This is a genomic window from Enterobacter sp. 22452 (genome assembly GCF_052045065.1).
Classification (GTDB): domain Bacteria; phylum Pseudomonadota; class Gammaproteobacteria; order Enterobacterales; family Enterobacteriaceae; genus Enterobacter; species Enterobacter mori.
On sequence record NZ_JBQEOB010000005.1, the window covers coordinates 343360 to 401030 of the forward strand.

A 57671-nucleotide genomic window follows, 5' to 3' on the forward strand; every position below is an offset into this window, starting at 1 on the left:
ACGGTGATATCGCTTCCGGTGGCTTTTATCGTGACGTTATTGCCCGCGCTCAGGGTGCTGCCTGTCGTCGTCTCGCTCTCCATATGCGATGAGGATTTGGACGACTGTGAGCCAATCGACGCGCTGACGCCGATGGTGTTGTTATTGCGTTTGTCAGAGTCGCCCTTCGCCTGGTCCAGCGCCACGGCCTGTCCGGCCTGCACGCCGGAAAGCGCCGCCTGCGTGCCCTGAAGTGCGGCAAGGCGCGAGTCGCTGCTCTGCTTCGCGCTCTGTGCCGTGGTAACAGCATTATTCACCGCGCTCCCCGCCGCCCCCGACAGCGCCACCGTCAGACCGCTGCTCTTCTGCTCGAACGTCTCATCGCGGGTACGCTTGTCATGCCCCGGCTCAATCACCACGCTGTCGCCGGTCAGGCTGATATCCTTCTGCGCGATGATATCCGCCCCGCCAATATGCGCCTGTTTGCCCGCCGTAATGCTGACGCTGCCGCCCGTCGAGCCGACCGTGCTGAAGCTTTCACTCTGCGTCGTGCCCTGTTCCCGCAGGTCGTGGGTGGTTTTGCTGCTGCCGATGGTGAAGCCGATACCGCCCGTACCCATCAGACCGGACTTTTTGGTCTCCTTAAAGCGCCAGGAGGTGTCGGTGTTGGTGGCCGCCACGATATCCACATTGTTGCCCGCCGACAGCGCAACGTCTCCGTCACCCGCCACCGCCGAGCCTGACACCCGCAGGTTGTTCCCCGCCGACACCGTCACGTTGTCGCCGCTCAGCAGCGAGCCTTTCTCCCTCGTCGCGCTGTCTTCCTCAATGGTGTGGGTGGTCTTCTTGCTGAGGAACCCTTTTTTGGTTTTGGTCTCTTCCTTAAAGTGGTAGTCACTCTCCGTCGCCGTGGTCAGGCTCACGTCGCGACCTGCCGCCACGCCGATATCACCCTGCGCGGTCACCTCTGCCGCCTGTGCGGTCACGTCCCGCCCGGCAAGAATGACCGTGTTGCCGCCGCTGGCGATTGCCGTTCCCTGCTGACGTACGGACTCATCGATAACGGTTTTCTTACCGCCCTGGCTGCTGCTGCGCGTGGTGGTGGATTCTGCCAGCAGGTTCACGTCGCGTCCGGCCTGAATGCCCACATCCCCTTCTGCCGCCATCGCCGCCGCACGGGCATTCACGTCGTTACCCGCCTGCAGGGTGAGGTCGCCGCCTGCGGTCAGGGTGCTGCCCTGATGCGTGGCCGACGCCGTCTCCGTTGTCGTGCGGTTACGGCCGGAACGTCCCTCACTCGTCGCCATCTCGTTGGCGGTGATGTTGATATCGTTCCCTGCCGCCATGCCCAGGCTACCGCCTGCCGACACGTTTGCGCCCGTCACGTTGATATCCTGTCCGGCGCGCATCGCCAGCCCTTCTGTCGCGGTGATGGACGCCGTCGTGCCCACATCCGTACCGCCAAAATGCACGTTCCCCGCATCAACATTCCACTTCTGGGTACGCGTGACATTGTTGATGCTGCCGGAAACGCTCTCAAGCCCGACGGTTTTACCGCTGATGGCGGAGCCGATGTTGTTGATATCCCCCAGCGCGCTCAGGTTCAGCCCGCCGCCCGCGCTGATGAGCCCGGCGTTGAGGTTGCTGATGCTGTTGCTGCTGTCGATGGACAGGGCATTCTGCGCCGTAATGATGCTGCCGCTGTTGGTGACGTTGCCGCCCGCCAGCTGCACGTTATTACCGCTAATCACGCTGCCGCTGTGAACGGTGACATCCTTCGGTGACAGATAAACTTTCGGGACCATCACCGTCTGGCCGTTAATGGTCGCCGCTTCCCACCACAGCAGGCTGTGGTCAAGCGCGGCAACCTGCGCTACCGTCAGCGCCACGCCGAATTTCAGGCCCAGCGCCTGCTGCTGTGTGGCTGCGCTGTCCATCAGATAGCGCATCTGGTCGAGATCGGAACCGATGCCGTTGATATACCGGCTGCCGGTCTGGTTCAGAATGGCGTTGCTGACGTAACGGGTATCGAATGCCGCGTCGCCGAGGAAACGGTAATCGCGATCCGGGTTCAGGCCCAGACGGTCGAGGAAGTACGCCGAGCCGAGGAACTGGTTCCGATCGGTGTAGGCACTGTTGGTCTCACGCGGTGCATCGCCAGGCTTGATGCCGAGCATGCCATAGAGTCCATCAAACAGGCTGTTATCCACCTTCCCGAGGCCATCAAGCTTGGGGTTCACCGTTATCAGATACGGGCTATCGGGGTCGGTAGATGGTACGAAGTAACCGTTATCACCGGACGGCAGCGGATAGTTACCGCTGCTGCCGTTCCGATCGGAAAGGGATGAACCGCCGGAGATGTCTTTCAGGGCGTCGGTGAGATTATCCAGAAGATCGGGGGCACTCATGTTTGTGCTGCTACCTGGAGTCAATGACTCACTGTTCAACCCCTCACCGATAGCTTCAGGCGTAAGTGTATTCAGCGTTGGGGCATGAATAGTGTTATTGAATCCCCCCGCGTTTGCAGTGACGTTGGTATTGCTGATGTCACTCTTAAAGTTCGCACTGACGTTACCGCCAGCACTGATAACCGAGCGGTATACTCCGCCATCGGCCACAAATTCTGTCGTTCGTTCACCGAGGAGATAAGGCACCCAGCCATACCAGCCATAGTCCTCATCAAACCAGCCCCAACTTCCGTCTGCATAGTGCGTCAGAGGTTGCCACTTGCTGTCGTTGCAGTCCTGATAAAACCACTCACAACGATATTCAGCCTGAACGTAGGTAACGCGACGTCCACCTTCGGCAGAGAGGTTATTCAGTGTCCCTCCCGTAAGAACGGCGTTACGTCCCGCAAGAATATGGCTAGCACGGTTATCCAGCGTCCCTGCATTGATTATGATGTCGCGTCCGGCAGCCATTCGGGCGGAACTGCCGGTGGCCGATACGGACACAACGGACTCACTCAGCAGGAATTGCCGGATATCTTCCCCTGTAAGGCGGTAATCAATCCTGTCACTGCACTGTCCACTGCCGTTTGCACCACTTCCGGCGCAACGCTCATACCTGTCAAAAACAACCTTACTGCCATCGTTTTTCCAGTCTTCAAGCAAGAGGACAAAATCCGAAGGTCTGCCGTTGAGGTCATAACTGATGTAGTGTTCATCTGCGGCAGGAATGGCATCTGGGTATTCCCGTTCTGACTGGCTGACAGTCAGCCCATCGGCTTCATTGAGCAAATGGCGGGTATTCACGGTGATATCGCCGCGTGTGGTCTCAATCGTACCGGAGCGGTTAATCACTTCTTCATTTCCCTCACCGACTGCATTCCTCTGCATCCACAGATTGTTATCAGCAAGAATGTCGCCGTAAATATTGTGAATGCGTGCAGCAAACAGGGAGAGATTATTGCCCGCATAAATCAGCGCTGAATTAAGCAGCGTACCTGCTGCCGTCATCGTCAGGCTGCCCGCGGTACCGGTGAAGCCGTTAATGGTGATATTTTCCCGCGAGGTAAGCTGCACGTCTCCGCCCGCCTGAAGCGAGCCGGACGCATTCAGCAGCAGGCTCTGCGCGCTGAACGTGCTGCTGCCGTTACCGGTGGTGAGCGCACCGCTGTTCGTAAATGCTCCCCCCGCGCTGAGGGCGATGGCATTGCCCTGGATCACGCCGCTGTTGGTGATGGCGTTTTGCGAGGAGACCGACAGCGTTTTACCTGCGGCCAGCGTACCGGTGTTCACGAGCGCATTGACCAGCTTCAGCGTCGCGTCGCCCAGGGAAACCACCTGACCATGACCGCTGAAGTTGGCGACATCGAGCAGCAGATTGCCCCCACTGTAGAGTTTACCGCTGACGGTATCGGTGAGAGCGTCACCCGCTACCGTCAGCGAGGCAGTACCCAGCACCGTGCCGCTGTTGGTGGTGTTCCGGTATTTCACCCCCAAATCCGCACCCTGCAGCGTGCCGCGGTTATCGAGGGAGCTGCCACGCAGCTCAGCGCTGCCCGTCGCCAGGACATTTCCGCCATTCACGGCGTTCACCACATCCAGCAGCAGCGTGACGGCCTGAACCAGGCCGCCGCTACCGTTTGTCAGCTCTGGCGTGGCCAGCGTGAGCTTCCCACCGGAGAGAATTTTGCCGTCATTCTGTAAACGGGTGGTGGCTTTCACCGTGGATTCACCGCCGCCCTGCACCGTCCCCTGATTACTCAGCGTGGCGGACGACGCCTTCAGCGCGTTCTGGCTCAACAGAACGCCACCAGCGGTATTGTTCAGCGCCCCGGAAACATCCAGCGTCAGCGCTTCACCCTGAAGCCGTCCGCTGTTGATCAGTTGCCCGGCTGTGATTGCGGTCGTTTTACCCTGAATCTGTCCGGCGTTCGTCGCGTTACCGGCATTCATCGACAGGACGCCAGCCGTGAGTAATTTCCCGCCGCGCTGGTTGTTCAGCGTCTGGTTCAGCGAGGCGGAAAGCGCATCAACCCCGGTGATTTCACCGCTGTTTGTCAGCGTATTCGCCTTCAGCGTCAGATCCTTGGCTATCCACTGCCCGCTGTTTGCAAGCGTCAGTGCTGAGAGCGCCAGTTCTCCGTTTGAGGTGATTTTGCTGCCCGTCGTACTGATAAGATTGCTGACGATCTGCGCATCCAGTACATCTGCCGCCTGGATCGCACCGCCGTTCGTAAGCGCCTGCGCATGAATAAGTACCCGTTTACCCTGCCATTGCCCGGCGTTACTGAGGTCACCGGCCGTCACCGCCAACTCGCCCGCCGTCAGCAGCGATCCCGATGCTTCATTCACCAGCGAGAGGAGCGGTGCAGCCATCTCCAGACGAGCAGCCAGCGTCAGCGCAGCGATCCCGGTGAGCGTGCCGCTGTTAGTGATACTGTCCTGATGCGCGGTAACACGGTTTCCCTGAACCGTTCCGCTGTTGCGCAGCGTATTCCCCGCGAGCGAGAGCGTGCCTGCCGATAACAGATTGCCGTTGTTAACGGTATTGCCCGCATTCAGCGTGATGTCGCCCTGGCTCATCAGTTCACCGGTATTGCTGAATGTCCCGGTGGTGGAGGCATTAAAGGAGCCGGTTGCCAGCGAACTTCCGCTGTTATTCCAGTCGCGCCCGCGGAGACTGACATTCTGCCCCTGCAGCTGGCCTGCGGTAGTCAGCGTGGTGCCTGAAAAGGTGAGGTTCCCGCCCGTAAGCGTGCGCGAGCCTGCTACTAAATCCAGCATTCCGGCGGTCACGGATAACGCGGTATCACCCTGCAAGAGACCGCGACTGTCGAGGCGATCGGCATTCAGCGTCAGCGTGTTCCCCACGATACTGCCTGCACTGGACACCGATTGTGCCGTGATGCGGTTTTCCCCCTTCGCCAGCAGCAGGCCTCCCGCGCTGTTATTCAGCGTGTCGTAATCAACCAGGAGTGACGCGCCACTCAGCTCACCGCTGTTGGACAGGCGCGAACCGGAGAGGGAGAGCCCGGCATCGCTGGTGATAATGCCGCTGTTTTTCACCTCATCAACTGAAAGGGTGAGTGCCGCCGGGCTGTACAGCACGCCGCTGCTGCGGTTATCCAGCAGACGGGTAACCAGTGACAGCGTCTGCCCCGCGTGGATCAAACCACTGTTAATGACTGCAGGGCTGCTGATGGCGAGCGAAGACGCCGTCAGCGTCCCCCTGTTATTGAGATTCGTGGTTTCAATCTTCAGGGCTGACGCTGAAGATTTTCCCCCGTGACTGAGAGCGTCAGTGGCTGTCAGGATAAGCCCATCTTTCGCAGCCTGCGTCCCATCAAGCTGCGCATTCCGTACGTCCACGCTGACGCTGTTACCCTGCGTCTGTGCCGTTGCCGTGGTCGTCAGGCTGTGACCCCGAACGCTCACGGAGCCGCCCGCGCTGGTTTCGCCTGCAAGAGTGGTAGCCGTATTGTTCAGCGCCAGATCGCCATCACTGTGGATTACAGACTTTTCGGTGGTGATGAACGCGTCTGCTGAGCCAGCAAGCCCTCTGGCACCGGAAAGCGTGCCGCTGTTTGTCACCTGCGCAGCCTTCAGCGTCAGCGTGTCATCGCTGACGAGCGCGCCGCTGTTATCCAGCTTACCGCTCGCGATAACGGTCGTTTTGCCTTTCGCACCGGTGTCACCGGACAGCGTGGCGTTGCGAGCGTTGATACCCAGTGTGGAGGCGCTTTTCAGGGTGCCCGAACTGGTGATGTCGGTCCCTGAAACGTTCAGGCTGTTGCCCTGAACGGTGCCGGTATTGCTGAATGTCCCGGTCTTCAACGAGGCATCCATCCCCGCGGAAAGCGCACCGCTGTTGTTCAGGTTCCCCGTGTTTATGGCAAGAGATTTTCCGGCCGTGGTACTGCCTTTCAGCAGGGTGTTCCCGGACGTGGAGAGCGCGATATTCCCGCTGGCACTGGTTCTGCTGCTGCTCTCCTGAGTCAGCGTCTGACCGCTGAGCGTGATAGCTGAGGCGCTTACGCTTCCGCGCTGCGTCAGCTCACCGCCTTTCACCGACAGTTGCTGACCCGCGACGACAGAGCCGTTAAGCGCGGCACGCTGCGACGCCTCCAGCGAAATATGGCGTGATGCGGTCAGCTGCGTCCCGGTTTCCAGCGTTTTCGCGTTAACCGTGGCATCCTGCCCGGCGATGTTTTTCCCCTTAAGCGCCGCGTTTTCTGCCACGTTCACGGCAAGGTTACGACCGGCACCCGCCTGGGCATCCGCACTCTGGGTGAGGGCGTTTGCCGTCAACGTGGTGTCGGTTCCCGCAGTGAACGCGCCGCCGCTTTGCGTGAGGGTACCGTTGGTCGCTAACTGAAGATTTTTCTCGGCGGCGATATGGGCCTGGTCGAGCGTCAGGGCGCTCTGCCCGGAGACAGTAAGGTTATCCCCTGCTTTATGGTCGCCGGTTAACGTCACCTCTTTCGCAGAAACGCGGGTGCTACCGCTGGCAAGCGTGTTTTTCAGCACCACTTTCCCCGCGCTGCTGAGCGTAATATCGCCCTGACGCGCGTTAAGATCCCCTAGGTTTACCCCCAGGCCTGTTTCGCTGGACACCAGACGAATACGGTTGGCGTACATCCCGCCCAGCGCACCCGTGTCTACCGCCACCTTCGGCGCGTCACCTTCCCCTTTCAACGCGCTGACGCTGCCGTCTGCTGCGACGCGGTTCGCCCCGGCGACCACACGTACCTCTTTCGCATGCAGTTGGGCATTGATCTCGGTCGCGCGGGAAATAATCGATACGGCATCACTCTGGCTGCCATCCAGCCCGGCGCCCTCAATGGTGACCGCACCTTTAGTCACATCAAGCGATTGCAGCTTCCCGCTGGCGTCGAGCACCGGTTTCCCCGTGGTGAGCGTCGCATTCGGCGTATTAATAAATCCGCAGCCGTTACAGGTGATACCGTAGGGGTTCGCCACAATAACGTTTGCCGCCTTGCCCGCCACTTCGGTGTAGCCCTGTAAATGTGAGCGGTTCGCACCGGTGACTTCGTTGATGATCCCTTTGGCTTCCTGCCCGGCTTTCAGGTTGGGGTTGTTTTGGATAATCCCGCCAAGCTGGGTCTGGTTCAGCTGTCCCGTGGCGTTATTCAGGATCAGCCCTTCTTTGCCGACGTTGTAATCGTGGTATTTATTATGGGAAATACCGGACTGATTCGGCGTGGCAATGTTCACGACCGGAACACCGTTGGCCGCCTTATCCATCTGCGTATTTCCGGACGGGGAGATCGTGGCGGCCACCGCAGGCAGCAGCGGCTGGGTTGCCAGCAATACGCTCAGTAACGCGCTAAGCGCACGCTGTGAAAAACGAACCTGATCCTTTTCCATCATCCCTGTCCCTTAAAAAGCCACTGAAAAACGGTAATAAATCACGAGGTGATCCGGTGCCAGCCAGTCCGGATAGTCCACCGGTGTGCCGACGGTAAACTGGCTGGAGTAACCGCGATTCGTCGCGGTAAGCCCCAACGCGGTTCCCCACAGCGTGCCGGAGGCGTAACGATCCTGGCCGTCCTTCTTCAGCCAGCCGCCGTCAATTGCGGCAAGTACGCCAACATCGCCGACCCACGGCAGCGTAAAGAGCGACCAGTTCAGCTCGTTTCGCCAGTAGCCGCCGTTATCCCCGGAGATGTACTGCTCCTTAAAGCCCCGAACGGACGTTTCGCCGCCCAGCGTCAGACGCTCACTGCCGTACAACCTGTCCGGCGACCACTGGAAATAGACGCTGGTGAGCCACCAGAGTTTGTCCGCCACGGGACGCTGAAAGCTGCCGTTCAGGCTCCATTTGCGGAATTCGGCTTTTGCCACATCACCCTGTTTGTCGTTATCGTCTTCTGCACCCAACCACGGCACGCCCTGCGTAAAGGTTGGGTTCAGGGTCGCCACGCCCGAAGCGATTTTTTGCGTGTGGTTAATGCCCAATGAAACACTGGAAAGTTTGCGGCTGCTGGTGGCCAGCAAAACATCATCGAGATAGTTCCGGTTGATGCGATGAGTGATGCCCGCCGACACGCCGGTTTTGATATCGCCATTGCGGAACAGTACCCACGAGCCCGTCAGACGGTGCGTTTCGGTATCCCCCGTCGACCGCCAGAGGTAGCCGTTATTATCGATAGTACTGAGGTAGTTGCTCCAGCTGTAGCTGTAGTCCAGCAGTCCGTAGCCGTAAGGGATGCTGACGCCTGCTGCAAAATTTTGAGCATCCTTGCTGTTGGAAAAATCACTGCTGCGCCCGCCGCTGATAAACCACTTATCCGCCAGACCCAGCAGGTTATTGCCGTACAACGCGCCAGTAAGCTGCCCGGTCCCGGTGCTCTTTTGCCCGCTGTTATCAAAACTGACGGAGCCGCTAAGGGGGAACTCTGGCGTGGCGGTCAGATTAACCACCGAGTAGCCCTGCCTGTCGCCGGGCAAAATTTCAATCTCAACGGGCCGCTGACGTACCCGGTTGAGTTGTTCCATGCCCTGTTCGATATCGCGCAGGTTAAGGATCTTCCCCTCAAGCCCGGGGAAGGTCATTTTCAATGTGCGGTCCGGCACACCTTCGAGGCGAATGTGCTGAAGCTTTCCTTCCAGCACGGCAAGATGGAGTACGCCGCCGGAGAGATCCTGCTCGGTTAAAAACGCGCGGCTGGTGATATAACCCCGGCTGATGTACCAGTCAGACACGGCGTTAGTCAGGGTATTTAAGCCAGCAATATCAAGGCACTGATTCAGCCACGGCGCAACCAGCCGTTCTTTAGCTAACGGAGACAGAAGGTTGGCACCCGTCAGTTCGATGCGCGAGATAACAAAACAGGGGCCTTGTGGAGTCGCGGTACTGTCGGGCTGAACGGGACGCGGTACCACCACGCTGCGCTCCAGCGATTCACGCTGACGCTGGCTCTCATCCAGCAGCTGCTGCTGTTGCTGCTGGATGGTATTACGGTCGGCCGGTGACAACGGGGCGGCGAGTGCGATCCCTGGCGCCAGTAACAGGATGGCCGCCAACAGCGCGCATGCTGATGTTTTCCCTAACACTCTTTACTCTCCGCTTAAAGTCCGTTTTCAAACTTGACTGTTAAAAAACGAGCAACTTATTTCAAAAAGTAAATAGTGTAAATATCAGCAAAGAGAATAAGGATATTTCTGGCACATTTTCAGATTTTTGCAGGGGTATATCTGAAGCAAGATTAAAGAAATCCCCTGTCGCGCCGATCATCATCCGTGTGTATTATTTCCTGTAGCTTTTACAACAACTAACCTTAACTCAAATACTTAAGCGCCAAAGCGAAAGGCATCATGAGCACACCGATCAAACGGCTAGAAATCATAAAAAATGCCATCGAACTGGAAGATGACGACATCATCCAGAGCCAGCTGACGCGGCTGAAAAATGAAGCGTTTGACGAGGAGCTACAGGCAATCGTCGTGGCGCTTGAGAATAAGAACTACACCGCAGCCATCAGGGCCATCACCGCGTGGCTGCAGGGCCAGCGCGCCGTGACCCCGTGGCGTGACCCGCAGGTGGCCGCCAGCAAGCTGGAGCTGAAGGCGCTGGAAGAGCGTCTGCGCGATCTGATTGACCGCCGCAACGCCCGCGTGCAGCAGCTCGATGAGTTCAACGATCTCTATTTCTCCCGTCTCGGGCCGCTGATGCAGCAGATCCTCGCCCTGCGTAAAACGCTGGCGGAGCTAAACCTGCGTCGTCAGCAGGCGGAGGCGCGTCGTCGCGAAGAAGATTATCGCCGTTGTCAGCGCTATATGGCGCAGGCGGTAGAGGTGCTGGCAACGCTCACCCAGCGCTGGCGCGATCTCCCGGCCGATTCCGTACAGGCTGCCGAGGCGCGTAAACAGCTGCAGCAGCAAAGCAACCTGATTGCCAATCTTCTGGCCGAAGCGCTGGAACTTGAGAGCGGCTTAACGCGTGAAGAAGAGCCCGCGCGCCAGGCGCGCGATGAGGCTAACGAAGAGTACGAGAAGTATCGCGAGCAGCATCACGATGCCGAAGTGCGTCTGCGCAAAGGGAAAGATCTCTCGGAAGAGGATCGGAACGAGCTGAAACGCCTGTGGCGTCAGGCGAGCAAGCTGTGCCACCCGGATCTGGTGGCAGACGATCTGAAAGAAGAAGCTAACACCATGATGGTGCAGCTTAACCAGGCCAAACAGCGCGGGGATGTAAAAGCGATCCGTTCACTGGTGGCACGCCTGCAGCAGGGCTTTGAGCCAATGATGGCGAGCGACAGGCTGAACGATCTGGAGCGTATCCGCAAAAAAATGGCGCAGGTTCGCGAGCAAATCGACACCTTAGTGAACGAGCTGGCGGAGCTGGAGAAAGAAGAATCCTGGCTGCTGGTGTCGTCGCTGAACAATATGGAAGCCTACTTTGCCCAGCAGGAGAAGGCGCTGCATGAGGTCCGCGCCTCGCTCGAACATCAGGTGAGCGAAGCGCAGCTGGAGTCCGCAGCCTGACTATTTAGCGTGCCAGTATGCGCTGGCACGCACCAGTTGCTGGTCAATCGCGTCGATTTCAAACTGGCGGCTCAGGTTTTTCACCACCTTCCCTTCCCCGGTCAGCCAGATAAAGTAGTCCTCTTCGGGCACGGCCAGCGTCGCCAGATGATCGGCCACCGCCTGCGGGTTGTGGCCCACAATCCAGGTGAGGTTGAATTCACTCAGGTGCGCCAGATAGTCCTTATAAGATCCGTCACCCACGGTCACGACAGCATGAACGTCCGGGCGTACCGGCAGTTTGGCGATGCCTTCTAAACGGCGGCGCAGCGCGGGCATCCCGGATTCATCACACACGTACAGCTGCCAGGCGTAATCTTCCGGCACCACCAGCGATCCGCGCGGCCCACCGATAGTGAGTTTGTCGCCAGGTTTGGCCGCTACCGCCCAGTTGCTGGCAACGCCGCCATCATGAACGAAGAAATCCAGCACCAGCTCATTCTTCTCCTCATCGAACAGGGGCGTATAGTCACGCGCCTGCGGGCGCACGCCGTCGCCCCAGTCGATGCCTTCATCGGTGACAACGGGCGGAACAAAGGTCGTGCCCGGTGCCGGGAAAAAGACCTTGGTGTGGTCGTCGAAGCCGCGGGAGCTAAAGCCCTCCAGCGCCTCGCCGCCGAGCACAACGCGCTGGAAGCCAGCGCTGACGCGCTCGACGCGGAGCACGTTCAGCTCGCGAAAGCGCAGGTCATTGCGGACACGTTGAGGGTAACGGGTTGATGTCATTTTTATGCCCTTCTCAGGTGAATACGATATATCGAAATTGATTTTTAATGATAATGATTGCTATTAACCAGGAATGCAAGATCTTTTAGATTGCATCTGAATATATCTAAGATATAGTTTAGATATATCAAATTAAGAGAGTCACTATGCGACACGAACATGAAGGCGGCGGACGCCGACCGCGCTTTTTCGGCCACGGCGATCTGCGGCTGGTGATCCTGGATATCCTGACCCGCAATGCCAGTCACGGTTATGAGCTGATCAAAGAGATCGAGAACCTGACGCAGGGGAACTACACGCCGAGCCCGGGCGTGATCTACCCAACCCTGGATTATCTGCAGGATCAGACGTTTATCACCATTACGGAAGAAGAGAACGGCCGCAAGAAAATTGCGATAACCGCTGAAGGACAAAACTGGCTGGATGAAAACCGGGAACAGCTGGAACAGATCCAGGTGCGCATCAAAGCGCGCAGCGTCGGCTTCCAGCTGCGTAAAAACCCGCAGATGAAGCGGGCGCTGGAAAACTTCAAAGCGGTGCTGGACCTGAAGGTGAATCAGGGAGAACTCAGCGACGCGCAGCTCAAGCAGATCGTCGGGGTGATCGACCGCGCGGCGCTGGAGATCTCCCAGCTGGATTAAGCCAGCGCGCGCTCGCTCACGCGGAACACTTTTACCAGCTCTTTCAGGTGCATCGCCTGCTCATTCAGCGATGCCGCCGCCGCAACGGACTCCTCCACCAGCGCGGAGTTCTGCTGGGTGGTGGCGTCAATCAGGCCAATCGCGCTGTTGATTTGCGAGATGCCTTCCGTCTGCTCATGGCTGGCCTGACGGATCTCACGCAGGATCACGTCCATCTCCTCCACGTTGCCGACCATCCCGTTGATCAGTCCGCTGGCTTTTTCCACCAGGTTCATCCCGTCCTGAGTCTGGCTGGTGGAACTTTCAATCAGCTGGCGGATTTCACTCGCCGAAGAGGCGCTCTTCTGCGCCAGCTGGCGCACTTCGCCCGCGACCACCGCAAAGCCACGGCCGTGCTCTCCCGCACGTGCCGCCTCGACCGCCGCGTTAAGCGCCAGAATATTGGTCTGGAAGGCAATGGCGTCGATCAGGTCGATAATGTCGGACATCCGATTGGATGTTTCGTTAATCAGGCGCATTTTGCTGGTCACCTGTTTCATCATCTCACCGTTGTTTTTCACCACCGTCGCGGCATCGGCAGAGAGGGTGGTCGCTTCCCCGGTGTGCGACGCGGTGTTTTTCACCGTCGCGGTGATCTGCTCCATCGAGGCTGCCGTCTGCTCGACGGAACTGGCCTGCTCTTCGGTGCGCGCGGCCAGATCCTGGTTGCCTGCGACAATCTGTGCGGCGGCGCTGGAGATGTTTTCCGAGCCGGTTTGCACCTGCTGCACAATCTCCAGCAGACGGGTTTTCATCTCCATCAGCGCATGCAACAACAGGCCGGTTTCGTCTTTACCGTGAGACGCAATGCTGCCGGTCAGATCGCCATCGGCAATGGCTTCGGCAAAGCTCACCGCTTCGCCCAGCGGACGGGTAATGGAGCGCACGATAAACCAGCCAATCAGGCTGCCCACCGCCACGCTGAAGAGCGTGATCAGGAGCAGCAGCATGCGGTTGGTTCGGAAATCACCGTCCACCTGCGCGCCCGCGCTCTGCATCTCGTTGTTTTGGATGGCGATCAGCGCCTGCACTTTCGCTTTGTAAGCCTGCTGCACGGTGAGGGTGTTGGTCATCATCTCCTGGATAGCGCCCGCACGGTTGTTGTTCTGCACCGCCTGCAAAATGCGGTAGCGCGAGTCCAGATACTGCTGGCGCACGCTGCGGATATCCGCCAGTACCTGCTGAGATTTCTGATCCTGCAACGCGTTGCTCAGCTCGCCCAGGATCACCGTAATGTGCTCGCTGATCTCTTTCAGACGCTGCTGAGATTGCCCCGTGTAGGTGCCCTGCTCGTCCAGCAGCATAAGCTGCTGCGTGCTTATAAATTCCTGGAAGTTGTCGATTAGCTGGTTGGCTTTTACCGTGGTTGGATAATCGTGGGTAATGATAGTCTGCATCCCGTTGTTCGCCCGATTCAGGCTCAGCAATGAGACACTCGCACTGACGATCATCAGAACAATAAAGAACCCAAACGCCAGAAATAATTTCGTGCCGATCTTTACGTCATGTAAGAACATATTTACTCCATCGATGTGATTATTTCTCAGACGATCACCGTTATCGGTAACGAACGCGCTAACTTTATGACTTTGATCGTTTTTTTATTTCATAACCATCACAATGGATAGGTACAGTCTATTAATTTTGGCGCATCGATCGTTGTGTAACCACCACAGAGGGCATTTCTGAAATAGCATCGGGGAAAACTGACTTAGGCAGGCATAAATAACTGAGCGGATTTTTTTAGTTATTTAATATCACATTAACAATAAACATTAAAAATAATCACATTAAAACGCCGTTTAGACCTGGTGGCATAAACGGCTTTTCTGGAACATTACTGGCTCAATGGAGCACGGTCACGGCATCTTTGAGACGTCCCGCACGGTGCTTCACCATGGCGGAGATCTGCGCGCTCTCCTCTACCAGGTCCGCATTTTTCTGCGTGATACTGTCCAGTTCGGCAACGGCCCGGGTTAACTCGGACAGTCCGGTAGCCTGTTCAGACGTGGCGTGGCTAATCTGAGCAATAAGCTGCGTGACGTTTTTCACCTGCTCAACAATGTCATCCATTGTGCGGCCTGCCGCGTGAACCTGATCGGAGCCGGACTGTACCTTGCTGGCGCTGGCGTCAATCAGCTTACGGATATCGTTGGCCGCACTGGCGCTGCGGCTGGCGAGATGACGAACCTCACCGGCCACGACCGCAAAGCCTTTGCCCTGTTCGCCTGCCCGTGCCGCTTCCACTGCCGCGTTCAGCGCCAGAATATTGGTCTGGAAAGCGATGTCATTGATAAGCGAAGTGATCGAGCCGATCCGCTGGGTACTGTCAGCAATATCATCCATGGTTTTCACCACCGTCTGCATCGCATTTCCGCCTTTGGTCGCCGCGTTGCTGGCCGCCACGGAGAGCTTATCGACTTCGGCAGCGGTTTCAGAGTTGCTTTGTACCGAGGCGGCCATTTGATTCATCGTCGCCACGGTCTGCTGCACATTGGTGACGGTCTGACGCGTGCGGTCGTTGAGATCGTCATTCCCCTGCGCCAGCTTATCGCTGCCATCGCGCACGCTCACCACCTGGCTTGATACATCATTGATTAACCAGCGACACATCAGCCCCAGCTGTCCGATCGCGCGCAGCGTCAGCCCCAGCTCGTCGCTGCGGTTCAGGTGCTGCACGCTGTTACGCTCACCGGTCGCGACCTTCAGCGCCTGACGCGTGACATTTTCCACCGGTCGGACAATCTGCTGCTCGAACAGCATCGTCCCGACGACCATCACGACGGCAGCAGCCACCAGCGATGGCCACCCCGCAGAGGTTAACGCCAGCGTGGCAGCCATCACCGCAAACAGCGCCGCCATGACGCTACGAACCCGCCAGCGCAGCGGCATAGCCGGTAACTTCCCGAGCCAGCCTTTGCGCACCACCAGCCCTTTATGGATACGTTTTTTACAACGGCCTTCATTGAGCGCCTTATATAAAGGCTCCACGACCGCAATCTCTTCAGCCGTCGCTTTTGTGCGAATCGACATATAGCCGGTCATTTTCCCGTGGCGCACCATCGGCACGGCGTTCGCTCGCACCCAGTAGTGGTCGCCGTTTTTGCGGCGGTTTTTGACAATCCCGCTCCACGGTTCCCCCTGTTGCAGCGTGTACCACATGTCGGCGAAGGCCGCTTTCGGCATGTCGGGGTGACGCACCATGTTGTGCGGCTGTCCCATCAGTTCCTGGAGCGTATAGCCACTTACCTGTACAAAGGTGTCGTTGGCATGGGTCATGTAGCTCTGGAGATCGGTGGTCGACATAAGAGTGGTGTCACTATCCAGAGGGAATTCATTCTGGGTGACAAAGGATGGAGAGGACATGGCGGGCATTCCTTGCAGGTTATTCGAGTGTTAATTTTGTGGTTTATTGTTTTTTCGGCGGTTACAAATTTATCTTTAGTTGTTAAATCCGATCGAGATCGCAAATTTAAGGTAAACCGCACTTTCTGTACGCTTTTCTAATCGATTGATTTAAAATACTTTCGTAGAGAAATTACCCGCAAAGCATGATCTATTAACGCCCACTTAAGTGGCATCTATCGCACCACTCCGGTGCAATTGACCCCCATCCATCGCGCTTTCCCCTCCCGCCTTCATCCCATCAGGGTGGTATCGGCATGATTAAATATTGCGCAATATTATTTTAACCTGGTGTTTATCCCGATTTTCGTTAAGTCCGCTGAAGTGGCGTAATCCCTGCAATACTTAACGCAGTATCATGTGATACGCGATCCCCGGGAGCACATTTTGAACAGGTTACCTTCCAGCGCCTCGGCTCTTGCCTGTACCGCGCACGCACTGAATCTCATTGAGAAGCGAACGCTCGATCATGAGGAGATGAAACAACTTAACCGAGAGGTCATCGATTACTTTAAAGAGCATGTGAATCCTGGTTTTCTGGAGTATCGCAAATCTGTTACCGCCGGCGGGGATTACGGAGCCGTAGAGTGGCAAGCGGGAAGTCTGAACACGCTTGTCGACACCCAGGGACAGGAATTTATCGATTGCCTGGGGGGTTTTGGTATTTTCAACGTGGGGCACCGTAATCCAGTTGTGGTTTCCGCCGTACAGAATCAACTTGCGAAACAACCTCTCCATAGCCAGGAACTGCTCGACCCGCTTCGCGCCATGCTCGCGAAAACGCTGGCGGCCTTAACGCCCGGCAAACTGAAGTACAGCTTCTTTAGCAACAGCGGCACGGAATCGGTCGAAGCGGCGATTAAACTCGCCAAAGCGTACCAGTCGCCGCGCGGGAAATTCACCTTTATCGCCACCAGCGGCGCGTTCCACGGGAAATCCCTGGGTGCACTGTCGGCGACCGCCAAATCCACCTTCCGCAAACCGTTTATGCCGCTGCTGCCGGGCTTCCGCCACGTGCCGTTCGGCGACATTAACGCCATGCGCACCGTGCTGAGTGAATGCCGTAAAACCGGCGACGATGTGGCAGCGGTGATCCTGGAGCCTATCCAGGGTGAAGGCGGCGTGATCTTGCCTCCGCAGGGCTATCTGCCCGCCGTGCGTCAGCTGTGCGATGAGTTTGGCGCGCTGCTGATCCTCGACGAAGTGCAAACCGGCATGGGGCGCACCGGCAAGATGTTTGCCTGCGAGCATGAAAACGTTCAGCCGGACATCCTGTGCCTGGCGAAGGCGCTCGGCGGCGGCGTGATGCCAATTGGCGCGACGGTTGCGACGGAAGAGGTGTTCTCGGTGCTGTTCGACAACCCGTTCCTGCATACCACCACCTTTGGCGGTAACCCGCTGGCCTGTGCGGCGGCGCTGGCGACCATCAACGTGCTGCTGGAGCAAAACCTGCCCGCGCAGGCGGAGCAGAAAGGCGACATGCTGCTGGACGGCTTCCGCCAGTTGGGCCGGGAATACCCGGACCTTGTGCAGGAGGCGCGCGGTAAAGGGATGCTTATGGCAATCGAGTTTGTCAACAACGAAATCGGCTACAGCTTCGCGAGCGAGATGTTCCGCCAGCGGGTGCTGGTGGCCGGGACGCTCAACAACTCGAAAACCATCCGCATTGAGCCACCGCTGACGCTGACGATTGAGCAGTGTGAGCAGGTGCTGAAAGCGGCGCGCAAAGCGCTGGCAGCGCTCAGGGTGAGTGTGGAAGAGGCGTAATATAGACACCCCCTCCGCGGGAGGGGGTGTTTAATGACCCGTCTGGCAGAATACGATATCATTCCTGCAATATCGGCTATCTTCTCCTGAGGGACCATGCGCTATTTTTTCCTGGAATGGGTCAATCCTTTCGAAATCATGATGCTTAACTCGCTTGCTAAGGATCATCCCGTAAAGCAAATTAATCGCATTATGCGACGCTACAAATCGATCAATGCCCTGCTGCCAGGCGAGGCGTTAAAAAAATGGCATAAGCGCACGCACTGTGCCGTTAAATTATCGGCAATCAAACGGGATGATATCGCGATTTGTAATGGCTACAGCGTCTTTCCGTTCCTGGATTATGTCGCCAGCATGCCATGTAAAAAAGTGTTGATTCTGCGCGACTCCGTGGATGCCCTGACGCGCAAACGTCGTCTTCTTGGGCAACTGGCGCAGGATGCGGATTACATCGAGACCGTTCGGCCCGTCTTTGATGCTATTTATAGCTTTGATCCTGCTGATTGCGAACGCTATAACTTGCGTGCTATCGAGCAGTTTTTGCCGTTTAGCTGGCAAGAAATCCAGCAATTTCAAAAAGAGAGCGCAGCTGAAAATAAAAGCTGCTTTTTTGTCGGTGGCTATGAACCCATTCGGGCAGATGTTCTTCGTACCCTGACACCGGTACTTGAAAATAGCGGTTATGAGACAGATTTTTACCTGCTGGATAAGTACAATAATCAGGATAACTATCCCAGTAATTGTCAGAATAAAAAACTCAGCTATCTGGACAATATTAAAAAAGCCAAACACTGCTCAATTATGCTGGAAATAAACAAACCTGAGCAAAATGGTTTAACACTCCGCGCACTGGAAGCACTGGTTCTGAATAAGAAGCTGATCACCACCAATGCGTCGATTAAAACGATGGCGCTGTACGATCCTGCCCGTATTTTTATTTATAACGGAGTCGATACCGAGGGTCTGGACGCATTTCTTCAAAGCGACCTGCCTGCAAGAGATGAAAAACTCCTCAGACAATACAGTGCAGACAGTCTGCTCGCTACGTTGCAGAATCATCATTCCTGAAAGACGTTCGCCCGGTAAGCGTAGCGCCACCGGGCTGCTTTTTAACGGTGAAACTCCGCCACCGTCATAGTGAAGCGCAGTACGCTCTCCCCTTCGTTCGCATAGCCGTGCGCCGCTTCGGTTTTCGCCACCGCCGACGCGCCAGCATTCACCTGCGTAACCGTCTCGTCCACCGTCAGCGTCAACACGCCTTCGTTCACGTGCAGCAGCTCAAAGGTTCCCGCCGGATGCCCTGTCGAGGTGAAATACTCCCCCGGATGCATCTCCCACTGCCAGAGTTCAATCATATCCGGGCCCGCGGTGCCCGCCAGCAGCCTGGCACGTCCGCCCTGCGCCCCCTGCCACAGTACCGGGATCGCCGATTCTTCAATAATGTGCACCAGCGGCTCGCTGGAGACGTTGACGATATCCGCCACCGAGATGCCGAGCGCGGCGGCCAGCTTGCATAAAATCGCGATGCTGGGGTTGGCTGCGCCCTTTTCGATCTCCACCAGCATCCCTTTGCTGACGCTGGCGCGGCGGGACAGCTCGTCCAGCGACAGTTTTTTCTCTTTGCGCCAGTTGCGTATGCGGTTCGCGACGGCCAGGCTTACCTGGGCAACATCGGCACCCTGTGCAGTCATTATATTGACTTTATCAGTCATTGGTCACTACCATGGTATAAAACAGTCAATACAGGATTATTTATGTCTCTCTTAACGCCGTCAATAGATTCGCGACTTGCCGACATTGCGCCCGGCTTTCGGGCGCTGAGCATTCTGGTTGAGGCCGCGCCGATTACCCAACCGGAGGTTGCGCCCGCCGCGCTGGCGCAGGCCTGCCAGCAGATGTTGAATGACGATGTGCCGTGGGCTGACGCACACCTTTCAGACTGGGATGAGGTGTTTAAAGCCTTTGGCGCGAAACCGAAACGCACGCCCTGCTCGGCATCCGCCCTGCGTAAGCGGGTGCTGAAAGACGGCTCGCTGCCGCCGCTGGATCCGGTGGTGGATATTTATAACGCGGTGAGTATTCGCTACGCGATCCCAGTTGGCGGAGAAAATCTCGCGGCTTATTCAGGCGCGCCGCGTCTGACGCTGGCCGACGGCAGCGAGCCGTTTGATACCCTCAAAGAGGGACAGCCGGTAGTGGAACATCCGGAACCGGGCGAGGTTATCTGGCGCGACGATCTCGGCGTCACCTGCCGCCGCTGGAACTGGCGCCAGGGGATACGGACGCGTCTTGACAGCCAGGCGCAAACCATGTGGTTTATTCTTGAAAGCCTGCCGTCGATGCCGCTCGCGGCGCTGGAAGAGGCAGGAGAAGAGCTGCTCAACAACCTTAAGCGGCTGATGCCGGGGGCCAAGGCTCAGGTTCAACTGCTGGAACTATAAGAGGACAACACGATGTTTCGCGGATTAAGCGCCTTTCCGTTAACGCCCCTGAAAGAGGGGACGTTTGACGAGCAGTCCTTCATCAATCTTCTGCGCCCCGTGGTCGACGCAGGCGTGGATTCCCTGGGCATTCTCGGCTCAACGGGAAGCTATGCCTATCTGTCCGTTGAAGAGCGCGGCCGGATCGCACGCTGCGCGGTGGCGCATGCTGATAACATTCCGGTCATCGTCAGCATCGGTGCACTACGGCTGGACGATATCCTGCGTCTGGCTGACGACGCACAAACGGCAGGTGTCTCCGGCGTGCTGCTGGCACCCGTGTCGTACCAGCGATTAACGGAAGACGAAGTGTTTACTCTCTATGAAACGGTGACCCGTCAGCTCTCCGTACCGCTATGCATTTACGATAATCCCGCCACGACCGGTTTTACGTTTAGCGATGAATTGTTATTTGCCGTCGCGGCCCTGCCGAATGTGGGATCCATTAAGCTTGGTCGCGTGCCGGAGGACCTCTCGCACGTACGCGCCCATCTTCCGGATACGGTCACGCTGGGCATCGCCGGTGACTGGCGAGCAGCCTCAGCCCTGCAGGCCGGGTTTGACGTCTGGTACTCGGTTCTCGCGGGGTTGTTCCCTCAGGCGGCGCTGGCGATTGCACGTTCGGGAAATAATGCTGAGTCAGAACGGTTAGAGCCGCTGTGGGAATTGTTCCGCCGATACGGCAGCTTACGGGTTATCGCGGCGGCAGCAGAGATGATGGGAAAAGTAGCTGCACCTGCATTGCCATTTCCGTTACAGGCGGTTCAGGGGGAGCCGCGCGAGGCTCTTTCAGCGATCCTTGCGGAATTAGAGCTGGCCTGAAAAACGCCGGGTGGCGCTTACGCTTACCCGGCCTACCGCACCGTCCCGCACCCCGTAGGCCCGGTAAGCGTTAGCGCCACCGGGCAAAGCCATTACTCCGGCAGCAGCCCCACAAAACTGCGTTTCTTACGCGGCTCTGACATCAATTCCTCAAGCTTATCCACGCACGCCAGATAGTGCGGCGTTTGCTTATGCGCCAGCACTGCCTCCTCGTCTTTATAGGCTTCGTAAATAAAGAACCGGGTTTTCACCCGCGGGTCCTGCAATACGTCGAATCGCAGGTTTCCCGGCTCCTTGATTGCCCCCTCGTGGTTGGCGCGAAACACCTCCAGAAACTCGTCCACCCGTTCGGGTTTGATGTTGATCTCCACTAACGTCACATTCATTTTGCTTCTCCCTGTTTCTCTTCCTGCCAGAACTGGAACGCGTCCCGGGCGCTCATGTTCTCGTGTACCACTTTCTTCACCGCCTTCAGCATGGCGAGCGGCGCGCTGGACTGGAAGATGTTGCGCCCCATGTCCACGCCGGATGCGCCCTGGTCGATTGCGCGCCAGCACATCTCCAGCGCCTCGTGCTCCGGCAGCTTTTTGCCTCCGGCGATCACAATCGGCACCGGGCAGCTGGCGGTCACTTTTTCAAAGCCCTCGTCCACGTAATAGGTTTTGACGAATTGCGCACCCATTTCGGCGGCGATGCGGCTGGCCAGCGAGAAATAGCGCGCGTCCCGCGCCATCTCTTTACCCACCCCCGTCACCGCCAGCGTCGGCATGCCGTAGCGCGCGCCCGCATCAACAAGCTTGATGATGTTGTTGATTGACTGATGCTCGAACGGGCTTCCGATATACACCTGTGCCGCCACCGCGCAGACGTTCAGGCGCAGCGCGTCCTCCATCGCCACCGCCACGCACTCGTTCGACAGCTCGCCAAGAATCGAGTTACCCCCCGAGGCGCGCAGCACCACCGGTTTGTTCGTCGCAGCAGGCACCTGGCTCCTGAGGATGCCGCGGGTGCACATCAGCACGTCGGTTTCGCCAAACAGCGGCGCGATAGAGAGATCGATACGCTCAAGGCCGGTGGTCGGCCCCTGAAAGTAGCCGTGGTCAAAGGCCAGCATCACCGTGCGGTTGCTCTGCGGGTTGAAGATGCGCGAAAGCCTGGACTGCATACCCCAGTCCAGCGAGCCGCAGCCCTTAAGGGTGTAAGGCACATTCTGCTGCGGCGTGCCGATGCCAAAATCTTTGCCGTCTTTGATGTCGTCTAAATCAGCCATTTGCTCCCCCGTCAGAAATCGTATTTGCTGATGTTCTCTTTGGTGAACACCACGCGCTCCGGCAGCAGCACGATGCCGTTGCCCTTCGCCTCATACTGGTAGCCCTGCACGCTGTTCGGCTCGACCTTCAGCGCGCCGATGTCTTTTACGTCCACGCTGTCGCCGACGTTAAGATCGCCTTTTTTCAGCAGGCGATCGGCGACATTGACCGCAATTTTTCCCTGTTGTACGACATCCCACAGGCCGAAGGCTTTTACCGTGCCGCGCTCAACGTACGGACGCATCACGTTCGGCGTGCTGAAGCCGACAATCGCCACCCCTTCGCGCTTCAGGTTTTCCGCCGCCTGCGCCGCTGCTGGCAGCGCGTTGGCGTCCGGGGCGATGATCGCATCCAGATCCGGATACGCTTTTAAGATCCCTTCGGCGGTTTGCAGAGATTTGGTGGCATCGTTATAGCCAAACTGGGTGGTGACGACCTGCCACTGAGGATGATCTTTCTCGATTTTGGCCTTCGCCTCTTTCACCCACTGGTTCTGGTCGGTAACGGTCGGGCTGGAGTAGAAGAACGCCACTTTAGCGTTCGGTTTGGTGACCTGTTTGCCCGCCATCTCCACCAGCAGGCCGCCGAGCTGCTCCGGCGTTCCCTGGTTGATATAGATGCTGCGGCACTCCGGCCTGGTGTCGGAATCCCAGGTCAGGACCTTGACCCCGCGCTGCATCGCGCGCTTCAGCGCCGGGCAGAGGCCGTCCGGCGACACGGCGGAGACGATAATGGCGTTATAGCCCTGGTTGACGAAGTTATTGATGAGCTGCACCTGGCCGGAGACGCTCGGCTCGGTCGGGCCGTCGTAGGTGACGTCCACGCCAAGATCTTTCCCCGCCTCTTTCGCGCCATTGCCGCCGCTGGTGAAGAAGCCCACGCCCACCAGCTTCGGGATAAAGGCAATGCGGTCCGCCGCCTGCGCCGAGGCGAAGCTGAGGGCCATTGCCAGGACTATCAGTTTTGTTTTCATCTTACGCTCCGGATAGTTTTCTAAAGAGAGAACGCACCCACTCGCGGTGCAGACTCAGCGAACGTCCCATCACCACCACAACCAGCAGCGCCCCTGACAGCGCGCTCGACACCTGGTTAGGAATACCGACCATCTGTAAACCCTGCTGCAGGTAGCCCACCAGCAGTGCCGCCAGCGCCGTACCGACAACCGAACCTGACCCGCCGTAGATATTGGCCCCGCCGAGCACGGCGGCGGTGAGCGCTGGCATCAGCAAATCGCGCCCCAGATCCGAACGCGCGGAGCCGAAATAGGAGACCATCACCAGCGCGGCAACCGCCGAGGCCACGCCCACCAGACCGTACAGCGCGTAGGGCATGCCGTTCACCGACAGCGCCGCATAGCGCGCCGCGCGCGGGTTTTGCCCGATTAAAAACAAGTGACGACCAAAGCGCCCGCGATGGGTAATCAGCCAGAAGAAAAACGTAATCACCGCGAACAGCACCAGCGGGATCGGCATGCCCAACACCGTGAGGTTAGCGAACGCGGTAAAGCTGTCCGGGAAGCCGCCGATGCCCTCGTAGCCCGTCGCCCCCGCCATGCCGGAGAGCAGCAGCGCGCCGCCACCGTAGAGGTAGAGCGTGCCGAGAGTGATAACCAACGGGCTGATGCCGGTATAGTGAATAAGCGCGGCATTAAATAATCCGCACAGCAGGCCGAGCAGCAGCGTCAATGGAACGGCGACCGCCATCGGCCACCCCGCCTGCATCATCACGCCCAGCGCAATGGCGCACAGGCCGATGGTCGAGCCGAGGGAGATGTCGATCCCGCCGCTGATGATCACAAGCGTGAGCGGCAGCGCCACGATGCCAATACAAATGAAGTCGCTGGTGCTGAACAGCAGCATGTTGATATCAAGCATGCGCGGGTTGATGGCGCCAAAGAGCAGGATCTCCAGCACCAGTAAAATGAGCAGCGCGCTTTCCCAGTTAAGCCTCATTTACGCCACCTCTTTTTTGCGTTTTGGAAAAGGAGTCGCGTGCTTTCCCCCTTTGTGACCCGGCTGGAAGCGGCCATACTTCAGCGCACGCTGGTGGCGCGCCAGCGCCTGGCGCAGGCGCCCGTCGAGCACCAGCACGCCCAGCAGCACCAGCCCGGCGATAAAGTCGTTCCACCACGCCGGGAGCCTGAACAGCACCAGCACGGTATCGATTTGGGTCAGGAAGAAGGCGCCGAGCAGCGCGCCAACCAGCGTACCCGTGCCGCCCAGCAGCGAAATGCCGCCGAGCACGCAGGCGGCGATGGCCTTCATCTCCAGCCCGCTGCCGGTCTGGTTGGGCACAAAACCAATCTGCGCGGCAAAGACAATCCCGGCGCAGGCCGCCAGCATGCCGTTCAGGGTAAAGGCGAGCATTCGCGTGCGGTTCACCGCCACGCCCAGCTGGCGCGCGGCGGCGAGGTTATCCCCCACCGCGTAGAAATCACGCCCGAACGCAGTACGCGACAGCGTCCATGCGCCAACGACGGCGATAATTAATACCAGCATGCCGAGCGGTGATATGCCGATGGCGGCAGGCTCAGAGAGGGATTTCAGCCCCGGCGGCAGTCCTTCAATCCACTTCCCGCCCGTCCAGAGCAGCATCGCCCCGCGGTACAGCCCCAGCGTGCCGAGGGTGGCGACAATCGCCGGAATGCGCAGCCCCACCACCAGAAACCCGTTGAACGCCCCGGCCAGCGCGCCAGTCGACAGCGCAAAGAGAATGGAAACCGGCAGGCTGTAGCCGCTGTTCAGCGCCACACCCACGGCGATGGCGGACAGCCCCACGATAGAGCCAACGGACACGTCGATATTGCGGGTCAGCATCACCAGCGCGGCACCGATGGCCAACAGGATCAGGATCTGCGCGCTGGCGAAGATCATCCCCAGCGTCTGCAGGCTGAAGTAAGACGGGTTCAGCGCCACCAGCACGGCGAACAGCGCCAGAATGGCGAGAAACGCGCTCAGCTCGCGGTTTTTGAGTAAGGTCTTCATGATTGCCCTCCGAACGCCAGCGCCATCATCTTGTCGAGGCTGACGGCGTGACGCGGCAGCTCGCCGCTGAGCACGCCCTGATGCATCACCAGCACCCGGTCCGCAAGGCCCGGGAACTCGTCAAGATCGCTTGAGATCATCAGCACCGCCACGTTCTGCGCCGCCACGCTTTTTATCAGCTGGTAGATGTCGGCGCGCGCCGAGACGTCCACCCCGCGCGTCGGTTCATCGACGATCAGCAGTAAAGGATTGGCCTCCAGGCAGCGCGCCAGCAGCACCTTCTGCTGGTTGCCGCCGGAAAGCGTGCGCACGGGTTGATCCGCATGGTTGAGCTTGATCCCCAGCGCCCGGTGATAGCGTTCCACCACCGCAGACTCCCGCTTGCGCTGCTGCCAGAGAGACGGTTCGTTCAGCGCCACGGTGTTCCAGCGGATCGGCGCGTCGAGGAACAGGCCGGACACCTGCCTGTCTTCCGGCAGGTAGACCAGCCCTTTTTCCAGGCGTGAACTTACCGGATCGCCGGTAATCTCCTGGTTCTCCAGCCAGACGCGGCCGCCGCGCACAGGCCGCAGACCGTAGAGCGTTTCCGCAAACTCGGTGCGCCCGGATCCCACCAGCCCGGCCAGGCCGACGATCTCCCCGGCGTAGATTTCAAGGCTGAGATCGATAAACCCTTCCCCGGTGAGATCGTCCACCCGCAGCACCGGGAAATCCTGCGGCTGGGTGCGACGGTTGCCCGGCAGCGCCAGCCACAGCTTTTGCGTATCGCTGAGAGATTTATCGCGGCTTACCGGCGTCATGGCGGCGATCAGGGCGCTGTCGTCAAACTGCGCGGTTTCGCCGCTCAGCACCACCGCGCCGTCGCGCATCACCGAGACGTGGCTCGCCAACTGGCGAATTTCCGGCAGCTTGTGCGAGATAAAGACAATCCCGACGCCGAGTGCCTGCAGGGCGCGGATCTGGCGAAACAGGCGTTCGGTTTCACCCGGCGTGAGGGAGGCCGTGGGTTCGTCGAGGATCAGGATCCTGGCGTTGCGCATCAGGCCGCGCAGGATCTCCACCATCTGCTGATCCGCCACTTCCAGGGTGCTGGCGGCGGCGTCGAGGTTAAGTGGGCACTGCAGCTGCTGGAGCTTCTCCGCCAGCCGCTTTTCCAGATCGCGTTCGCGCGGCAGGCGGAACAGGATGTTTTCCCCCACCGTCAGGTTGGGGAACAGCAGCGGCTCCTGCGGCACCAGGTAAATGCCTAACCTGTGCGCCTGCACGGGCGTGAGCCGCGCATATGACTGCCCCTCGACAGAAAGTTCACCGCTGTCCGGCGTTTCCACCCCGGCGATGATCTTCATCAGCGTCGATTTTCCCGCGCCGTTCCCGCCCATCAGGGCGTGCACCTGGCCCGCAAGCAGCGTGAAATCAATGCCTTTCAGAACCGGCACGCCTGAGAACTGCTTGCTGATATTTCGCGCGTCGAGAAGTGGTGTCATCATCGCTCCGCTATTGAACAAATGATTTTTAGATTTAATAATGTTCAAAAGCGTAGACGGTGAACTATATTTACAACCGTGCAGGGATCACAGTTTTATCGATTGAGATACAGATAAACCAGAAACGATCTAAAAGATCCGTTTTGTCGCGTGGCTCACATTTTCCCTTCGCGCCATCACGAACATATGATCTAAATTTTTATAAGAGTTCAACTATGAGCGATAAACGCACTGCGGAAGAAGGACGGTTTGCCGGGCTGGCGCTGGCGGAAGAGGAGCTGGTGGCCCGCGTGGCCTGGTGCTACTACCACGACGGGCTGACCCAAAACGACATCGGCGAGCGGCTCGGGCTGCCGCGCCTGAAGATCTCCCGCCTGCTGGAGAAGGGCCGTCAGTCGGGGGTGATTCGGGTGCAGATCAACTCCCGCTACGAGGGCTGCCTGGCGCTGGAAACCGAGCTACAGCAGCGCTTTGGCCTGAAGCTGGTGCGCGTGATGCCAGCCCTGAATACCCCGCCGATGAACGTGCGGCTGGGCATTGGCGCGGCGCAGTCGCTGATGGGCGTACTGGAGCCCGGCCAGCTGCTGGCGGTGGGGTTTGGTGAAACCACCATGAGCAGCCTGCAGCACCTGAGCGGCTTTATCAGCTCGCAGCAGATCCGCCTGGTGACGCTCTCCGGCGGCGTGGGGCCGTATATGACCGGTATCGGCCAGCTGGATGCGGCCTGCAGCGTGAGCATGATCCCCGCCCCGCTTCGCGTGTCATCTGCCGAGGTGGCCGGGATCTTAAAGCGCGAAACCAGCGTGCGGGACGTGATCCTCGCCGCCACCGCTGCCGACGTGGCGGTGGTCGGCATTGGTTCCGTGAACCAGCGTCGTGACGCAACGATACTGCGCTCCGGCTATATCAGCGAAGGCGAGCAGCTGATGTACGCCCGCAAAGGGGCGGTCGGCGATATTCTCGGCTACTTCCTCAATGCCGAGGGCGAGTGCGTCGAGGAGCTGGAGATCCACAAAGAACTGCTGGGCGTCACGCTCGATGAACTGGCGCAGCTGCCCACCATCGTTGGCGTGGCCGGAGGAGAAGAGAAAGCCGATGCGATTTATGCCGCACTGAAGGGCCGCCGTATCAATGGCCTGGTGACGGAAGAGACGACAGCCCGCGCGGTGCTGGCCCTGACGTAACGGGGTTGCCCTGCGCTAACAACGAGGCAAGCTCATGAGTTACCTTTTAGCGTTAGATGCAGGGACAGGCAGCGTTCGCGCCGTTATTTTCGATTTACAGGGCAACCAGATTGCCGTCGGCCAGGCCGAGTGGAAGCACCTGAGCGTGGAGAACGTGCCGGGGTCGATGGAGTTCGACCTGGAGACCAACTGGCGGCTGGCCTGCCAGTGTATTTATCAGGCGCTGGAACGTGCGCACCTGAGCGCGGCGGATATTCAGTCCGTCGCCTGCTGCTCGATGCGCGAAGGGATCGTGCTGTACGACCGCAACGGCGAGGCCATCTGGGCCTGCGCCAACGTCGACGCCCGCGCCAGCCGCGAGGTGGCCGAACTCAAAGAGATCCACGACGACCGTTTTGAATCCGAAGTGTATGACGTTTCCGGCCAGACGCTGGCGCTGAGCGCCATGCCGCGCCTGCTGTGGCTGGCACACCATCGCCCGGATATTTACCGCAAGGCCGCCACCATCACCATGATCAGCGACTGGCTGGCGGCAAAGCTCTCGGGCGAGCTGGCGGTCGACCCGTCTAACGCGGGCACCACCGGCATGCTGGATCTCTTCTCCCGCGACTGGCGGCCGGCGCTGCTCGACATGGCTGGCCTGCGCGCCGATATCCTCTCCCCGGTGAAAGAGACCGGCACCGTGCTGGGCGCTATCACCAAAGAGGCCGCGCAGCAGAGCGGCCTGCGCGAAGGCACCCCGGTGGTGATGGGCGGCGGCGACGTGCAGCTGGGCTGTCTGGGGCTGGGCGTGGTGCGCGCCGGGCAAACGGCGGTGCTGGGCGGCACCTTCTGGCAGCAGGTAGTGAACCTGCCGCAGGTGCGCACCGACCCTGACATGAACATCCGCGTGAACCCGCACGTTATTCCCGGCATGGCGCAGGCGGAGTCGATCAGCTTCTTTACCGGACTGACCATGCGCTGGTTCCGCGACGCCTTCTGCGCGGAGGAAAAGCTGATTGCCGAACGGATGGGGATGGATACCTATTCCCTGCTGGAAGAGATGGCGAGCCGCGTGCCAGCGGGCTCCCACGGGGTGATGCCGATTTTCTCCGACGCAATGCATTTTAAGCAGTGGTACCACGCCGCGCCGTCGTTTATTAACCTCTCCATCGACCCGGAAAAGTGCAACAAAGCGACGCTGTTCCGCGCCCTGGAGGAGAACGCGGCGATCGTCTCGGCCTGCAACCTGGCGCAAATTTCGCGCTTCTCCGGCGTGACGTTTGAGCGCCTGGTGTTTGCCGGAGGCGGCTCGAAAGGGGCGCTGTGGAGTCAGATTTTAAGCGACGTCACCGGTCTGCCGGTGCGCGTGCCGGAGGTGAAAGAGGCGACGGCGCTCGGCTGCGCAATTGCGGCAGGCGCGGGCGCGGGGCTGTTTGCGGATATGGCCTCGACGGGCGAGCGGCTGGTGAAGTGGAGCCGCGAGTTCACGCCGAACCCGCAGCACCGCGAGCTGTACGACGGCATGATGCAGAAGTGGCAGGCGGTGTACGCCGACCAGCTGGGGCTGGTGGACAGCGGGCTGACGACGTCAATGTGGCAGGCGCCGGGGCTGATGCGGGCATCCCCCTCACCCCGACCCTCTCCCTAAGGGAGAGGGAGATTACGTCCCCTCTCCCTGTGGGAGAGGGTTAGGGTGAGGGCATCAGGCCACACCAATATTTGAATCCCATCACAATCACTGCATTCCCCTTTTCCCTTTTACTTCGTGCTGGCTAAATTAGTAACTCATCCGACCACATAACAATAATTTTACACTGGAAGAGACTATGAGCCGCTACCCGTCGTTATTCGCCCCCCTCGATCTGGGGTTCACCACACTCAAAAACCGCGTGCTGATGGGCTCAATGCACACCGGGCTGGAAGAGCATCCGGACGGGGCCGAGCGTCTGGCGGCCTTCTATGCCGAGCGCGCCCGCCACGGAGTGGCGCTGATTGTCACCGGCGGCGTGGCCCCTGCCCCTTCCGGCGTGGGCATGGAGGGCGGCGCGGTCCTGAACGATGCGTCACAGCTGGCGCACCACCGCATTGTGACCGACGCGGTACACCGCGAGGGCGGTAAAATCGCCCTGCAAATCCTGCACACCGGACGCTACAGCTATCAGCCGAACCTGGTCGCGCCGTCGGCTCTTCAGGCACCGATTAACCGCTTTAAACCTCACGCCCTCACCCACGACGAAATCCTGGCATTGATTGACGACTTCGCCCGCTGCGCGGCGCTGGCACGCGAGGCGGGCTATGACGGCGTCGAGATAATGGGTTCCGAAGGCTATCTGATTAACGAGTTCCTCGCCGCCCGCACCAACCAGCGCGACGACGAATGGGGCGGCGACTATGCCCGCCGCATGCGTTTTGCCGTGGAGGTCGTGCGCACCGTGCGCGAACGTGCGGGCGCTGATTTTATTATTGTTTTCCGCCTGTCGATGCTCGACCTGGTAGAGGGCGGCGGTACCTTCGACGAAACCGTGCAGCTGGCGCAGGCGATTGAAGCCGCTGGCGCCACCATTATCAACACCGGTATCGGCTGGCACGAAGCGCGCATCCCGACCATTGCCACGCCGGTGCCGCGCGCGGCGTTCAGCTGGGTAACGCGCAGGCTGAAAGGCAAAGTATCTGTTCCGCTGGTCACTACTAACCGCATTAACGATCCGCAGGTGGCGGACGATGTGATTTCGCGAGGCGACGCCGATATGGTGTCGATGGCGCGACCGTTCCTGGCCGATGCCGAACTGCTCTCCAAAGCGCAAAGCGGCCGTGCGGATGAAATCAACACCTGCATCGGCTGTAACCAGGCCTGTCTGGATCAGATCTTCGTCGGCAAGGTCACCTCTTGCCTGGTTAACCCGCGCGCCTGCCATGAAACCAAAATGCCGGTTGTTGCGGCGGTCAATAAAAAACGCCTGGCCGTGGTGGGCGCAGGCCCGGCGGGGCTGGCGTTTGCGGTGAATGCCGCTTCCCGCGGGCACAGCGTGACGCTGTTTGATGCGCTGGCGGAGATTGGCGGCCAGTTTAATATCGCCAAACAGATCCCCGGCAAAGAGGAGTTCTATGAAACGCTGCGCTACTACCGCCGGATGATCGAGCTTACAGGCATCGATCTGCGGCTTAACCAGTTTGTCAGCGCGGCGGATCTGATCGGTTTCGACGAGGTGATCCTGGCGAGCGGGATCGTACCGCGCATGCCGGCGATCGAGGGTATCGATCATCCGAAGGTCCTGAGCTATCTGGATGTATTGCGTGACAAAACGCCGGTTGGTGAGAAGGTGGCGATTATCGGCTGCGGCGGGATCGGCTTTGATACCGCCATGTACTTAAGCCAGCCGGGCGAGGCCACCAGCCAGAACATTGCCGAGTTTTGCGTGGAATGGGGTATCGACACCAGCCTGAGCCAGTCCGGCGGGCTACGCCCGGAAGGGCCGCAACTGCCGAAAAGCCCGCGCCAGATCGTGATGCTCCAGCGTAAAGCCAGCAAGCCGGGTGAAGGGCTGGGCAAAACCACGGGCTGGATCCACCGCGCCACCCTGCTCTCGCGCGGGGTGACGATGATCCCGGCGGTCAGCTACCAGAAGATCGACGACGAGGGGCTGCACGTCACGATCGGCGGCGAACCGCAGCTGCTGCGCGTGGATCATGTCATTTTATGTGCCGGGCAGGAGCCGAAGCGCGATCTGGCGGATCCGCTGCGCGAAGCCGGTAAAACGGTGCATTTGATCGGCGGGTGCGACGTGGCGATGGAGCTGGATGCGCGGCGGGCAATTGCGCAGGGGACAAAGTTAGCTCTGGCGATCTAGGGCATTGCCGGGCGGCAGGGTAAAAGCAAAACGGCAACCCAGTTGCCGTTTTTAGTGTTTGCGCCCTCTCCCTGTGGGAGAGGGTTGGGGTGAGGGCATCAGGCCGCACTTAACAATCTTACCGACGACGACCCAGCTTCACCGCTTTCAGCACCACAAACTTGTTGTTGGTCGCAATGGTGACGCAGTTACCGAAAATCTTCTTCAGCTTGTGGAAGTAGTCCAGGTGGCGGTTCGCCACGATGTACAGCTCGCCGTTGATTTTCAGGCAGCGGCGCGCGTGGTGGAACATCTCCCACGCGACGTTATCCGTCAGGGCGTGCTTCTGGTGGAACGGCGGGTTGCAGAACACGGCGTTGAAGCGGAACGGCTCTACGCCCGACAGCGCGTTGTTGATCATAAACTCGCAGCGGTCCAGCGCTTCCGGCATGTTGGTTTCCACGTTCAGACGGCTGGAGGCCACCGCCATCGGCGACTCGTCGCTGAACACCACGCTGGCGTCCGGGTTCTTCGCCAGCAGCGTCAGGCCAATCACGCCGTTGCCGCAGCCCAGATCGACAATCTCACCTTCCAGATTTTCCGGCAGATGTTCCATAAAGAAACGCGCGCCGATATCCAGTCCGGTGCGGGAGAAAACGTTCGCATGGTTGTGGATGGTCCAGTCGGTGCCTTCCAGCTTCCAGCTCAGGGTCTCTGGCGCGTCGGCCAGCTCCGGTGCGCTGAACATACAGTTGATGAGACGCGCTTTTTTCCAGGCCAGCGTCGTGGTGGTCGGGCCGAGGACTTTCTCGAACAGTTCCAGCGTCGAGGTGTGGATATCGCGCGCTTTCGCACCCGCGATGATGCGGGTTTCTGGCGTGACGACCTTACGCAGCGCGCGCAGCTGCTGCTCCAGCAGCGCCATGGTTTTTGGCACCTTAATCAGCACCACGCCCGGCGCCTGCGGGTAATCCACGGTGCTGTCGAGGAACTTCACGCTAGACTCTTCGATGTCGTTATGGCGCAGGTTTTCACGCGTCGCCAGCTCGCTCAGGTAGGAATCGCCGATGCTGTATGGCGTGTGCTCCGCCAAGGCGCAGCCCAGCGCGCCAAACGCGTCATTCAGGATCAAAACCGGGCCGCGGATTTCAGTCTCATCCAACTGCTGCAGCAGATATTCATCCGCCGCTTCCCACGCCATGAGCGGGTTAACGTCGTCCGTTTCCGGGAAACGTTTAAGGTTGAGTGAACGGAAACCGTTGTCTAAGTGGCTCATCGGCCCTCCTGAATGGTAAAATTTGGCGTATCCCTGAAAAGGGTGCGTGAGTATACCCGTTTTATTGTCGATTTGGGGCGTTGATGAACCAACTTACTTATCTCCAGGGCTATCCGGAGCATTTACTGACTCAGGTTCGCAGCCTGATTGCCGAGCAGAAGCTCGGCGCGGTGCTGGAAAAACGCTATCCCGGTACGCACGATTTCGCGACCGATAAGGCCCTCTGGCAGTATACGCAGGATCTGAAAAGCCGCTATCTGAAGAGCGCGCCGCCGATCAACAAGGTGATGTACGACAACAAGATCCACGTGCTGAAAAACGCGCTCGGCCTGCACACTGCCATCTCCCGCGTGCAGGGCGGCAAGCTAAAGGCGAAGGCCGAAATCCGCGTCGCGACGGTGTTCCGTAACGCGCCAGAAGCCTTTCTGCGGATGATCGTCGTCCATGAGCTGGCGCATCTGAAAGAGAAAGAGCACGACAAAGCGTTCTATTCCCTGTGCTGCCACATGGAGCCGCAGTACCACCAGCTGGAGTTTGATACCCGGCTATGGCTTACGCATTTATCGTTAAATAGTAATGCGGAATAGCGCACGCGAATTGTCATGATGACGTGCTACAGTGGCTAAAGGTTCCCCGCTACGGAGTACGTAAACGTTTATGATACGTTTCGCAGTCATTGGAACGAACTGGATCACGCGCCAGTTCGTCGACGCCGCCCACGAAACCGGCAAATATAAGCTTACCGCGGTCTATTCCCGCAGCCTTGAGCAGGCGCAGAGTTTTGCTAACGACTACCTCGTTGAGCATCTCTTCACCTCGCTCGACGAGATGGCGCAAAGCGACGCCATTGACGCGGTCTATATCGCCAGCCCAAACTCCCTGCACTTCCCGCAAACGAAGCTGTTCCTCAGCCATAAAAAGCATGTAATTTGCGAGAAGCCGCTGGCATCGAATATTCAGGAAGTGGAAACGGCCATTGCGCTTGCCCGCGAAAACCAGGTGGTGCTGTTCGAAGCGTTTAAAACCGCCAGCCTGCCGAATTTCCTGCTGCTGCAGCAGTCCCTGCCGAAAATTGGCAAAGTGCGTAAAGCCTTTATCAACTACTGCCAGTACTCGTCGCGCTACCAGCGCTACCTGGACGGCGAGAACCCGAACACCTTTAACCCGGCCTTCTCTAACGGTTCGATTATGGATATCGGCTTCTACTGCCTGGCCTCTGCCGTGGCGCTGTGGGGCGAGCCGCATGGCGTGACGGCCACCGCTAGCCTGCTGGAGAGCGGCGTGGATGCGCACGGACTCGTGGTGCTGGACTACGGCGATTTCAGCGTCACGCTGCAGCACTCCAAGGTGAGCGATTCCGTGCTGCCGAGCGAAATTCAGGGCGAAGCGGGCTCGCTGGTTATCGAGAAGATCTCCGAGTGCCAGAAGGTGAGCTTTGTGCCGCGCGGCGGTAAAGCGCAAGAGCTGACGCAGCCTCAGCATATTAACACTATGCTCTATGAGGCAGAGGTCTTCGCCCGTCTGGTGGAAGACAACGAAGTGAATCACCCGGGCCTCGCGGTGAGCCGCACCACGGCGAAACTGCAAACGGATATCCGCCGTCAGACCGGCGTGGTGTTTCCAGCAGACGACGTGAGCGCGGAAGCTATCGCGTAAAACTGTGTAATGAAACCGTGCAGACCATTGACGAAACCAATGGTCTGACATATTTTGTTACCTGCAAAGGGGAGTAACTTCTTCGTCGGTGGATCGTCATTACGATGCGTTAAACACGCATCCGGTCGCCGGGCAACCCTCGTGGTTGTAAGTGAGACCTTGCCGGAAGGCGAGGTCTATGCATAAAAAGCTAACGGCTATCGTCTTCTGACCATGGCCGTTTTTGTTTTTTATGTGTAAGGAAAATAGTATGCATTCTGTCGGCACTCCAATGTTGTGGGGCGGATTCGCGGTTGTCGTGCTCATCATGCTGGCGATCGACCTCTTTTTGCAGGGCCGTCGCGGCGCGCACGGCATGTCCATGAAGCAGGCCGCGGCCTGGTCTCTGGTGTGGGTTACCCTCTCTCTGCTGTTCTGTGCCGCCTTCTGGTGGTATCTGGCCTCGACCGAAGGCCGTGCGGTGGCCGATCCTCAGGCGCTCGCCTTCCTCACCGGCTATCTGATTGAAAAAGCCCTGGCGGTTGATAACGTCTTCGTCTGGCTGATGCTGTTCAGCTACTTTGCCGTACCTGCTGCCCTGCAGCGTCGCGTGCTGGTCTACGGCGTGCTGGGCGCGATTATCCTGCGTACCATTATGATCTTCGCCGGCAGCTGGCTGATCACCCAGTTCGAATGGCTGCTGTACGTCTTTGGCGCGTTCCTGCTGTTCACCGGTGTCAAAATGGCGCTGGCGAAAGAGGACGGCTCCGCGATTGGCGATCGCCCGCTGGTGAAGTGGATCCGTGGGCACCTGCGCATGACCGACAAGATCGAAAGCGAGCACTTCTTCGTGCGCAAGAACGGCCTGCTGTTTGCCACCCCGCTGCTGCTGGTGCTGATTCTGGTCGAGCTGAGCGACGTGATTTTTGCCGTAGACAGCATCCCGGCCATTTTCGCGGTGACCACCGACCCGTTCATCGTCCTGACCTCAAACCTGTTTGCGATCCTCGGCCTGCGTGCGATGTACTTCCTGCTGGCGGGCGCGGCGGAACGCTTCTCGATGCTGAAGTATGGTCTGTCGGTGATCCTGGTGTTTATCGGTATCAAGATGCTGATCGTCGATTTCTACCACATCCCGATCGCCATTTCGCTCGGCGTGGTGTTCGGCATTCTAATCGTGACGCTGATTATCAATACCTGGGTTAACCGCCAGCACGATAAGAAGCAGCAGGTAGAGTAATTCCCTCACTCCGGCCCTCTCCCATAGGGAGAGGGTGAACACACTTTTGTAACGCAGCAGTTAAAAAATATGATGCACCACGTAAAATCCAGCATTTTACGCTTCCCTCCTTTCGTGCATTCCCTATACTCGACCAGGCAAACATTTACTTACATCCGGACATAAATGTGACTTAGAGCACATTCGGAATGGAACGCAATTTCACTCAGGAATAATGTATGAGCACACAATCAACGGGGCTTTTTGCGCGCCTGGCGCAGGGGAGCCTGGTTAAACAAATTCTGGTAGGACTGGTTCTCGGGATCCTGCTGGCGCTGGTGTCAAAACCTGCTGCTATCGCGACGGGCCTGCTGGGTACGCTGTTTGTTGGTGCACTGAAAGCCGTCGCACCGGTTCTGGTACTGATGCTGGTGATGGCGTCAATCGCTAACCACCAGCACGGACAAAAAACCAACATTCGCCCTATTCTGTTCCTGTATCTGCTGGGAACCTTCTCTGCTGCCTTAACGGCCGTGGTGTTTAGCTTCCTGTTCCCGTCCACGCTGCACCTGACCAGCGCGGCCGGTGATATCACTCCGCCGTCCGGCATTGTCGAAGTGCTTCGCGGCCTGCTGATGAGCATGGTCACTAACCCGATTGATGCCCTGCTGAATGCAAACTACATTGGCATCCTGGTCTGGGCGATTGGCCTGGGCTTCGCGCTGCGTCACGGCAACGAGACCACGAAAAACCTGGTTAACGACGTGTCGAACGCCGTGACCTTTATGGTGAAAATTGTTATTCGTTTTGCGCCAATCGGGATTTTCGGTCTGGTCTCCTCCACGCTGGCAACCACCGGGTTTGAAACCCTGTGGGGATACGCACAGCTTCTGATCGTGCTGATTGGCTGTATGCTGCTGGTCGCGCTGGTCATTAACCCACTGCTGGTGTTCTGGCAGATCCGCCGCAACCCGTATCCGCTGGTGCTGACCTGCCTGCGCGAGAGCGGCGTGTACGCCTTCTTCACCCGCAGTTCGGCGGCGAACATTCCGGTCAACATGGCGCTGGCAGAGAAGCTGAACCTGGACCGCGACACGTATTCCGTGTCGATCCCACTGGGTGCAACCGTAAACATGGCGGGCGCGGCGATCACCATCACCGTGCTGACCCTGGCGGCGGTGCATACGCTGGGTATTCCGGTGGATCTGCCGACCGCACTGCTGCTGAGCGTGGTGGCGTCGCTGTGTGCCTGTGGCGCATCGGGCGTGGCGGGCGGTTCGCTGCTGCTGATCCCGCTGGCGTGTAATATGTTTGGCATCCCGAACGAAATCGCAATGCAGGTTGTGGCCGTCGGCTTTATCATCGGCGTGCTGCAGGACTCCTGCGAAACCGCGCTGAACTCCTCTACCGACGTGCTGTTTACCGCAGCGGCCTGTCAGGCGGAAGACGCGCGCCTGGCAAAGAACGCTGTGCGCGGGTAAAAAGAAAGCCCGGTGGCGGCTACGCCTTACCGGGCCTACAGGATTTCGTAGGTCGGGTAAGCGTTAGCGCCACCCGACATCACACTTACAGCGTCACACCACTCTTAAAAATCGCCAGCTCGCGGAAGTCATTCTTTTCGTTACAGGTCTGCTTCCCGTTCGCAAATTCCACAATAGTGTCCACAAACTCCGTCAGCAGCTGCGGCATCGCTTTGCCGTGGATCAGCTGGCCCGCATCAAAGTCGATCCAGTGTTTTTTCTTCGTCGCCAGCTCGCTGTTGGTGGCGATTTTCACCGTCGGCACAAACCCGCCGTACGGCGTACCGCGACCAGTACTGAACAGCACCATATGACAGCCCGCTCCCGCCAGCGCGCTGGTGGCGACCGCATCGTTGCCCGGTGCGCTGAGCAGGTTCAGCCCGTGCATTTTCAGGCGCTCGCCGTAGCGCAGCACGTCCACAACCTGGCTCGCGCCCGCTTTCTGGGTGCAGCCGAGGGATTTCTCTTCAAGCGTGGTGATCCCGCCCGCCTTGTTGCCCGGCGACGGGTTTTCATAAATCGGCTGATTATGGGCGATGAAGTACTGTTTGAAGTCGTTCACCATGGTGACGGTTTTCTCAAACGTCTCTTCGTCGCGGCAGTGGCTCATCAGAATACGCTCCGCGCCAAACATTTCCGGCACTTCGGTCAGCACCGTGGTGCCGCCGTTAGCGATGACGTAGTCCGAGAAGCGGCCGAGCATCGGGTTGGCGGTAATGCCGGAAAGACCATCAGACCCGCCGCACTCCAGACCAAACTTCAGCTCACTCAGCTTGCCCGGCTCGCGCTTGTCGTGGCGCATGACGTCATACAACTGGTGAAGCTGCTCCACGCCCGCTTCCACTTCGTCGTCCTGATGCTGGCACACCATAAAATGCACGCGCTCAGGGTCGAATTCCCCCAGCGTGTCGCGGAAAGCGTCAACCTGATTGTTCTCGCAACCAAGGCCAATCACCAGCACCGCGCCTGCGTTCGGGTGGCGCACCATGTTTTGCAGCATGGTGCGGGTATTGATGTGGTCGTCACCCAGCTGCGAGCAGCCGTAGGTATGGCTGAACAAATGCACGCCATCAGTACCTTCGGCATCATTGGTCTCTTTCAGGAAACGCGTCTGAATTTGACGCGCAATCCCGTTCACGCAGCCGACGGTCGGGAGGATCCACAGTTCATTGCGGATCCCCACCTCGCCGCTGGCGCGACGGTAGATCTGCACGTCACGATCTGCCGCCTGCCCGGCTTCCGCCTGGAAATCAGGTTGATAGCTGTACTCGTCCAGATCGCTCAGATTGGTGCGGGTATTGTGTGAGTGAATATATTCACCCGGTGCAATATCCGCCAGCGCATGACCGATGGGCAAACCGTACTTCACCACGTTCTCCCCTTTCGCAATGGGGATCAGGGCAAACTTGTGTCCACGCCCAATGGCCTGGCGCAACGTGACCGACTGACCGTCGAACGTGACGTTCGTTCCTTCGGTCAAATCCGCCAGCGCGACGGCCACGTTATCCAGCGAATGGATTTTGATGTATTGCATATCAACCTCAGACGGCCTTAGTTCAGTTCAATGGCGAAGTAGTCACGCGCATTGTTAAAGCAGATGTTTTTCACCATTTCGCCCAGCAGCTGGATATCCGCTGGCGCTTCGCCCGCGTGCACCCAGCGGCCAATCATCTGGCACAGAATGCGGCGGAAGTATTCATGGCGGGTATAGGACAGGAAGCTGCGGCTGTCGGTCAGCATGCCGACAAAGCGGCTCAGCAGGCCAAGCTGCGCCAGCTGCGTCATTTGACGCTCCATGCCGTCTTTCTGATCGTTGAACCACCAGCCGGAGCCGAACTGCATCTTGCCCGGCATCCCTTCGCCCTGGAAGTTGCCGACCATGGTACCCAGCACTTCGTTATCGCGCGGGTTCAGGCAATAGAGGATGGTTTTTGGCAGCAGATTTTGCTCGTTCTGTTTGCTCAGCAGTTTGGACAGCTCTTCCGCCAGCGGACGGTCGTTGATGGAGTCGAAGCCCACATCCGCACCGATCAGTTTGAACTGGCGCTGGTTGTTATTGCGCAGCGCGCCGATATGGTACTGCTGTACCCAGCCGCGACGGGCGTATTCCGCGCCGAGGAACACCAGCACCGCCGTTTTGAACTGGGCAATTTCATGCTCGCTCAGCGTTTCGCCGGAGAGACGACGCGCCAGGATGCTGTCCAGCTCGGCTTCGTTTGATTCGGCAAACAGCACCACGTCCAGCGCGTGGTCAGAGACTTTACAGCCGTGCGCCGCAAAGTGATCCAGGCGTTTGGTCAGCGCGGTTTGCAGGTCAGCAAAACGACGAATATCGGTATCGGACACTTCCGCCAGCTTCGCCATGTAGTCAGTGAAGGTGGCCTGCTCAATGTTGAAGGCTTTATCCGGGCGCCAGCTTGGCAGCACTTTAATGTCGAAAGAGGTGTCTTTCGCAACGACGGCGTGGTGCTCGAGCGAATCGACAGGATCGTCGGTGGTGCCGACCATCTTCACGTTCATCTGCTTCATGATGCCGCGTGCGGAGAACTGTTCCTGCGCCAGCAGCGCGTTGCATTGATCCCAGATTTCATCCGCAGTAGCGGGAGAAAGGAGTTTACCGGTGATGCCAAACGGACGACGCAGTTCAAGATGCGTCCAGTGGTATAGCGGGTTGCCGATGGTATGCGGAACGGTGGCCGCCCAGGCGTCAAACTTCTCGCGATCGGTGGCATCGCCGGTGCACAGGCGCTCAGCGACGCCGTTGGTGCGCATCGCGCGCCATTTATAGTGGTCACCCTTCAGCCAGATATCATACAGGTTTTTGAATCGATAATTTTCGGCAACCTGCTGCGGCGGTAAATGGCAGTGGTAGTCGAAAATTGGCTGGTCCTTTGCGTAGTCGTGGTACAGGCGGCGTGCAAATTCAGTATCTAACAGAAAATCGTCGGTCATAAACGGCGTCATTATCGTCTTCCTCATTACGGGAGCGTCAGAAAGCGTATGTTCATATGTTGCAAAGTTATCACACCAATTTCCACCCGCCGAAGTTTTTTTCGTGAGTCAGATCAATAAACGTCGACAAAAAAATTACCCCAAATGGAGTAAACCCTCTCACAGGCCGCGCCAATACTGGCTTTGCTCGCACCGCGGAATATCCCTACAAAGATTCACACATTTGTGATGTCACTCACCTTTTAAAGTTGTATGACAAGTTATCGTTTCGCCGTCGCAAACACTACGCCGACGGAATGCATTGCTGGTGTCAAGAACATCAGATTTAACGGTACGGAAACCGACTTATGCACGATGACTTATGGCAAGGTTCGGGTCGTTCCGGGACATCTCCCGGTTATGCCCCTCCCGTTACTGAACAACTCCCGGCAACGGTTGAGTTGTTACCGTGTTCTGGCACGGAAATAACATAACGATGAGGTTTTACATGCGTAAAATTAAAGGGTTACGTTGGTATATGATTGCACTGGTGACGCTCGGCACCGTGCTGGGCTACCTGACGCGTAACACAGTGGCAGCAGCGGCTCCAACGTTGATGGAAGAGTTGCACATCACCACGCAGCAATACTCCTACATCATTGCGGCTTATTCCGCGGCTTATACCATCATGCAGCCTGTTGCAGGCTATGTTCTGGATATTCTGGGTACCAAAATCGGCTATGCCTTCTTCGCCGTAGCATGGGCGATTTTCTGCGGTGCAACCGCACTGGCAGGCAGTTGGGGCGGCCTGGCGCTGGCGCGTGGTGCAGTCGGTGCGGCTGAAGCCGCCATGATCCCGGCGGGCCTGAAGGCAAGCTCCGAATGGTTCCCGGCAAAAGAGCGTTCCATCGCTGTAGGTTACTTCAACGTCGGCTCGTCTATCGGCGCGATGATTGCGCCGCCGCTGGTGGTCTGGGCTATCGTGATGCACAGCTGGCAGATGGCGTTCATTATCTCTGGCGTACTGAGCTTTGCATGGGCAATGGCGTGGCTGGTGTTCTATAAACACCCGCGCGACCAGAAAAAACTCTCTGAAGAAGAACGTGAATACATCATTGGTGGTCAGGAATCTCAGCATCAGACCAACAACGGCAAAAAAATGACCGTCTGGCAGATCCTGGGCACCCGTCAGTTCTGGGGTATCGCCCTGCCGCGCTTCCTGGCAGAACCGGCCTGGGGTACCTTCAACGCCTGGATCCCGCTGTTCATGTTTAAAGTGTACGGCTTTAACCTGAAAGAGATTGCGATGTTCGCCTGGATGCCAATGCTGTTCGCAGACCTGGGCTGTATCGTGGGCGGCTACCTGCCACCGCTGTTCCAGCGCTGGTTTGGGGTGAACCTGATTGTCTCCCGTAAAATGGTCGTCACCATGGGCGCCCTGCTGATGATCGGCCCTGGCATGATCGGCCTGTTCACCAGCCCATATGTGGCTATCGCCCTGCTGTGTATTGGTGGCTTTGCGCACCAGTCCCTGTCCGGCGCGCTGATTACGCTCTCGTCTGACGTCTTCGGTCGTAACGAAGTGGCAACGGCTAACGGCCTGACCGGTATGGCGGCATGGACCGCTAGCACCATGTTTGCGCTGGTGGTCGGTGCCCTGGCAGATACCATTGGCTTTAGCCCGCTGTTCGCGGTACTGGCTATCTTCGACCTGATGGGTGCGGTGGTTATCTGGACGGTGCTGAAAAGTAAATCCGCAGACGAACTGGCGAAAGAGTCCCTTGGGAAACCCGCTACGCAGAGTTAGCATCGCTGTGCCGGGTGGCGGCTTCGCCTGACCCGGCCTACAAAACCCAATAAAATCGTAGGCCGGGTAAGCGCAGCGCCACCCGGCAAAATCTTCTCAAAAGCCGCCTCCGGGCGGCTTTTTTCATGGCGAAATCTGGAGACTGGCTCGCAAAAGTGGTATAACAAATCATCCGCCGTACCCTGCCTGGAGCGCATATGGAAATCACCGAACCACGTCGTTTATATCAACAACTTGCTGCCGAGCTGAAAGATCGCATCGAGCAAGGCGTCTATCTTGTCGGTGATAAACTTCCCGCTGAGCGCTTTATTGCGGATGAAAAAAGCGTGAGCCGCACGGTGGTGCGCGAAGCCATCATCATGCTGGAAGTGGAAGGCTACGTTGAGGTACGCAAAGGCTCCGGCATTCATGTGATTTCCAACCAGGCAAAACACTCCCCGGCACCGGACGAAAATCTGGAATTTGCCAGCTACGGTCCGTTTGAGCTGCTCCAGGCTCGCCAGCTGATCGAGAGTAATATTGCCGAATTCGCCGCTACTCAGGTCACCAAACAGGACATCATGAAGCTGATGGAGATCCAGGAAAACGCGCGTAAAGAAAAATGTTTCCGCGATTCAGAATGGGATCTTCAGTTCCACGTCCAGGTGGCGCTGGCCACGCAGAATACGGCGCTGGCCGCAATCGTGGAAAAAATGTGGACTCAGCGCGTTCACAACCCGTACTGGAAGAAACTGCACGATCATATCGATTCGCGCACCGTGGATAACTGGTGCGACGATCACGACCAAATTCTTAAAGCACTGATTCGCAAAGATCCGCATGCGGCAAAACTGGCGATGTGGCAGCATCTGGAAAACACCAAACTGATGTTGTTCAACGAGACCAGCGACGACTTCGAATTTAACGCTGATCGCTATCTTTTTGCCGATAATCCCGTGGTTCATCTCGATACCGCATCCAGTCAGGCAAAATAGTCTCCCTTTCTGCTGGCAGGCGCTTCGCTGCGCCTGATGGCGAACAGGGGTAAGCAAAACATATATAGTGTCAGCCTTTGTAAAATCCCTCGCTCCCTTCCAGGCCTTACGCCAAAATCACTTCACCCCTGCAAATTCTGTGACGCAGAACCTCGGGCTTTGTTACAATTGGATTCACTTCGTTATTTTGTAAGTTAGTGCTTGCTAACCAGCCAATTAACAGGGAACAGTGTTGGCCACACACCAATGTGTCCGCGAGCGACCATAATGAAATCACAACAATGTCGCCGTGCTGTTTTTCCCGGATTACAGGCGTGACGTTAACCGATTTCCAGGAACACTGAATGGAACTTTTGACCCAACTATTGAATGCCCTGTGGGCTCAGGATTTCGAAACGCTGGCCAACCCTTCCATGATTGGCATGCTTTATTTTGTCCTGTTTATGATTCTGTTCCTTGAGAACGGACTGCTTCCTGCTGCTTTTTTACCGGGCGACAGTCTGCTGGTGCTGGTAGGCGTACTCTGTGCGAAAGGGGCGATGGCCTTCCCGCAAACCGTATTGCTGTTAACCATTGCGGCCAGCCTGGGCTGCTGGGTGAGCTACATTCAGGGGCGATGGCTGGGCAACACGCGGATCGTACAAAACTGGCTTTCGCATCTTCCGGCGCATTACCACCAGCGCGCGCACCATCTTTTCCATAAGCACGGGCTTTCGGCGCTGCTGATGGGCCGTTTTATTGCCTTTGTCCGTACTCTGCTGCCCACCATCGCCGGGCTGTCCGGTCTGAGCAGTACCCGCTTCCAGTTCTTTAACTGGATGAGCGGCCTGTTATGGGTACTGATCCTCACCACGTTGGGCTACGCGCTGGGCAAAACCCCGGTCTTCATGAAGTATGAAGATCAGTTGATGTCCTGCCTGATGCTGTTACCGGTGGTCCTGCTGGTCTTTGGCCTGGTGGGCTCGCTGGTTGTCCTGTGGAAAAAGAAATACGGCGCCAGGGGTTAACCATGGTTATCTCCCCGCTCGCCCTGCGTCGCGTCTCTTACGCCATGATCGCGCTGATGATGTTCAGCGTCCTGATCCTGGCATGGGCTGCGCTGCAGCATCAGGAATCGACGCTGGCAATACGTCCGGTGAATCAGGGCGCCAGCGTGCCGGATGGTTTTTCCATCTGGCATCATCTGGATGCCAACGGGATCCGCTTTAAAAGCATTACGCCGCAAGACGACGTGCTGCTGATAAAATTTGACTCCAGCGCGCAGAGTGCAGCGGCAAAAGCCGTGCTCGACAGAACGCTGCCGCAGGGTTATATCATTGCGCAGCAGGAAGACGACAGCCATGTTGCCTCCTGGATGTCGCTGCTACGCGATACGTCGCATCGGTTTGGTTAATTACCAGGATTCCGAATCTTTTCACTTACTTTGGTGATTACGCCGTTTACTTACTATGCTTAAGTACGCGGAGCACCCCTCAGATGTTCTCCGCATAGTTCTGGATCACGGCTCACGCCGTAACACAATGGAAGGTTTCGATAATGAAATTCCGCATTACCCTGGCTCTGGCCCTTTTTTCTTTAAGCACAGCTTCATACGCCACCTCTCTCTGTCAGGAGAAAGAACAGGATATTCAGCGCGAGATCGGTTATGCCGAAAAGCATAATAATCAGCACCGCGTTGATGGCCTGAAGAAAGCGTTAAGCGAAGTGAAAGCCAACTGTTCCGACAGCAAGCTGCGTGCCGATCACCAGAAAAAAATCGCTGAACAGAAGGACGAGATAGCCGAGCGCCGTCAAGACCTGCAGGAAGCGAAAGAGAAAGGGGATGCGGAAAAAATTGCCAAGCGCGAGAAGAAGTTGAAAGAAGCGCAGGACGACCTGAAAGCGCTGGAAGCTCGCGATTATTGAGTTAACGGAAATCTCAACAGGAGAGAATCATGTCAAAAGATACTACGTCAGAAAATCTGCGCGCTGAACTGAAATCACTGGCGGACACCCTGGAAGAGGTACTTAGCTCTTCTGCTGATAAGTCGAAAGAAGAGGTCAGCAAACTCCGCAGCAAAGCGGAGCAGGCGCTGAAAGAGAGCCGTTATCGCCTCGGTGAAACCGGCGATGCGTTAGCCAAACAGACCCGTGAAGCCGCCGCGCGCGCTGACGAATATGTTCGCGACAATCCGTGGACGGGTGTGGGTATTGGCGCTGCCGTTGGTGTAGTGCTGGGTGTCCTGCTGACGCGTCGTTGATTATGGAAGATCCTCGTCACGCACAAGGGCCTGCTAATAACGTCCTCGGTATCGGCCAGCGTATTTTAACCACGCTGGTCGGCATTGCCGAAACGCGCGTCCGGCTGGCAGTGGTTGAACTGGAAGAGGAGAAAGCCAATCTCTTCCAGATGCTGCTCATGCTCGGGCTCACCATGCTCTTCGCCGCGTTCGGTCTGATGAGCCTGATGGTATTAATCATCTGGGCTATCGACCCGCAGTATCGTCTTAACGCGATGATCGCCACCACGGTGGTGTTACTGGTTGCGGCATTGATTGGCGGCATCTGGACAATGCGTAAAGCACGCAGGTCCACTTTCCTGCGCCACACGCGCCAGGAGCTGGCCAACGATCGTTCGCTGCTGGAGGATGACAAGCCGTGAGCGATAAAGCCGAACGTCAAAAGCGAAAAGCGTATCTGCTAAGCCAGATCCAACAGCAACGCCTGGATCTCTCCGCCGGTCGTCGCGACTGGATCGAGGCAACACGTCCGTTTGACCGGGGCTGGAACACCTTCCTGAGCCTGCGTTCCTGGGCGCTGGTGGGCAGCAGCGTGATGGCTATCTGGACGGTTCGTCATCCTAATATGCTGATCCGCTGGGCACGTCGCGGCTTTGGTGCCTGGAGCGCCTGGCGTCTGGTGAAAGCAACGTTGCGGCAGCAGCAGTTACGCTAGCCTTCTTGCCGGGTGGCGGCTGTGCCTTACCCGGCCTACATTTTATCCGTAGGCCGGGTAAGCGCAGCGCCACCCGGCAAAAATCTCTCCCCACGCTTACTCAATATCTTTGATAAAGATTGACAGTTTTCCTTGCTAACAATTGTCCCCCGCCCCGTTTATTATCCTCTCCATCGACAGCAAAGCCGCGGTATCTACCCGGAATTGCACACAAATAAAGTTCAGCCGCTGATGTGGTTTCCTGGAGAGTAAAATGAAAAAATTAGAAGATGTTGGTGTACTGGTAGCACGTATTCTGATGCCAATTCTGTTCATCGTGGCAGGTTGGGGAAAAATCACCGGTTACGCGGGTACCCAGCAATATATGGAAGCCATGGGCGTGCCGGGGTTCCTGCTGCCTTTGACCATCCTGCTTGAGTTCGGCGGCGGCCTGGCAGTGCTGTTCGGCTTCCTGACCCGTACCACCGCGCTGTTCACCGCAGGCTTCACCCTGCTGACGGCTTTCCTGTTCCACAGCAACTTTGCGGAAGGCGTGAACTCTCTGATGTTCATGAAAAACCTGACCATCGCGGGTGGCTTCCTGCTGCTGGCCATCACTGGCCCAGGCGCATACAGCATCGACCGCCTTCTGAATAAGAAGTGGTAAGCACGCTATACTGATTGAACCCAAAGCGAGGAGATATCTCCTCGCTTTTGCTATCTGACGGAGGAGAAAAAAATGGGACAACTCGTAGACGGCGTCTGGCAGGATGTCTGGCACCCCCACACTTTTTCTCTCTGATATAACCCCCACATTTGATCTCTCAAAAATTTTTCGAGTAATTATGCAAAGCCTCCTACACTCAAAGTGAACTTAGGATCGATGGAGGGTTACTATGCCTGTACGTTATTTGAACGTCGGAGATATGTTTATTGAGGCAACACCTGCCTTCAGCCTGTCTAAAAATGGTGAGCTCTTAACATCCTGGAGCCAGGATGGCATACATATTAAAAATATGTACCTCCTCTTTGATTCACAAGATCGCCCAATTAATGCTGCCAATGAGTATTTAATTCATTGTAAAGCAGTTGAAAAGCACCAGGATCTCTCCTGTATTGCCAAAGCGTTAACGCTATTTTTTTCCTTTTTAGAAAGAGAGCAACTTTCCTGGAGCGACATGCCAAGGGCAAGCCACATGCGCCCTCTCTATCGGTTCCGTGATTATCTCCAGGCTCAGCATGATGAAGTTGACCCACAGAGCGGTAAACGACGACTCGCAAGCTCTACAGCAAAGAGTTATCGGGGAGCCGTTGTTGGCATGTATGTCTACTGGATGGAATATGGTGATGTGTTTCAACGACCACCATGCCAGTTCAGTGAGATTAATATTGCTGATGAGCGGATGCTGGGGCATATAAATCGTTATATAAAGGTTCAAACAACTGACCTGAAAATTACTGCACGTGACAAAGTAAAACAATCCCGACTCCCGAATCATTTACGCCCTTTGCTGAAAGAACAACGACCTGAGTTACAATCTTTGCTAGGCGTTCTTAAAGAAGGGAGAAGTTATACTAAAATAAATGATAAATATATTCCAAAGACTATTGCTCCTGAGATTCGAATAGCCATATACCTCGCTTTATATACAGGAATGCGAAGAATGGAGGTGCTTACGTTTAGCAGCACACTGATTCAGCCAACCTCTGTAGATGAAAACACAATAACCGTAATGATTGGGCCTGGTAATCATTGCCATACTAAACGCGGCGAGTCAGGTGAAATAAAAATACCGGTCTGGTTGATGAGGCAGTTATACGCTTATAAGCAAAGCACACGATACAGAAAACGCTTGTCAAAATACCTCCAGTTAACCCCGGATTCCTTAGCTCGTCAGTATCCACCGTTATTATTGAATAACCAGGGAGAACCATACAACGAAAACTCGCTCAATGCCCGCTGGGGCGAAATCCGCAATGCTGTTCGCATCGACTTTAAGATGCCCACATTTTCGCATAAATTTCATAATCTTCGTTCAACCTATGCCACGTACCTGACAATTGCTTTAATGCAACTTACTTATCCCGGTAGCCATCCAAGGAATCCAGGTGAACCCGTCATGACCAGAGACCAGGTTGAGTCAGAAGTTCAGGCTCGTTTGCGTCATTCATCACCTCAGACAACTTCACTCTACGTTAAATTCTGGGAAGATAACTACCTGGCGAGACAATCTGACCGTATCCACCAGGAGGGTCTGGATCGGATATACGGAGACGACAACACCATTGGTGTATGGAGTCATTTGCATTCCCCTCACAGAGGCTAAAATGAATAAATTAGCCTCACGAACGTTGCAAATCTCCCCCCAAATTCATTCTGGTGCGCCAGGTGATGATGATTTAATCCTTTCTGTAGCGCATCATGCGTGTAAAGACAATGCATACAGGCCGATTTACGTCTTTCGTTTACTTTATGATGGTGTTCCAAGGGCAAGCTCCATCAACAATGCAAAAAAGCATAACGAACGTTTACCCCTGGTGTTGCTCATTTACGAATGGCTGGCGGCTCGCGTTCATATATTAAGCGGAAGCACCATATTTACCGATTTCAATATGGTTAAATTTTTTTTCCGCTACTGCGACACAACCCTGCGTATGGCAGAGTTGACCGAGTCAACTGTCAGTTCTTACGCACAACATATAAGCAACCAGGTGAATAATAATGCTAAATCTCATGCAGGCATTCGTGGGATGAGCGATCGATTTTCAGCATTTCTGTCCTGGGCAGGGTACGAAGCACTGGCCAACCTGATGCCAAAAGTTGCCCGCCACAATGTGATGGAAAAGAAGACGCAGGCTTACTCAGATGAAGAACAAATCGGCGTTTCACGTGACCTGTTCAGAGTATTTAATGTGCTCGCCAGTCGGCTAAAAAAGGGGGAACCAATTACCTGTCCTTTTGATCAACCCAAAACAAACTGGGATATTTCCAGTTATAACAGTACCCTCTGGTTTAATAAACTCACGATAACTGCGTTGTTCCTCACCGCTAATTTCACCGGAGATAATAATTCACCTCTTAGAAAATTACGTCGGAGAGACGTTACAGAGCGGGAGTTCCATTTCGATAAAACAATTAATCTCTATCGACTGGTTAGTAAAAAGGATCGGCAGGGAGGGCAAGAAAATACATGGGATATGGGATTCACCCGGCGAGGAAAAGATTTCTTTAGTGTTTATCTTAACTGCCTTGAATATTTCAACCTTCCGGAAGAGGCTTACCTTTTTCCTCGCTTTGACAACGGTCAGTACGATGGATTTGTCTTTTCAGCAGATATAACCAGCTACATTAACTGGTTCATGGCTCGCGCTCCCCACCAGGTCAGGCCAGTAATCGGTCGCTTCAGGCAAAGTAAGAGCGACGGGTTGATGGCGGATACTAATTCCATTGCTACCGTTGCTGAGGGGCTTAACAACCTTAAAGGAACTGCGGCAAGGCATTATATGAATGGCAACCCGCATAATAATCGCAATCGACTGGGCAGTGCAGCCGAGGCGCTTGAGCTCACTGCCCGCGGAGCCAGCATTAATGAGGCGAGAAAAGTTGTTGAGGCAAAATATGGAAAACCCCTAAGGGCAATGGAAATCATTGCCAAAGGAGATGCAGAGCCAGCCCCGACCAAAATGGGAAGCAGGTGCAGGCAACCTTTCGGGGATAAAGCACAAAGTCTGAAACGGGAACTGGTCGCCAGCGGCCTGCTGGGTCAGGACGAGTCCATTGCCTGTTTCAAATTTCTTGATTGCTTTGGGTGTGAGTTTCAGGCACTGGTAGCGGAAGTAGACGATATCTGGTGCATGCTGGGCTTCCGTGAAAGTCTTACCGAAAGTCTTCAGCGTCCGGCCATTAATCACCACCTTCCGGTTACACGGATTAATGATGTCATGGGAAAAATTCAGATTATGCTCGCAGAAGTTGAGCGCGACTACCCTGATGTATATGCAAAAGCCATCGGCAAATTAAACGTTCAGGCGCATCCTCTGTGGGACGATGAGAACTCTGTGGCAGACCTGTACGATATCTGGTAGGAGAACTGATAATGCAGGCACGATTTAAACCAGGAAAGAATAATCCAAGTATAACACCCCCAGAATGGGTGGAGCTCCATCGCAATGAGTCGTTTCCTTTAAACGAAATTATTGTGAGTTTCGATGTTGATAATCAGCCTCTTAGCTACTTTACGAGCGATATCTGGGACTTCAGAGCCTATGTTAACACCCGCTCGGGTAACAGCCAGGGAAGCGCCATCTGGAACTGGAAAAGGATTTCGGAAGGTTTTCGCAATGCTGTCAGGCACTTAATGTACATCCATCTGTTTGAAAAACGGCGTACCGCCAGCGAAGGTATTGCCGGTGTATCGAGAAGATTCGGTGCATGGGCAGAACTTTCACAACTTTGTATCCAGTGTGGAATACCAGAGATGTCAGCGCTTACATTGCCGCACATGCAACAAAAGTTCATGGCGGAAGTCAGTACACGAAAAATGGCTGTCGGACGGGTTGTACATCTCCTCGCCTCGTTATCACTGGCACATCGCTACGGTTTTATCAATTTCCCATATACAAACATAGCATTACTTGCCGATAAACTCGCTGACAAGAACAAAACATCACAACAAACACTCGCTATCCCACAACCTGTGGCAGTACAAATTTATTCTCATGCAATACACCGTATAGAAATTTGGCACCATTCACGCCAGGAACTGGTCTCACTTTTTAGTCACTACCTGACGCTACGAGAACAACACAAATCTAAAGCGCTGAAGAATATCCTGACCGATCGCAGGCCCTTTTTGATGGCTCTGGCGAAAGAAGCTGATTATATCTATGCCCCCACAGATACTCTTACCGTCCTCTATAACGATATTCTGGCAGCCTGCGGCACTGTTATTGGTGCTGTCAGCGGCATGCGCTACGGTGAATGGTTTGAGCTTGATGCTGATGCTTACCAGGAACAAACACATAAAGGTATCACTCACAGTCTTCTGGCAGGAAAAACCAGTAAGCTCAATAAGGGCACTCCGATCCGCCACGCCTGGGTTACAGCCCCGGTAGCAAAAACAGCGATCGACTTACTGGCGGCAATAACGGAACCACGCAGAGCCCAACTCAAAACGCAATCTACTACGTTGACTGAGGCCGGGCGATACAACGCTGCAAACAAATTGATTGAACATGGGCAATCTCTTTTCCTGGCTCTGGGAGTCAGAGGAAAAAATATTGTTGTGACAAAATCCAGTATGAAGAATGCACTGGACAGGCTCGTGGCAACAGCCCCGACAAAGGATGGTTCGCAGGGAGCCTGCCTGAGGCAAGAACACTTAGCCGAATTTAAGACACTAAACAGCCAGTGGAATACTATCAGCATCCCCCTGGATAAGCTCTGGCCAATCGCAACTCATCAGTTCAGACGCACTTTTGCTATTTTTCTGTTGCGCAATAATTTTGGTTCTTTTTTACAGGTGAAACAGCAGTTTGCCCATACAAACATCAGTATGTCAGCCTGGTATGGGAACAATGCTGAGGTTGCCAGAACATTTGATATGGAACAGGATCCCGAAATTCAGGCCGAACTCGCTGAAATGAACATGTTGCTAATGACTGATATTGCAGAAAGACTCTATCTTACAGACGAACCTGTTTCGGGAAAGGCAGGAACTCAAATCCGGGAACAAATAGCCCAGGGCAATATCATTTTTCATAGCCGGGAGGAAATCAATACGGCTATCCGTAAAGGTGAATTAACCATAGTAGATAACGGACATAGCCTGTGCCTTAACCCTCGTTGTGAACGGCTGGATTGTACAATTGACCCTCTAATCAATCCGGTTTTATGTAGCCATGATGTCATCATGACTCAGCATGCCCGGCTACGGGCTGATTTGCGCGAACGCCTTATCAGACGCCATAAGCAGGCACTCAATCAAAATCTGAATCAACCAAACTTGCTTGCTAAAACACTGGTCGGGATCCGCGCCTGTGAAAAAATCATGGCCGATCATGACATCGACTTCGAACCGTATGCCCCAGCAAACAGTATTAATATTCACTGGAGTGAAAAATGAATAACAAATTATGTAAAACAGAGATCCAGTTGCAGCTCTTTGAAGAGGCACTCGCTCGCCTGCTCAGAAACGAAGGTAAAACTATTACACCCGGAACAAAACTGTCCATGGCCAGGCTGGCAAAAGAAGCTAAAGTAGGAAACGGAACTTTGTATTACAAGCCCTACTCTGAATTTCGCAAGCAGGCCGCTGAATGCATATCCCGGTATAATTCCGGGACAACCCAGGTCAGTACAACCAACACTCATCATCATGAAGCGCTGGAATCATTGCGTAATGAGCGGGACAATGAGAAGAGACTAAAAATACGATACCGGAAATCCTGTAGTGAATTGAAAGCACAGCTTCAACGTTTTTGTGCTGAACGTGGAACTACTGAACATGCTTTATATCAGGCAATGTTGCGCATTGCTGACCTGGAACAAAAATTTGAAAAAGTGGCGGGCACACACCCCGATAATTACGTAATGGAAAATCTCGAAAATATAGTTTTTTTACCGCGAGACCTGCAGCAAATGAAGTAGACATTTGGCTTTATGCTTAGTTACATGTGACTTACGACTGCTTGCAAAAGATTTGACCCTTACCAACAAAAGCTGGTCACATTAGCACCGAGATGAAAGTCCTAATCTGAACGGCGGGTCAGCGTGCATCGGAGCTGCTACAACGTTCAGCCTGGCGGGAAAAATGCGACAGTCGCCAGTTGGTTCTACACACGGACAACGGTAGCCCGATGAAAAGCTTCACTATGCAGGCAAAGCTTTATGATCTGGGCATCGTTACATCCCACATCAGGTCACGAGTAAGCAACGACAATCCGTACTCGGAATCGCTGTTCAGAACGCTGAAGTATTGCCCTCAATGGCTGCGAAATGGGGTCTGCAGTGTTAGTGATACCCGGATATGGGTCCACGACTTCGTTCAGTGGTACAACACTCAGTATCGCCAAAGTGGAATAAGGTACGTTACGCCAGATGAAAAATACAATGGAAAAGATGTAGAGCTCCTTGCCCGGCACACAAGACTCTACGAAATAACGAGAAAAATGCATCCGGAACGCTGGTCACAACAGACCCGAAACTGGTCACCGGTAGAAACTGTATCGCTGAATCCAGAAAAAGAACGCCAGGCGGCATAAAAACACGACAACTACCTTGAAAATTAACGAGAATGAGTGTTCACGTTGAGCCAGAATATGCAAAAAATGCCCTGTCCGCAATGTTTGAAGATTTCCCACATCTGAGTGAGGTTATCGGATGCGTTGTCATTACGTATCTGATTGCTTATGCTTGGGTGAAAATGATGTTCAGAATTAGATTATTGTGGGTTAAGCAAAGATGGATTTAAAACGAACTTTGATGGTAAACTTTAAAATCGACATACTATTTCAATTTTTTAATTACCTACTTAAGCGAAGTCTGGGAGGGTAAGCTAACAATATGATTTTAATTTTGCAATCGTTTTCATTTCGATGATATAATTATTTTTAGCATTTTCTTGCAATTTCCAGAGGCCATTGCACTGCTCAGTCAGCCCAATATTTTCCATGTATAATAAGGCCATGATGGTATCAGCATTACTCATTTGCGCTTTTTGGGCAATATGTCTACTTGTTGCTGTACCCGTTACTTTCATGACATCAATCAGTTGCAGAAGATATTGTTCCATATTTATTTCTCCAAAATCATGCCCACTGTGACAAACTCAGTATGTGAGTAATATCTTAAATATCTGGATAGTCTATTTTCGGTCTAAAATATATAACCGCCCTGCAAAATGACGTAAATGACGTAATCAATGTAATTAACCAGATTAAAAAAAGTTCTCATCTGATAAAAATTAATAACCAGATTAAAAAAGTTCTCATCTGATAAAAATTAATAACCAGATTAAAAAAGTTCTCATCTGATAAAAATTAATAACCAGCTTCTAAAATACATGGACTTATAAAGTAAATCCAAAAAACAACTATCTAATAATGGATTTAAAAAAATCTTTAGCGCCCATAAAGCAAGTGTTTAATATTTACCTAGAACTCTCATTTCAGTTCAATGCCCTCTTTTTTTGAGTTCCGAAAGGATCTTCATCACTCCGCTTCGTTAAAGTTTCATAATGGTGCTGACCTGCCCCCGGGATTAGATACAACCTTCAGTTAGTAATGTCGGTTGGTTTTTCTTCATATTTCCTGTTTCGCCAGTCCGTTGCGAATTCAGCTGGTGTCTGGTAGTCCAGCGATGAATGGGGACGGCACTCGTTATAATCCAGCCGCCAGTCATTAATCGTTTTCCGGGCATGAAGAATATCTCTGAACCAGTGTTCATTCAGACACTCATCGCGAAAGCGTCCGTTAAAACTCTCAATAAATCCGTTCTGCGTTGGCTTACCAGGCTGGATAAGCCGTAGTTCCACACCATGCTCAAAGGCCTATTGTTCGAGCGCGCGGCAGGTAAATTCCGGACCCTGATCGGTTCTTATTGTCGTCGGATCCCCCCGAAACAACGCGATGCTGTCCAGAATACGCGTGACCTGAACGCCTGAAATACCGAAAGCAGCGGTGATCGTCAGACACTCCTTCGTGAAATCATCCACACAGGCCAGGCACTTGATCCTGCGACCGTTGGCCAGTGCGTCCATAACGAAATCCATCGACCATGTAAGGTTCGGTGCATCCGGGCGCAGAAGCGGAAACCGTTCGGTCGCCAGCCCTTTACGGCGTCGTCTGCGTTTTACGCTCAGTCCATTAAGGTGGTAAATACGGTATACCCGCTTGTGATTGACGTGAAGGCCCTCCCTGCGCAGCAACTGCCAGATGCGCCGATAACCAAAACGTCTGCGTTCAAGCGCCAGCTCAGTAATACGCCCTGATAAATGTGCATCAGCAGCCGGACGCTGAGCATCATAACGGCAGGTCGACAGGGACAAACCTGTAAGCCGGCAGGCACGACGTTGCGACAGACCGGTCGCATCACACATCAACACCACGGCTTCCCGCTTCTGGCCTGTCGTCAGTACTTTCGCCCCAGAGCCACCTGAAGCGCCTCCTTATCCAGCATGGCTTCGGCAAGCAGCTTCTTGAGCCTGGCGTTCTCTTCCTCAAGCGACTTCAGGCGTTTAACCTCGGGCACCTCCATACCGCCATACTTCTTACGCCAGGTGTAAAGGTGGCGTCGGAAATGGCGTGCTTACGGCAGAGCTCACGGGCAGAAACCCCGGCTTCAGCCTCGCGGAGGATACTGATGATCTGTTCGTCGGAAAAACGCTTCTTCATGGGGATGTCCTCATGTGGCTTATGAAAACATTACTAACATCACGGTGTAGTAACCAACGGGGAGCACGTCAGTGCCTACTAAGAGATGATTTCGCCAAGACCCAGAATGCTCACTGGCTGGCCAGGCTTACGATTTTTTTGTAACCAGTCGATCCGAAAAAAGACTCAAATAGATGCTTCCCATTTTTGAACACAGTCCCGTATTATTCAATGTATTAGATGTCTGATATTGTGGCGAAATATAAGCCAAATACTTTACTGTTACTAACCAACACTACAAAAAATGTCCTGTTCTATAAAGTGCCGAAAGCGCATGGCAGATCTGTCTGTTTGTCACACAAAGATATGCCCGAGCCTAAGTTTAACACAAAAATTAATCGTGTTTGGCTCTGGAGATTGACTACACAAGAATGTTTTCTTTTGAATCTATTTTTGGACTTTGTTTCTGCTATTCTTCTTGTTTCGTTGGCGTAAAATTTCATGCTGCTACATATTGATTTTACTAAAATTAACCGCTGTTTCATGGTACTTCGTTCCTGCCAGATAATGCGTTTTCAGTTATGAAGCCAAAGCATGAGCTAACTGTATGCAAAAGAATACGTCGGTTCCTGAGTCAATCTACGAGATGAAATGTACCCAAAATCGTCTGTATCTTAACAAATGTACTCCTTTACACCTGGTCTTTCAGCATCCAAATGCCCGAATCATCTCGGTATATCTACAGGGGTGATTACAGCAACAATGTTACTGGCGAACAAGAACACGGCTGACTGCCATGTTTAGCCGACAAGGAATCTTTTTTCGGGATATACCAAGATCCGATATTCAATTTTGATTTTTGCCTGTATTGGATAAATTTAATGAAACTGAACTTGAACAAAGCCACTGACAGATAGAGTTACTTTAAAAACAAAGTAGTTACCTGGGGGCTGATTTTTCTTCAGGTCATGATGCCTGTTACAGCCACCTGGCCCGCACATGCCGTAACGAGTGAGCAGCATAAGACGCAGACTGGATCCCAGAATTTTAACTGGGGGCAGACCATGGAAACAGTTGCCATGATGTTTCCCGGAACGACCCCAATGCAACAAAAAGTACAGTCACCAATATGGCAACTGGTGCAGCGGTAACATCGGTGCAAGAATGGCTCAGCCATTTTGGAACAGCCGAAGTAAAACTGAACATCGACAACGACGGTAACTGGGATAACAGTTCGATCGATTTTCTGGCATCTCTATATAAGAATAAAAAATCCGTCCTTTTTACTCAATTCGATCTCGGGCTCCGGATAATCGAACAACAGGTAACCTTGGGGTAGGGGGCGTACTTTCTATCTTGAAAACTGGATGTTTGGTGGCAATGTGTTTTTTGATGACGATTTTATCGGTGATAACCGGCACATTGGGTTAGGAATGAAAGCCTGGACCAGTTATTTGAAACTTGCCACAAACATCTATACAGGAACAACCAACTGGCACAGCCCCTTGATTTTACCGATTATAATGGAAAAAGCCAGCCGATGGGTTCGATATCCGGGCCGAGGCTTACCTGCCATCTTATCCCCAGTTAGGAACCCGGGTAATGTACGAGAAATACCATGGTGACAAAGTTGCGTTGTTCGATAAGGATAACCTGCAAAGTAATCCTTCCGCAGTCACCGTCGGGCTGAACAACACGCCAGTTACACTTATCACTGATGCTGTGGATTACAAGCGCGGTCAGGACTCTATGGACGACACTCGTTTCAGTCTGAACTTCTATTATACGCAGGGCCAACCCTGGAGATCCCAGATTTCAGCAGATGATGTTTCCCGGCGTCGAAGCTTGGTGGGCAGTCGATATGATCTCGTGGATCGTAACGACAAAATTGTCCTGCAGTATAAAGACAAATGCGATGTGCTAACCGATATGACATTTAACAATGTTAAAGACAACAGTCCGGCTGACAGCTTCACCGGTAACGTTACTGCGCGCTTCATTGCTGTAAAAGCCGCAACTATTATCCCGCTGTCTTTGGTCGGGAAAGGGAATGGCGGCGGATAAGGGAGTTACCACCGTCCTGGTTAAAGAAACGAATGGCAATCCGCTCGCAGGGATCCACGTAACCTGATCGGTTGTAGTTACCAATTTTATGATCTATGAAGCTGCTGATGCGGTGATAAACAATCAGGGAGAAGCCAGTTCGACTTGTTATGCTGTAACTGCCACTTTAACCAGGGATTACCAACTGTAGTATTATTGTTTTTTGGTTAGTGCCAATCTGGCTTCGAGACCAGAGCAGCAGAACCTTCAGCAGCAGATAGTGTTATATTGATAACATGATGCCTGATGTGTTATCGGTATCTGAAAGTTAATACCAGGCAATCATCTATCTCCCTT

The 57671-nt window shown here is 55.5% G+C and carries 46 protein-coding genes and 1 pseudogene (1 of these 47 running past the window's edge); 30 read left to right on the forward strand and 17 right to left on the reverse strand.

The features are described 5' to 3' along the window. Positions 1-7817 carry the 5' portion of a hemagglutinin repeat-containing protein gene (locus ACTJJA_RS16715; RefSeq protein WP_440668718.1) on the reverse strand. The gene continues 2470 nt to the left of window position 1, outside the view, so 7817 of the gene's 10287 nt are visible here — the first part of the coding sequence; it begins with the start codon at positions 7815-7817; the stop codon falls past the left edge of the window. A 9-nt stretch (positions 7818-7826) separates the two neighbouring features. After that, complete coding sequence (locus tag ACTJJA_RS16720; protein WP_440668784.1) at positions 7827-9476, reverse strand: ShlB/FhaC/HecB family hemolysin secretion/activation protein; 1650 nt, start codon at positions 9474-9476, stop codon at positions 7827-7829. Between the two features lie 288 nt (positions 9477-9764). Between ACTJJA_RS16720 and ACTJJA_RS16725 the strand changes: the two genes are divergently transcribed. Further along, positions 9765-10934 carry a DNA repair ATPase gene (locus ACTJJA_RS16725; RefSeq protein WP_010435825.1) on the forward strand — a complete coding sequence of 390 codons (1170 nt, stop codon included), beginning with the start codon at positions 9765-9767 and terminating at the stop codon, positions 10932-10934. Here ACTJJA_RS16725 and ACTJJA_RS16730 read toward each other — a convergent pair whose 3' ends face one another. After that, on the reverse strand, positions 10935-11699 hold the full coding sequence (locus ACTJJA_RS16730; RefSeq protein ID WP_440668719.1) for a siderophore-interacting protein: 765 nt from the start codon (positions 11697-11699) through the stop codon (positions 10935-10937). Between the two features lie 146 nt (positions 11700-11845). Here ACTJJA_RS16730 and ACTJJA_RS16735 point away from each other — a divergent pair, with 146 nt between their 5' ends. Beyond that, positions 11846-12340, forward strand: a complete 495-nt coding sequence (locus ACTJJA_RS16735) for a PadR family transcriptional regulator (RefSeq protein ID WP_218400243.1) — start codon at positions 11846-11848, stop codon at positions 12338-12340. Here ACTJJA_RS16735 and ACTJJA_RS16740 read toward each other — a convergent pair. Continuing rightward, positions 12337-13896 carry a methyl-accepting chemotaxis protein gene (locus tag ACTJJA_RS16740; RefSeq protein WP_440668720.1) on the reverse strand — a complete coding sequence of 520 codons (1560 nt, stop codon included), beginning with the start codon at positions 13894-13896 and terminating at the stop codon, positions 12337-12339. The two genes, ACTJJA_RS16735 and ACTJJA_RS16740, sit on opposite strands and share 4 nt — an antisense overlap. Before the next feature lie 328 nt (positions 13897-14224). Next, entirely contained in the window at positions 14225-15745 is a 1521-nt protein-coding gene (locus ACTJJA_RS16745; protein WP_440668721.1) for a methyl-accepting chemotaxis protein, read from the reverse strand. 426 nt (positions 15746-16171) lie between these two features. Between ACTJJA_RS16745 and ygjG the strand changes: the two genes are divergently transcribed. Further along, the gene (gene ygjG / locus ACTJJA_RS16750) at positions 16172-17551 is read left to right on the forward strand and encodes a putrescine aminotransferase (protein ID WP_440668722.1); all 1380 of its coding nucleotides are present in this window, start codon (positions 16172-16174) and stop codon (positions 17549-17551) included. Between the two features lie 96 nt (positions 17552-17647). Then, positions 17648-18619 (forward strand): hypothetical protein, encoded by a 972-nt coding sequence (locus ACTJJA_RS16755; protein WP_148400532.1) that lies wholly within the window; start codon positions 17648-17650, stop codon positions 18617-18619. A gap of 41 nt (positions 18620-18660) precedes the next feature. On the opposite strand, the gene ACTJJA_RS16760 is transcribed toward ACTJJA_RS16755, so the two are convergent. Further along, a complete protein-coding gene (locus ACTJJA_RS16760) occupies positions 18661-19263 on the reverse strand; it encodes a helix-turn-helix domain-containing protein (protein ID WP_440668723.1) in 603 nt (200 codons plus the stop codon). A gap of 42 nt (positions 19264-19305) precedes the next feature. Here ACTJJA_RS16760 and ACTJJA_RS16765 point away from each other — a divergent pair, with 42 nt between their 5' ends. Further along, positions 19306-19992 carry a B3/B4 domain-containing protein gene (locus tag ACTJJA_RS16765; protein ID WP_440668724.1) on the forward strand — a complete coding sequence of 229 codons (687 nt, stop codon included), beginning with the start codon at positions 19306-19308 and terminating at the stop codon, positions 19990-19992. A gap of 12 nt (positions 19993-20004) precedes the next feature. Further along, the gene (locus tag ACTJJA_RS16770; protein WP_440668725.1) at positions 20005-20853 is read left to right on the forward strand and encodes a dihydrodipicolinate synthase family protein; all 849 of its coding nucleotides are present in this window, start codon (positions 20005-20007) and stop codon (positions 20851-20853) included. 92 nt (positions 20854-20945) lie between these two features. Here ACTJJA_RS16770 and lsrG read toward each other — a convergent pair whose 3' ends face one another. From lsrG to lsrA, 6 genes are read right to left on the reverse strand one after another with little or no spacing between them, the layout of a single operon-like run. Next, positions 20946-21239 carry a (4S)-4-hydroxy-5-phosphonooxypentane-2,3-dione isomerase gene (lsrG, locus tag ACTJJA_RS16775; protein ID WP_003862606.1) on the reverse strand — a complete coding sequence of 98 codons (294 nt, stop codon included), beginning with the start codon at positions 21237-21239 and terminating at the stop codon, positions 20946-20948. Next, positions 21236-22123 carry a 3-hydroxy-5-phosphonooxypentane-2,4-dione thiolase gene (gene lsrF / locus ACTJJA_RS16780; protein WP_421511072.1) on the reverse strand — a complete coding sequence of 296 codons (888 nt, stop codon included), beginning with the start codon at positions 22121-22123 and terminating at the stop codon, positions 21236-21238. The genes lsrG and lsrF overlap by 4 nt, the downstream gene beginning before the upstream one ends. Positions 22124-22134: 11 nt before the next feature. Beyond that, on the reverse strand, positions 22135-23136 hold the full coding sequence (lsrB, locus tag ACTJJA_RS16785) for an autoinducer 2 ABC transporter substrate-binding protein LsrB (protein WP_440668726.1): 1002 nt from the start codon (positions 23134-23136) through the stop codon (positions 22135-22137). Between the two features lies 1 nt (position 23137). Beyond that, on the reverse strand, positions 23138-24115 hold the full coding sequence (gene lsrD / locus ACTJJA_RS16790) for an autoinducer 2 ABC transporter permease LsrD (protein ID WP_063432331.1): 978 nt from the start codon (positions 24113-24115) through the stop codon (positions 23138-23140). Further along, positions 24116-25147: an autoinducer 2 ABC transporter permease LsrC gene (gene lsrC, locus ACTJJA_RS16795; protein WP_440668727.1), complete on the reverse strand. Its 1032-nt coding sequence runs from the start codon at positions 25145-25147 to the stop codon at positions 24116-24118. Next, positions 25144-26631, reverse strand: a complete 1488-nt coding sequence (gene lsrA / locus ACTJJA_RS16800) for an autoinducer 2 ABC transporter ATP-binding protein LsrA (protein ID WP_440668785.1) — start codon at positions 26629-26631, stop codon at positions 25144-25146. Before lsrA ends, lsrC begins: the two co-directional genes overlap by 4 nt. A gap of 215 nt (positions 26632-26846) precedes the next feature. Between lsrA and lsrR the strand changes: the two genes are divergently transcribed. From lsrR to ACTJJA_RS16815, 3 genes are all read left to right on the forward strand, one after another. Then, on the forward strand, positions 26847-27815 hold the full coding sequence (gene lsrR, locus ACTJJA_RS16805) for a transcriptional regulator LsrR (RefSeq protein WP_010435856.1): 969 nt from the start codon (positions 26847-26849) through the stop codon (positions 27813-27815). 34 nt (positions 27816-27849) lie between these two features. After that, positions 27850-29445, forward strand: a complete 1596-nt coding sequence (gene lsrK / locus ACTJJA_RS16810) for an autoinducer-2 kinase (protein WP_440668728.1) — start codon at positions 27850-27852, stop codon at positions 29443-29445. A 178-nt stretch (positions 29446-29623) separates the two neighbouring features. Then, positions 29624-31645, forward strand: a complete 2022-nt coding sequence (locus tag ACTJJA_RS16815; protein ID WP_440668729.1) for an oxidoreductase — start codon at positions 29624-29626, stop codon at positions 31643-31645. Positions 31646-31763: 118 nt separating this feature from the next. Here the strand turns inward: ACTJJA_RS16815 and rlmG are convergent, their stop codons facing one another. Further along, positions 31764-32900 carry a 23S rRNA (guanine(1835)-N(2))-methyltransferase RlmG gene (gene rlmG / locus ACTJJA_RS16820; protein ID WP_440668730.1) on the reverse strand — a complete coding sequence of 379 codons (1137 nt, stop codon included), beginning with the start codon at positions 32898-32900 and terminating at the stop codon, positions 31764-31766. Between the two features lie 83 nt (positions 32901-32983). Between rlmG and ACTJJA_RS16825 the strand changes: the two genes are divergently transcribed. The 4 genes from ACTJJA_RS16825 (at position 32984) to sstT (ending at position 37235) form a co-directional block, all read left to right on the forward strand. Next, complete coding sequence (locus ACTJJA_RS16825) at positions 32984-33487, forward strand: YgjP-like metallopeptidase domain-containing protein (protein WP_047347756.1); 504 nt, start codon at positions 32984-32986, stop codon at positions 33485-33487. 70 nt (positions 33488-33557) lie between these two features. Next, a complete protein-coding gene (locus ACTJJA_RS16830) occupies positions 33558-34556 on the forward strand; it encodes a Gfo/Idh/MocA family protein (RefSeq protein WP_440668731.1) in 999 nt (332 codons plus the stop codon). Positions 34557-34806: 250 nt separating this feature from the next. Beyond that, positions 34807-35775: a TerC family protein gene (locus ACTJJA_RS16835; protein ID WP_193140079.1), complete on the forward strand. Its 969-nt coding sequence runs from the start codon at positions 34807-34809 to the stop codon at positions 35773-35775. Between the two features lie 218 nt (positions 35776-35993). Further along, the gene (gene sstT, locus ACTJJA_RS16840) at positions 35994-37235 is read left to right on the forward strand and encodes a serine/threonine transporter SstT (protein WP_420986242.1); all 1242 of its coding nucleotides are present in this window, start codon (positions 35994-35996) and stop codon (positions 37233-37235) included. 85 nt (positions 37236-37320) lie between these two features. Here sstT and ACTJJA_RS16845 read toward each other — a convergent pair whose 3' ends face one another. Together ACTJJA_RS16845 and uxaC are read right to left on the reverse strand one after the other, a co-directional pair. After that, positions 37321-38808, reverse strand: coding sequence for a UxaA family hydrolase (locus tag ACTJJA_RS16845; protein WP_440668732.1), 1488 nt, complete (start codon positions 38806-38808; stop codon positions 37321-37323). 17 nt (positions 38809-38825) lie between these two features. After that, entirely contained in the window at positions 38826-40238 is a 1413-nt protein-coding gene (uxaC, locus tag ACTJJA_RS16850; protein ID WP_042713935.1) for a glucuronate isomerase, read from the reverse strand. A gap of 475 nt (positions 40239-40713) precedes the next feature. Here uxaC and ACTJJA_RS16855 point away from each other — a divergent pair, with 475 nt between their 5' ends. The 14 genes from ACTJJA_RS16855 to ACTJJA_RS16920 all read left to right on the forward strand — a co-directional run bounded on the left by ACTJJA_RS16855 (position 40714) and on the right by ACTJJA_RS16920 (position 53162). After that, positions 40714-42012, forward strand: coding sequence for an MFS transporter (locus ACTJJA_RS16855; protein ID WP_089600214.1), 1299 nt, complete (start codon positions 40714-40716; stop codon positions 42010-42012). 197 nt (positions 42013-42209) lie between these two features. Continuing rightward, positions 42210-42986, forward strand: coding sequence for a transcriptional regulator ExuR (exuR, locus tag ACTJJA_RS16860; protein ID WP_010435883.1), 777 nt, complete (start codon positions 42210-42212; stop codon positions 42984-42986). A gap of 344 nt (positions 42987-43330) precedes the next feature. Further along, the gene (gene yqjA / locus ACTJJA_RS16865) at positions 43331-43993 is read left to right on the forward strand and encodes a DedA family general envelope maintenance protein YqjA (RefSeq protein ID WP_010435886.1); all 663 of its coding nucleotides are present in this window, start codon (positions 43331-43333) and stop codon (positions 43991-43993) included. 2 nt (positions 43994-43995) lie between these two features. Beyond that, positions 43996-44379, forward strand: coding sequence for an EnvZ/OmpR regulon moderator MzrA (mzrA, locus tag ACTJJA_RS16870; RefSeq protein WP_010435888.1), 384 nt, complete (start codon positions 43996-43998; stop codon positions 44377-44379). 143 nt (positions 44380-44522) lie between these two features. Continuing rightward, positions 44523-44891 carry a DUF1090 domain-containing protein gene (locus ACTJJA_RS16875; RefSeq protein ID WP_108416154.1) on the forward strand — a complete coding sequence of 123 codons (369 nt, stop codon included), beginning with the start codon at positions 44523-44525 and terminating at the stop codon, positions 44889-44891. Positions 44892-44920: 29 nt separating this feature from the next. Next, a complete protein-coding gene (locus ACTJJA_RS16880; protein WP_010435890.1) occupies positions 44921-45226 on the forward strand; it encodes a DUF883 family protein in 306 nt (101 codons plus the stop codon). A gap of 2 nt (positions 45227-45228) precedes the next feature. After that, the gene (locus tag ACTJJA_RS16885) at positions 45229-45627 is read left to right on the forward strand and encodes a phage holin family protein (protein WP_010435891.1); all 399 of its coding nucleotides are present in this window, start codon (positions 45229-45231) and stop codon (positions 45625-45627) included. Beyond that, positions 45624-45920 (forward strand): YqjK-like family protein, encoded by a 297-nt coding sequence (locus ACTJJA_RS16890; RefSeq protein WP_010435892.1) that lies wholly within the window; start codon positions 45624-45626, stop codon positions 45918-45920. Before ACTJJA_RS16885 ends, ACTJJA_RS16890 begins: the two co-directional genes overlap by 4 nt. A 253-nt stretch (positions 45921-46173) precedes the next feature. After that, on the forward strand, positions 46174-46566 hold the full coding sequence (locus tag ACTJJA_RS16895; protein ID WP_010435893.1) for a DoxX family protein: 393 nt from the start codon (positions 46174-46176) through the stop codon (positions 46564-46566). Positions 46567-46795: 229 nt separating this feature from the next. Further along, the gene (locus ACTJJA_RS16900; RefSeq protein WP_440668733.1) at positions 46796-48226 is read left to right on the forward strand and encodes a site-specific integrase; all 1431 of its coding nucleotides are present in this window, start codon (positions 46796-46798) and stop codon (positions 48224-48226) included. A 1-nt stretch (position 48227) separates the two neighbouring features. Next, the gene (locus tag ACTJJA_RS16905; RefSeq protein WP_440668734.1) at positions 48228-49985 is read left to right on the forward strand and encodes a hypothetical protein; all 1758 of its coding nucleotides are present in this window, start codon (positions 48228-48230) and stop codon (positions 49983-49985) included. An 11-nt stretch (positions 49986-49996) separates the two neighbouring features. Next, positions 49997-52024 (forward strand): hypothetical protein, encoded by a 2028-nt coding sequence (locus ACTJJA_RS16910; protein ID WP_440668735.1) that lies wholly within the window; start codon positions 49997-49999, stop codon positions 52022-52024. Then, entirely contained in the window at positions 52021-52548 is a 528-nt protein-coding gene (locus ACTJJA_RS16915) for a hypothetical protein (RefSeq protein ID WP_440668736.1), read from the forward strand. The genes ACTJJA_RS16910 and ACTJJA_RS16915 overlap by 4 nt, the downstream gene beginning before the upstream one ends. A gap of 209 nt (positions 52549-52757) precedes the next feature. Continuing rightward, positions 52758-53162 carry an integrase core domain-containing protein gene (locus ACTJJA_RS16920; protein WP_440668737.1) on the forward strand — a complete coding sequence of 135 codons (405 nt, stop codon included), beginning with the start codon at positions 52758-52760 and terminating at the stop codon, positions 53160-53162. Positions 53163-53455: 293 nt separating this feature from the next. Here ACTJJA_RS16920 and ACTJJA_RS16925 read toward each other — a convergent pair whose 3' ends face one another. Both ACTJJA_RS16925 and ACTJJA_RS16930 read right to left on the reverse strand, forming a co-directional pair. After that, entirely contained in the window at positions 53456-53692 is a 237-nt protein-coding gene (locus ACTJJA_RS16925) for a hypothetical protein (RefSeq protein WP_440668738.1), read from the reverse strand. A 480-nt stretch (positions 53693-54172) separates the two neighbouring features. Next, a pseudogene (locus ACTJJA_RS16930) lies at positions 54173-55292 on the reverse strand (IS3 family transposase). A 1108-nt stretch (positions 55293-56400) separates the two neighbouring features. On the opposite strand from ACTJJA_RS16930, the gene ACTJJA_RS16935 reads away from it, so the two are divergent. Genes ACTJJA_RS16935 through ACTJJA_RS16945 form a run of 3 tightly spaced genes read left to right on the forward strand, consistent with a single transcriptional unit; the run spans position 56401 to position 57335 of the window. Then, on the forward strand, positions 56401-56610 hold the full coding sequence (locus tag ACTJJA_RS16935; RefSeq protein ID WP_440668739.1) for an inverse autotransporter beta domain-containing protein: 210 nt from the start codon (positions 56401-56403) through the stop codon (positions 56608-56610). Between the two features lie 28 nt (positions 56611-56638). After that, the gene (locus tag ACTJJA_RS16940) at positions 56639-56896 is read left to right on the forward strand and encodes an inverse autotransporter beta domain-containing protein (RefSeq protein WP_440668740.1); all 258 of its coding nucleotides are present in this window, start codon (positions 56639-56641) and stop codon (positions 56894-56896) included. Beyond that, positions 56841-57335, forward strand: coding sequence for an inverse autotransporter beta domain-containing protein (locus ACTJJA_RS16945; protein WP_440668786.1), 495 nt, complete (start codon positions 56841-56843; stop codon positions 57333-57335). The genes ACTJJA_RS16940 and ACTJJA_RS16945 overlap by 56 nt, the downstream gene beginning before the upstream one ends. The last annotated feature ends 336 nt before the right edge of the window (positions 57336-57671 follow it).

Excerpts from the sequence above, each read along its gene's own strand:
- ACTJJA_RS16725 (WP_010435825.1), top strand. The coding sequence starts at position 9,765 with ATGAGCACACCGATCAAACGGCTAGAAATCATAAAAAATGCCATCGAA.
- ACTJJA_RS16730 (WP_440668719.1), bottom strand. The coding sequence starts at position 11,699 with ATGACATCAACCCGTTACCCTCAACGTGTCCGCAATGACCTGCGCTTT.
- ACTJJA_RS16735 (WP_218400243.1), top strand. The coding sequence starts at position 11,846 with ATGCGACACGAACATGAAGGCGGCGGACGCCGACCGCGCTTTTTCGGC.
- ACTJJA_RS16740 (WP_440668720.1), bottom strand. The coding sequence starts at position 13,896 with ATGTTCTTACATGACGTAAAGATCGGCACGAAATTATTTCTGGCGTTT.
- ACTJJA_RS16745 (WP_440668721.1), bottom strand. The coding sequence starts at position 15,745 with ATGTCCTCTCCATCCTTTGTCACCCAGAATGAATTCCCTCTGGATAGT.
- ACTJJA_RS16755 (WP_148400532.1), top strand. The coding sequence starts at position 17,648 with ATGCGCTATTTTTTCCTGGAATGGGTCAATCCTTTCGAAATCATGATG.
- ACTJJA_RS16760 (WP_440668723.1), bottom strand. The coding sequence starts at position 19,263 with ATGACTGATAAAGTCAATATAATGACTGCACAGGGTGCCGATGTTGCC.
- ACTJJA_RS16765 (WP_440668724.1), top strand. The coding sequence starts at position 19,306 with ATGTCTCTCTTAACGCCGTCAATAGATTCGCGACTTGCCGACATTGCG.
- ACTJJA_RS16770 (WP_440668725.1), top strand. The coding sequence starts at position 20,005 with ATGTTTCGCGGATTAAGCGCCTTTCCGTTAACGCCCCTGAAAGAGGGG.
- lsrG (WP_003862606.1), bottom strand. The coding sequence starts at position 21,239 with ATGAATGTGACGTTAGTGGAGATCAACATCAAACCCGAACGGGTGGAC.
- lsrF (WP_421511072.1), bottom strand. The coding sequence starts at position 22,123 with ATGGCTGATTTAGACGACATCAAAGACGGCAAAGATTTTGGCATCGGC.
- lsrB (WP_440668726.1), bottom strand. The coding sequence starts at position 23,136 with ATGAAAACAAAACTGATAGTCCTGGCAATGGCCCTCAGCTTCGCCTCG.
- lsrD (WP_063432331.1), bottom strand. The coding sequence starts at position 24,115 with ATGAGGCTTAACTGGGAAAGCGCGCTGCTCATTTTACTGGTGCTGGAG.
- lsrC (WP_440668727.1), bottom strand. The coding sequence starts at position 25,147 with ATGAAGACCTTACTCAAAAACCGCGAGCTGAGCGCGTTTCTCGCCATT.
- lsrA (WP_440668785.1), bottom strand. The coding sequence starts at position 26,631 with ATGACACCACTTCTCGACGCGCGAAATATCAGCAAGCAGTTCTCAGGC.
- lsrR (WP_010435856.1), top strand. The coding sequence starts at position 26,847 with ATGAGCGATAAACGCACTGCGGAAGAAGGACGGTTTGCCGGGCTGGCG.
- lsrK (WP_440668728.1), top strand. The coding sequence starts at position 27,850 with ATGAGTTACCTTTTAGCGTTAGATGCAGGGACAGGCAGCGTTCGCGCC.
- ACTJJA_RS16815 (WP_440668729.1), top strand. The coding sequence starts at position 29,624 with ATGAGCCGCTACCCGTCGTTATTCGCCCCCCTCGATCTGGGGTTCACC.
- rlmG (WP_440668730.1), bottom strand. The coding sequence starts at position 32,900 with ATGAGCCACTTAGACAACGGTTTCCGTTCACTCAACCTTAAACGTTTC.
- ACTJJA_RS16825 (WP_047347756.1), top strand. The coding sequence starts at position 32,984 with ATGAACCAACTTACTTATCTCCAGGGCTATCCGGAGCATTTACTGACT.
- ACTJJA_RS16830 (WP_440668731.1), top strand. The coding sequence starts at position 33,558 with ATGATACGTTTCGCAGTCATTGGAACGAACTGGATCACGCGCCAGTTC.
- ACTJJA_RS16835 (WP_193140079.1), top strand. The coding sequence starts at position 34,807 with ATGCATTCTGTCGGCACTCCAATGTTGTGGGGCGGATTCGCGGTTGTC.
- sstT (WP_420986242.1), top strand. The coding sequence starts at position 35,994 with ATGAGCACACAATCAACGGGGCTTTTTGCGCGCCTGGCGCAGGGGAGC.
- ACTJJA_RS16845 (WP_440668732.1), bottom strand. The coding sequence starts at position 38,808 with ATGCAATACATCAAAATCCATTCGCTGGATAACGTGGCCGTCGCGCTG.
- uxaC (WP_042713935.1), bottom strand. The coding sequence starts at position 40,238 with ATGACGCCGTTTATGACCGACGATTTTCTGTTAGATACTGAATTTGCA.
- ACTJJA_RS16855 (WP_089600214.1), top strand. The coding sequence starts at position 40,714 with ATGCGTAAAATTAAAGGGTTACGTTGGTATATGATTGCACTGGTGACG.
- exuR (WP_010435883.1), top strand. The coding sequence starts at position 42,210 with ATGGAAATCACCGAACCACGTCGTTTATATCAACAACTTGCTGCCGAG.
- yqjA (WP_010435886.1), top strand. The coding sequence starts at position 43,331 with ATGGAACTTTTGACCCAACTATTGAATGCCCTGTGGGCTCAGGATTTC.
- mzrA (WP_010435888.1), top strand. The coding sequence starts at position 43,996 with ATGGTTATCTCCCCGCTCGCCCTGCGTCGCGTCTCTTACGCCATGATC.
- ACTJJA_RS16875 (WP_108416154.1), top strand. The coding sequence starts at position 44,523 with ATGAAATTCCGCATTACCCTGGCTCTGGCCCTTTTTTCTTTAAGCACA.
- ACTJJA_RS16880 (WP_010435890.1), top strand. The coding sequence starts at position 44,921 with ATGTCAAAAGATACTACGTCAGAAAATCTGCGCGCTGAACTGAAATCA.
- ACTJJA_RS16885 (WP_010435891.1), top strand. The coding sequence starts at position 45,229 with ATGGAAGATCCTCGTCACGCACAAGGGCCTGCTAATAACGTCCTCGGT.
- ACTJJA_RS16895 (WP_010435893.1), top strand. The coding sequence starts at position 46,174 with ATGAAAAAATTAGAAGATGTTGGTGTACTGGTAGCACGTATTCTGATG.
- ACTJJA_RS16900 (WP_440668733.1), top strand. The coding sequence starts at position 46,796 with ATGCCTGTACGTTATTTGAACGTCGGAGATATGTTTATTGAGGCAACA.
- ACTJJA_RS16905 (WP_440668734.1), top strand. The coding sequence starts at position 48,228 with ATGAATAAATTAGCCTCACGAACGTTGCAAATCTCCCCCCAAATTCAT.
- ACTJJA_RS16910 (WP_440668735.1), top strand. The coding sequence starts at position 49,997 with ATGCAGGCACGATTTAAACCAGGAAAGAATAATCCAAGTATAACACCC.
- ACTJJA_RS16915 (WP_440668736.1), top strand. The coding sequence starts at position 52,021 with ATGAATAACAAATTATGTAAAACAGAGATCCAGTTGCAGCTCTTTGAA.
- ACTJJA_RS16920 (WP_440668737.1), top strand. The coding sequence starts at position 52,758 with ATGAAAAGCTTCACTATGCAGGCAAAGCTTTATGATCTGGGCATCGTT.
- ACTJJA_RS16925 (WP_440668738.1), bottom strand. The coding sequence starts at position 53,692 with ATGGAACAATATCTTCTGCAACTGATTGATGTCATGAAAGTAACGGGT.
- ACTJJA_RS16935 (WP_440668739.1), top strand. The coding sequence starts at position 56,401 with ATGGCAACTGGTGCAGCGGTAACATCGGTGCAAGAATGGCTCAGCCAT.
- ACTJJA_RS16940 (WP_440668740.1), top strand. The coding sequence starts at position 56,639 with ATGTTTGGTGGCAATGTGTTTTTTGATGACGATTTTATCGGTGATAAC.